This is a genomic window from Eubacterium sp. 3_1_31 (assembly GCF_964249515.1).
Classification (GTDB): Bacteria; Bacillota_I; Bacilli_A; order Erysipelotrichales; family Erysipelotrichaceae; genus Longicatena; species Longicatena caecimuris.
In genome coordinates, this window is the sequence record NZ_CAXUBY010000002.1 from 57,672 (window position 1) to 115,342 (window position 57,671).

The 57,671-nt window shown below is 38.0% G+C and carries 56 protein-coding genes, 2 tRNA genes and 1 pseudogene (2 of these 59 cut by a window edge); 14 read left to right on the forward strand and 45 right to left on the reverse strand.

Features of this window, described 5'->3' with window-relative positions; translation table 11 throughout:
• The 6 genes from rlmN to priA form a co-directional block, all read right to left on the reverse strand.
• Positions 1–510: the beginning of a dual-specificity RNA methyltransferase RlmN gene (gene rlmN, locus ACESSZ_RS01130; RefSeq protein WP_008689197.1), read on the reverse strand. The gene continues 549 nt to the left of window position 1, outside the view; only the first 510 of its 1,059 coding nucleotides appear in the window; the start codon lies at positions 508–510; its stop codon lies off the left edge, out of view.
• A 241-nt stretch (positions 511–751) separates the two neighbouring features.
• Entirely contained in the window at positions 752–2,083 is a 1,332-nt protein-coding gene (locus ACESSZ_RS01135) for a TldD/PmbA family protein (RefSeq protein ID WP_008689198.1), read from the reverse strand.
• The gene (locus ACESSZ_RS01140; RefSeq protein ID WP_017144612.1) at positions 2,076–3,476 is read right to left on the reverse strand and encodes a TldD/PmbA family protein; all 1,401 of its coding nucleotides are present in this window, start codon (positions 3,474–3,476) and stop codon (positions 2,076–2,078) included. The genes ACESSZ_RS01135 and ACESSZ_RS01140 overlap by 8 nt, the downstream gene beginning before the upstream one ends.
• Positions 3,477–3,754: 278 nt before the next feature.
• On the reverse strand, positions 3,755–5,002 hold the full coding sequence (gene rsmB, locus ACESSZ_RS01145) for a 16S rRNA (cytosine(967)-C(5))-methyltransferase RsmB (RefSeq protein ID WP_008689201.1): 1,248 nt from the start codon (positions 5,000–5,002) through the stop codon (positions 3,755–3,757).
• Positions 4,999–5,787, reverse strand: a complete 789-nt coding sequence (locus ACESSZ_RS01150; RefSeq protein ID WP_008689202.1) for a phosphatase PAP2 family protein — start codon at positions 5,785–5,787, stop codon at positions 4,999–5,001. The genes rsmB and ACESSZ_RS01150 overlap by 4 nt, the downstream gene beginning before the upstream one ends.
• Before the next feature lie 3 nt (positions 5,788–5,790).
• Positions 5,791–7,956: a replication restart helicase PriA gene (priA, locus tag ACESSZ_RS01155; RefSeq protein ID WP_008689203.1), complete on the reverse strand. Its 2,166-nt coding sequence runs from the start codon at positions 7,954–7,956 to the stop codon at positions 5,791–5,793.
• 181 nt (positions 7,957–8,137) lie between these two features.
• Here priA and ACESSZ_RS01160 point away from each other — a divergent pair, with 181 nt between their 5' ends.
• Genes ACESSZ_RS01160 through ACESSZ_RS01170 form a run of 3 tightly spaced genes read left to right on the forward strand, consistent with a single transcriptional unit; the run spans position 8,138 to position 9,376 of the window.
• Positions 8,138–8,371 (forward strand): hypothetical protein, encoded by a 234-nt coding sequence (locus ACESSZ_RS01160; protein ID WP_008689204.1) that lies wholly within the window; start codon positions 8,138–8,140, stop codon positions 8,369–8,371.
• Complete coding sequence (locus ACESSZ_RS01165) at positions 8,371–8,598, forward strand: GNAT family N-acetyltransferase (RefSeq protein WP_368668978.1); 228 nt, start codon at positions 8,371–8,373, stop codon at positions 8,596–8,598. The genes ACESSZ_RS01160 and ACESSZ_RS01165 overlap by 1 nt, the downstream gene beginning before the upstream one ends.
• 22 nt (positions 8,599–8,620) lie before the next feature.
• Positions 8,621–9,376, forward strand: a complete 756-nt coding sequence (locus ACESSZ_RS01170) for a DUF975 family protein (RefSeq protein WP_008689205.1) — start codon at positions 8,621–8,623, stop codon at positions 9,374–9,376.
• A gap of 61 nt (positions 9,377–9,437) precedes the next feature.
• Here the strand turns inward: ACESSZ_RS01170 and ACESSZ_RS01175 are convergent, their stop codons facing one another.
• Genes ACESSZ_RS01175 through ACESSZ_RS01200 form a run of 6 tightly spaced genes read right to left on the reverse strand, consistent with a single transcriptional unit; the run spans position 9,438 to position 14,300 of the window.
• A complete protein-coding gene (locus ACESSZ_RS01175) occupies positions 9,438–9,644 on the reverse strand; it encodes a heavy-metal-associated domain-containing protein (RefSeq protein ID WP_008689206.1) in 207 nt (68 codons plus the stop codon).
• A gap of 43 nt (positions 9,645–9,687) precedes the next feature.
• On the reverse strand, positions 9,688–9,975 hold the full coding sequence (locus ACESSZ_RS01180; RefSeq protein ID WP_008689207.1) for a DUF1905 domain-containing protein: 288 nt from the start codon (positions 9,973–9,975) through the stop codon (positions 9,688–9,690).
• 39 nt (positions 9,976–10,014) lie between these two features.
• Positions 10,015–10,923 (reverse strand): sugar phosphate nucleotidyltransferase, encoded by a 909-nt coding sequence (locus ACESSZ_RS01185; RefSeq protein WP_008689208.1) that lies wholly within the window; start codon positions 10,921–10,923, stop codon positions 10,015–10,017.
• A gap of 56 nt (positions 10,924–10,979) precedes the next feature.
• Positions 10,980–12,566, reverse strand: coding sequence for an ABC transporter permease subunit (locus tag ACESSZ_RS01190; RefSeq protein ID WP_008689209.1), 1,587 nt, complete (start codon positions 12,564–12,566; stop codon positions 10,980–10,982).
• Positions 12,550–13,335, reverse strand: a complete 786-nt coding sequence (locus tag ACESSZ_RS01195; protein WP_008689211.1) for an ABC transporter ATP-binding protein — start codon at positions 13,333–13,335, stop codon at positions 12,550–12,552. Before ACESSZ_RS01195 ends, ACESSZ_RS01190 begins: the two co-directional genes overlap by 17 nt.
• Positions 13,323–14,300, reverse strand: a complete 978-nt coding sequence (locus tag ACESSZ_RS01200; protein ID WP_008689213.1) for an extracellular solute-binding protein — start codon at positions 14,298–14,300, stop codon at positions 13,323–13,325. The genes ACESSZ_RS01195 and ACESSZ_RS01200 overlap by 13 nt, the downstream gene beginning before the upstream one ends.
• Positions 14,301–14,590: 290 nt before the next feature.
• Here ACESSZ_RS01200 and ACESSZ_RS01205 point away from each other — a divergent pair, with 290 nt between their 5' ends.
• From ACESSZ_RS01205 to ACESSZ_RS01215, 3 genes are all read left to right on the forward strand, one after another.
• Positions 14,591–15,178 (forward strand): hypothetical protein, encoded by a 588-nt coding sequence (locus ACESSZ_RS01205; RefSeq protein ID WP_008689215.1) that lies wholly within the window; start codon positions 14,591–14,593, stop codon positions 15,176–15,178.
• Between the two features lie 245 nt (positions 15,179–15,423).
• Positions 15,424–15,497 (forward strand) — tRNA-Cys (locus ACESSZ_RS01210).
• 6 nt (positions 15,498–15,503) lie between these two features.
• Positions 15,504–15,591 (forward strand) — tRNA-Leu (locus ACESSZ_RS01215).
• Between the two features lie 132 nt (positions 15,592–15,723).
• On the opposite strand, the gene ACESSZ_RS01220 is transcribed toward ACESSZ_RS01215, so the two are convergent.
• The 4 genes from ACESSZ_RS01220 to ACESSZ_RS01235 all read right to left on the reverse strand — a co-directional run bounded on the left by ACESSZ_RS01220 (position 15,724) and on the right by ACESSZ_RS01235 (position 18,170).
• The gene (locus ACESSZ_RS01220) at positions 15,724–16,146 is read right to left on the reverse strand and encodes a GNAT family N-acetyltransferase (protein WP_008689217.1); all 423 of its coding nucleotides are present in this window, start codon (positions 16,144–16,146) and stop codon (positions 15,724–15,726) included.
• 58 nt (positions 16,147–16,204) lie between these two features.
• Positions 16,205–16,528 (reverse strand): hypothetical protein, encoded by a 324-nt coding sequence (locus ACESSZ_RS01225; RefSeq protein ID WP_008689218.1) that lies wholly within the window; start codon positions 16,526–16,528, stop codon positions 16,205–16,207.
• Positions 16,525–16,986, reverse strand: a complete 462-nt coding sequence (locus ACESSZ_RS01230) for a helix-turn-helix transcriptional regulator (RefSeq protein ID WP_008689221.1) — start codon at positions 16,984–16,986, stop codon at positions 16,525–16,527. The genes ACESSZ_RS01225 and ACESSZ_RS01230 overlap by 4 nt, the downstream gene beginning before the upstream one ends.
• Before the next feature lie 107 nt (positions 16,987–17,093).
• Positions 17,094–18,170 carry a metallophosphoesterase gene (locus tag ACESSZ_RS01235; RefSeq protein ID WP_008689222.1) on the reverse strand — a complete coding sequence of 359 codons (1,077 nt, stop codon included), beginning with the start codon at positions 18,168–18,170 and terminating at the stop codon, positions 17,094–17,096.
• Between the two features lie 235 nt (positions 18,171–18,405).
• On the opposite strand from ACESSZ_RS01235, the gene ACESSZ_RS01240 reads away from it, so the two are divergent.
• Together ACESSZ_RS01240 and ACESSZ_RS01245 are read left to right on the forward strand one after the other, a co-directional pair.
• Complete coding sequence (locus ACESSZ_RS01240) at positions 18,406–19,545, forward strand: anaerobic ribonucleoside-triphosphate reductase activating protein (protein WP_008689224.1); 1,140 nt, start codon at positions 18,406–18,408, stop codon at positions 19,543–19,545.
• A 17-nt stretch (positions 19,546–19,562) separates the two neighbouring features.
• A complete protein-coding gene (locus tag ACESSZ_RS01245) occupies positions 19,563–21,935 on the forward strand; it encodes a ribonucleoside triphosphate reductase (RefSeq protein ID WP_008689225.1) in 2,373 nt (790 codons plus the stop codon).
• A gap of 225 nt (positions 21,936–22,160) precedes the next feature.
• Here the strand turns inward: ACESSZ_RS01245 and ACESSZ_RS01250 are convergent, their stop codons facing one another.
• The 9 genes from ACESSZ_RS01250 to rbr all read right to left on the reverse strand — a co-directional run bounded on the left by ACESSZ_RS01250 (position 22,161) and on the right by rbr (position 31,610).
• A complete protein-coding gene (locus ACESSZ_RS01250) occupies positions 22,161–22,817 on the reverse strand; it encodes a Crp/Fnr family transcriptional regulator (protein ID WP_008689226.1) in 657 nt (218 codons plus the stop codon).
• A 28-nt stretch (positions 22,818–22,845) separates the two neighbouring features.
• Complete coding sequence (locus ACESSZ_RS01255) at positions 22,846–24,657, reverse strand: aryl-sulfate sulfotransferase (protein WP_008689228.1); 1,812 nt, start codon at positions 24,655–24,657, stop codon at positions 22,846–22,848.
• 69 nt (positions 24,658–24,726) lie between these two features.
• Positions 24,727–25,902, reverse strand: a complete 1,176-nt coding sequence (locus ACESSZ_RS01260) for an NAD(P)/FAD-dependent oxidoreductase (protein WP_008689230.1) — start codon at positions 25,900–25,902, stop codon at positions 24,727–24,729.
• Positions 25,899–27,362: a Na+/H+ antiporter NhaC family protein gene (locus ACESSZ_RS01265; protein WP_008689232.1), complete on the reverse strand. Its 1,464-nt coding sequence runs from the start codon at positions 27,360–27,362 to the stop codon at positions 25,899–25,901. Before ACESSZ_RS01265 ends, ACESSZ_RS01260 begins: the two co-directional genes overlap by 4 nt.
• A 100-nt stretch (positions 27,363–27,462) precedes the next feature.
• A complete protein-coding gene (gene yunB, locus ACESSZ_RS01270) occupies positions 27,463–28,143 on the reverse strand; it encodes a sporulation protein YunB (RefSeq protein WP_017144610.1) in 681 nt (226 codons plus the stop codon).
• Positions 28,115–28,432: a hypothetical protein gene (locus ACESSZ_RS01275; RefSeq protein ID WP_008689236.1), complete on the reverse strand. Its 318-nt coding sequence runs from the start codon at positions 28,430–28,432 to the stop codon at positions 28,115–28,117. Before ACESSZ_RS01275 ends, yunB begins: the two co-directional genes overlap by 29 nt.
• A gap of 185 nt (positions 28,433–28,617) precedes the next feature.
• Complete coding sequence (locus ACESSZ_RS01280; RefSeq protein ID WP_008689238.1) at positions 28,618–29,295, reverse strand: potassium channel family protein; 678 nt, start codon at positions 29,293–29,295, stop codon at positions 28,618–28,620.
• A gap of 15 nt (positions 29,296–29,310) precedes the next feature.
• Positions 29,311–30,723, reverse strand: coding sequence for a TrkH family potassium uptake protein (locus tag ACESSZ_RS01285; protein ID WP_226896750.1), 1,413 nt, complete (start codon positions 30,721–30,723; stop codon positions 29,311–29,313).
• A gap of 350 nt (positions 30,724–31,073) precedes the next feature.
• Positions 31,074–31,610 carry a rubrerythrin gene (gene rbr, locus ACESSZ_RS01290; RefSeq protein ID WP_008689243.1) on the reverse strand — a complete coding sequence of 179 codons (537 nt, stop codon included), beginning with the start codon at positions 31,608–31,610 and terminating at the stop codon, positions 31,074–31,076.
• 415 nt (positions 31,611–32,025) lie between these two features.
• Between rbr and ACESSZ_RS01295 the strand changes: the two genes are divergently transcribed.
• On the forward strand, positions 32,026–34,116 hold the full coding sequence (locus ACESSZ_RS01295; protein ID WP_008689244.1) for a glutamine synthetase III family protein: 2,091 nt from the start codon (positions 32,026–32,028) through the stop codon (positions 34,114–34,116).
• Positions 34,117–34,438: 322 nt separating this feature from the next.
• Here the strand turns inward: ACESSZ_RS01295 and ACESSZ_RS01300 are convergent, their stop codons facing one another.
• Positions 34,439–34,804 (reverse strand): sporulation initiation factor Spo0A C-terminal domain-containing protein, encoded by a 366-nt coding sequence (locus ACESSZ_RS01300; protein ID WP_008689245.1) that lies wholly within the window; start codon positions 34,802–34,804, stop codon positions 34,439–34,441.
• A gap of 546 nt (positions 34,805–35,350) precedes the next feature.
• Here ACESSZ_RS01300 and ACESSZ_RS01305 point away from each other — a divergent pair.
• From ACESSZ_RS01305 to ACESSZ_RS01315, 3 genes are all read left to right on the forward strand, one after another.
• A complete protein-coding gene (locus ACESSZ_RS01305) occupies positions 35,351–37,027 on the forward strand; it encodes a Na/Pi cotransporter family protein (protein ID WP_008689246.1) in 1,677 nt (558 codons plus the stop codon).
• A 165-nt stretch (positions 37,028–37,192) separates the two neighbouring features.
• Positions 37,193–37,624, forward strand: a complete 432-nt coding sequence (locus tag ACESSZ_RS01310; RefSeq protein WP_008689247.1) for a GNAT family N-acetyltransferase — start codon at positions 37,193–37,195, stop codon at positions 37,622–37,624.
• A 14-nt stretch (positions 37,625–37,638) separates the two neighbouring features.
• Positions 37,639–38,559 carry a damage-control phosphatase ARMT1 family protein gene (locus tag ACESSZ_RS01315; protein ID WP_008689248.1) on the forward strand — a complete coding sequence of 307 codons (921 nt, stop codon included), beginning with the start codon at positions 37,639–37,641 and terminating at the stop codon, positions 38,557–38,559.
• A 31-nt stretch (positions 38,560–38,590) separates the two neighbouring features.
• Here ACESSZ_RS01315 and ACESSZ_RS01320 read toward each other — a convergent pair whose 3' ends face one another.
• Both ACESSZ_RS01320 and nadE read right to left on the reverse strand, forming a co-directional pair.
• Entirely contained in the window at positions 38,591–39,802 is a 1,212-nt protein-coding gene (locus ACESSZ_RS01320) for an AI-2E family transporter (RefSeq protein WP_008689249.1), read from the reverse strand.
• Positions 39,803–39,867: 65 nt separating this feature from the next.
• Positions 39,868–41,520 carry an NAD(+) synthase gene (gene nadE, locus ACESSZ_RS01325; protein WP_008689250.1) on the reverse strand — a complete coding sequence of 551 codons (1,653 nt, stop codon included), beginning with the start codon at positions 41,518–41,520 and terminating at the stop codon, positions 39,868–39,870.
• A gap of 116 nt (positions 41,521–41,636) precedes the next feature.
• Here nadE and ACESSZ_RS01330 point away from each other — a divergent pair, with 116 nt between their 5' ends.
• Positions 41,637–42,365 carry a TrmH family RNA methyltransferase gene (locus ACESSZ_RS01330; protein ID WP_008689251.1) on the forward strand — a complete coding sequence of 243 codons (729 nt, stop codon included), beginning with the start codon at positions 41,637–41,639 and terminating at the stop codon, positions 42,363–42,365.
• A gap of 81 nt (positions 42,366–42,446) precedes the next feature.
• On the opposite strand, the gene ACESSZ_RS01335 is transcribed toward ACESSZ_RS01330, so the two are convergent.
• The 16 genes and pseudogenes from ACESSZ_RS01335 to ACESSZ_RS01410 all read right to left on the reverse strand — a co-directional run bounded on the left by ACESSZ_RS01335 (position 42,447) and on the right by ACESSZ_RS01410 (position 55,514).
• On the reverse strand, positions 42,447–42,644 hold the full coding sequence (locus ACESSZ_RS01335; RefSeq protein WP_017144609.1) for a hypothetical protein: 198 nt from the start codon (positions 42,642–42,644) through the stop codon (positions 42,447–42,449).
• 24 nt (positions 42,645–42,668) lie between these two features.
• On the reverse strand, positions 42,669–43,154 hold the full coding sequence (locus ACESSZ_RS01340) for an FIVAR domain-containing protein (protein WP_008689252.1): 486 nt from the start codon (positions 43,152–43,154) through the stop codon (positions 42,669–42,671).
• Between the two features lie 39 nt (positions 43,155–43,193).
• Positions 43,194–44,144, reverse strand: a complete 951-nt coding sequence (locus ACESSZ_RS01345; protein WP_319638826.1) for a hypothetical protein — start codon at positions 44,142–44,144, stop codon at positions 43,194–43,196.
• A 155-nt stretch (positions 44,145–44,299) separates the two neighbouring features.
• On the reverse strand, positions 44,300–44,737 hold the full coding sequence (locus tag ACESSZ_RS01350) for a hypothetical protein (protein WP_008689256.1): 438 nt from the start codon (positions 44,735–44,737) through the stop codon (positions 44,300–44,302).
• A gap of 4 nt (positions 44,738–44,741) precedes the next feature.
• On the reverse strand, positions 44,742–46,865 hold the full coding sequence (locus ACESSZ_RS01355; protein WP_499842671.1) for an MSCRAMM family protein: 2,124 nt from the start codon (positions 46,863–46,865) through the stop codon (positions 44,742–44,744).
• 4 nt (positions 46,866–46,869) lie between these two features.
• Positions 46,870–48,195 carry a leucine-rich repeat domain-containing protein gene (locus ACESSZ_RS01360; protein ID WP_008689260.1) on the reverse strand — a complete coding sequence of 442 codons (1,326 nt, stop codon included), beginning with the start codon at positions 48,193–48,195 and terminating at the stop codon, positions 46,870–46,872.
• Positions 48,185–49,021 (reverse strand): pilin N-terminal domain-containing protein, encoded by an 837-nt coding sequence (locus ACESSZ_RS01365; protein WP_008689261.1) that lies wholly within the window; start codon positions 49,019–49,021, stop codon positions 48,185–48,187. The genes ACESSZ_RS01360 and ACESSZ_RS01365 overlap by 11 nt, the downstream gene beginning before the upstream one ends.
• A gap of 10 nt (positions 49,022–49,031) precedes the next feature.
• A complete protein-coding gene (locus ACESSZ_RS01370) occupies positions 49,032–49,883 on the reverse strand; it encodes a class C sortase (protein ID WP_008689263.1) in 852 nt (283 codons plus the stop codon).
• Entirely contained in the window at positions 49,880–51,460 is a 1,581-nt protein-coding gene (locus ACESSZ_RS01375; protein WP_008689265.1) for a SpaH/EbpB family LPXTG-anchored major pilin, read from the reverse strand. Before ACESSZ_RS01375 ends, ACESSZ_RS01370 begins: the two co-directional genes overlap by 4 nt.
• Before the next feature lie 587 nt (positions 51,461–52,047).
• A pseudogene (locus ACESSZ_RS01380) lies at positions 52,048–52,278 on the reverse strand (helix-turn-helix domain-containing protein); the annotation flags it as partial.
• 15 nt (positions 52,279–52,293) lie between these two features.
• The gene (locus ACESSZ_RS01385; protein ID WP_008689267.1) at positions 52,294–52,752 is read right to left on the reverse strand and encodes a hypothetical protein; all 459 of its coding nucleotides are present in this window, start codon (positions 52,750–52,752) and stop codon (positions 52,294–52,296) included.
• Between the two features lie 217 nt (positions 52,753–52,969).
• On the reverse strand, positions 52,970–53,353 hold the full coding sequence (locus ACESSZ_RS01390) for a hypothetical protein (protein ID WP_008689269.1): 384 nt from the start codon (positions 53,351–53,353) through the stop codon (positions 52,970–52,972).
• Positions 53,354–53,357: 4 nt separating this feature from the next.
• Positions 53,358–53,672, reverse strand: a complete 315-nt coding sequence (locus ACESSZ_RS01395; protein ID WP_008689270.1) for a rhodanese-like domain-containing protein — start codon at positions 53,670–53,672, stop codon at positions 53,358–53,360.
• A 12-nt stretch (positions 53,673–53,684) separates the two neighbouring features.
• On the reverse strand, positions 53,685–54,035 hold the full coding sequence (locus ACESSZ_RS01400; RefSeq protein ID WP_008689271.1) for an amino acid permease: 351 nt from the start codon (positions 54,033–54,035) through the stop codon (positions 53,685–53,687).
• A gap of 3 nt (positions 54,036–54,038) precedes the next feature.
• Positions 54,039–54,479, reverse strand: coding sequence for a peptidylprolyl isomerase (locus ACESSZ_RS01405; RefSeq protein WP_008689272.1), 441 nt, complete (start codon positions 54,477–54,479; stop codon positions 54,039–54,041).
• A 69-nt stretch (positions 54,480–54,548) separates the two neighbouring features.
• Positions 54,549–55,514: an aspartyl protease family protein gene (locus tag ACESSZ_RS01410; RefSeq protein WP_008689273.1), complete on the reverse strand. Its 966-nt coding sequence runs from the start codon at positions 55,512–55,514 to the stop codon at positions 54,549–54,551.
• A 121-nt stretch (positions 55,515–55,635) separates the two neighbouring features.
• On the opposite strand from ACESSZ_RS01410, the gene ACESSZ_RS01415 reads away from it, so the two are divergent.
• A complete protein-coding gene (locus ACESSZ_RS01415) occupies positions 55,636–56,496 on the forward strand; it encodes a DUF4438 domain-containing protein (protein ID WP_008689274.1) in 861 nt (286 codons plus the stop codon).
• A gap of 72 nt (positions 56,497–56,568) precedes the next feature.
• Here ACESSZ_RS01415 and ACESSZ_RS01420 read toward each other — a convergent pair whose 3' ends face one another.
• Positions 56,569–57,671, reverse strand: the 3' portion of a protein-coding gene (locus ACESSZ_RS01420) for a C1 family peptidase (RefSeq protein WP_008689275.1). Its footprint extends 1,513 nt past the window's final position; only the last 1,103 of its 2,616 coding nucleotides appear in the window; its start codon lies beyond the right edge, outside the window; it ends in the stop codon at positions 56,569–56,571.

Sequence of the window (57,671 nt, forward strand, 5' to 3'; positions counted from 1 at the left end):
CATCACATTTTCATAATTATCAAATGGCTCTCCGGTACCCATAACAACGATATGGCTTAAACGCTCTTCCTGTTTATCCAAATCCTGTTGTACATACATCACCTGTGCAACCATTTCACCACTGGTAAGATTACGTTTTTTCTTCGTTAAACCACTGGCACAAAACGCACAGGACATATTACAACCAACTTGGCTTGTTACACAGATGCTTTTTCCATAATCAAACTGCATTAAGACGCTTTCGATCAAGGAGCCATCTTCCAAGGCAAATAAATATTTTGTTGTACCATCACTGGATACTTGTTTATCTTTTAAAGTCAATGGCTTCAAAGCATAGTTTGCTTTTAGGATTTCTCTTGTTTCCTTTGACAAATCACTCATTTCATCAATAGAGGTTACCCGTTTGCGATACAGCCATTGAAAAATCTGGTGTCCGCGAAATTTCTTCCATTCATGAGAAAGTGCCAATTCTGCCATTTGCTCATAGTTAAAATCATATAAACTCTTCATGTTATCACCAACCGCCTTTTATTTTACCATAGAATTGACCATCCTACCTATTAGATTGAATGGATTTTCAGGAAGTTTTAAGATTTTCTTTAAGAAGCTGAATGAACAGAAAGATTTGTTTATGCAGGTGGCACAAGAATAATAGATGAAAAAATAAAAACAACACTTTTTGAATATTACTTATTTAAACTTAACAATTCAAAAAAAGAGTTTACCTGTTTTGGAAAACTCTTCTCTCTAATTATTTACCACTTACAGCAATGGTTTCAAATAAAATACTTGGTGTACCGACACCGCTCATTCCCATCTTGCAGTCGTTGCCAACCATTTTAATATGCTTCATCATATCTAAGAAATTGCCGGATATCGTGAATAGGTTAATTGGTTTCACAATGACACCATCTTCTACATAAAAACCTTCGGATTGTAACGAAAACTCTGTTGATACTGGATTTAATCCAGCATGCAGACCATTCAGATTGGTGACAATAACACCTTTTTTCATCGTTTTAATCATTTCTTCATAGCTTGCCATACCATTTTTGATATAAAAGTTTGTTGGTGAAATACCAACTGGTCCGCCATAGCCACCTTTAAAGCCATTGCCGGTAGAAGTTGTCTGCATCAATTCTGCTGATTTGCTATTATGCAGATACGTTTTTAATATTCCCTTATCAACGACTGTTTTCGTATAGCATGCTGTACCTTCATCATCAAAGGATGCTGAATTTATGCCATCCTCCATCAAAGGATCATCAATTACACTAATCTTTGCATCAAAGATAGCTTCATTAAGTTTATCTTTCAAAATAGAAATACCCTTAAAGGCATTTTCGCCATCAAACAAACCTGCTAAAGCACTAAACAATGAGGTCATAGCACTTTTTTCCATCAATAATGGATAATTGCCGCTTTCTATCGTATCCGCATGAAGCTTATTGATGACCTTATCACATAATTTATGCGCAAAAGCAGGTATATCCAAGGCTTCCAGATCTTTTATATACAGCCAATCAAAAGCACTCTTTGTATCTTCGCCGTCCTTTGCCAATACTTCCACGTAAACTATGGAACAACTGTCACTGTCACAAAGATCCATACCTTTTGTATTTACAATACTGCGTACTGCAACACTTTCTTCATAGGTGGTTGTCATGACTTGTGCAATTCGTGAATCCATTTGTTTTACTGTTTCTTCCAGTTCTTTAAGTTTCTGGATCTTTAAACTGTTTTCTGTTTCTAATAATGTGTTTTTATGCTTTTGTATTGTTGGATAACTTTCTGCTGGTGCTAAGATCATTACTTTATCTTCCGCAGTAATAATCGAAGCATTTTGTTTAATCTGATTTAATACATCGTCTATCTGCGCATCATCTACTTCTTCTAAGAAACAGTTTCCCATTTTCCCTTGATAAACTCCACGCATGGCAATCCCATCACAATCACTGATACTAAAAGAATCTACCTTTTGTTCATAAACATTAATAGAAGTTGAAGTGTGTCGCTGTTCATAGATTTCAAATTGTTCTAATCCGGCTTTTTTTGCCGCATCCATCCATAACTGCTTATTCATTTGCACTTCCTCCTTCCTTACCACCGACAATCATCGCACTTACTCGTAATGGCGGTTGTCCTACATCAGTAGGAATAGAACCGCTGCTTGCCCCACACATACCAGGTGCACGCAATACATTTTTCCCTACCATATCTATTTTCATCAAGACATCAGCACCATTACCAATCAAAGTAGCACCTTTCACCGGTTTACTGATTTTACCGTCTTTGATCAAATAGCCTTCACGTACTGAGAAGTTAAAATCTCCGGTACTTGGATCTACACTTCCTCCACCTAAGGATTTTGCATATAAGCCATAAGAAATACCTGCAATCATATCTTCCAACGTATTATTTCCCTCTGTAATAAAAGTATTTGACATACGGGAAGTTGTTTCATATTTATAAGATTCTCGACGAGAACTGCCGGTACTTTCCATACCCATTCTGCGACCATTGAGTCTATCGATCATATAACTCTTTAAAATACCATTTTCAATTAATACACGGCGCTGTTGGAAGTTTCCTTCATCATCAATGTTTTCAGAACCCCATGCATTTGGTATCGTTCCATCATCGACTGCCGTAACACACTCACTTGCTATTTTCTGTCCTAATTTACCACAGAATACAGACTGACCTTTCGCAACTGCTGCAGCCTCTAAAGCATGCCCGCACGCTTCATGGAAAATAACGCCGCCAAAGCCGTTTTCAATCACGACAGGCATTGTGCCACTAGGACAATCATCTGCATAAAGCATCTGCATTGCTGCTCTAGCTGCTTCTTTCCCTGTTTCTTCCGGAAGTGCTTCTTCATAAAATTCCATGCCCTTGCTAGAACCTGGCGCACAGCTTCCGGTTTCATGCAAATCGCCGTCTTCTGCAATTACGGTAACTCCTAAACGGGTATGCACACGCGTATCTTGAATGTAGCGACCTTCGCTATTGGCAATTGCAACATGCTGTTCTTCATCCATTAAAAATGACATGGCTTTTTGAATATGTGTATCGTATGCCATGGCAGCATCATTAGCACGCTTCAGCAATGCGACTTTCTTTTCCATTGGAAATGTCTTTGGATATAACGTAACCGGATGCGCATTCTCATAGGTTACTTCCTGAAGTTTGACATGTTCAATGACTTGTTGATCATCAATAGCGGCAGATAACTGCTTCGCTGTTTTTATCAAATTTTCTTCACTTAGATCATTGGTATACGCATATACCGATTCTAACCCATGATAGATACGCAAACCAATCCCTCTGCGTATTCCACTGTTAACATCTTCAACCTTTCCATTCAGCATGGAAATAGAATTACGATAATTTTTTTCTTCAAAGATTTCCGCAAAATCGCCTCCGGTTTTCAGAGCCGTTTCCAGAACCTTTTCTAACACTTTTATTTCTAGCATCATGTTCACCTCGTTATTCAGAATTATACTCTGAAACATTTTATTACGCAATGAAAAAGATTCCAAATATAATGTAAAATATCAAGCACTTAACTATCTATGTAACACAAAAAGGTGAAAGATCGGCATGCTCATCTCTCACATTTTATGGTTTTTAAATCCTATTAATTGCGTAATCTATGCCAATTACGTATTATACTCATCTACAAAATCATAAAATAATCTTTTCTATTCTACCCACTTATCTTTGATTCTCATAATCAATCCCTCTATCTTAATTAAGCTTTCTTCTCCATCTTCGCAATATAAAAGCCATCACTGCCAAACTCAAAAGGAAATATCGTTCTCTGTGATACTAAGGTAAACTCCTCATGTTTCTTTAAGAACGTTTCCACCTGTTTCTCATTCTCTTTTTTATTTAAAGTACAGGTAGAATAAACAAGGATACCGCCTTGTTTCACCATTGTGCTTGCTTTTTCTAAAATAGCTGCTTGTAAAGGAATCAATGTATCCATATCCTCACTCTGCATATGATACTTGATATCGCTTTTTCTTGCTAAAACCCCATAGCCGCTGCAAGGTACATCACATAACACACGATCAAAACTAGCTTCCTGTAATCCTTGTAATTTCGTCGCATCCATGACAACAGGATGAATGCTATGCAGCTGTAAACGATCTGCACCTTGTTGAATCAGTTCCACACGATGTTCATGAATATCACCACAGATGATTTCTCCTTCATCCTGCATCAATTCCGCCATATGTGTAGACTTTGTCCCCGGTGCTGCACATACATCCAAGATGCGCTCCTTAGGCTGAGGATCTACACAATAAGCAACCAGTTGACTGGCTTCATCCTGTATGGACAACATACCATCTTCATACCAGGAAGTATGGGCTAAAGAGGTTCCTTGATAATATACAGAAGAAGCTAATTGTCCAGCCGTAAATGAATTGTCCTGTGCTAGGAATTCTTCACGACTCATACGCATGAGATTCACTCTGGCGCACTGTTTACGCGTTTCCATATTACTTTCACAGATAGCGCGGCAAGTTTCCTCTCCGTATTGCGCCTTCCACATATTGATGAGCCAATCCGGATGTGAAGTTTTTATTGCCAACTTTTGTAGCGTATCCTTTGGCAATTCTCTTTGCCCTCGCTGCATGATCTTATGTAAAACGGCATTTACTAATGCTCCCTGTTTTTTACCACCATGTTTTTTGGCTATCTCTACAGCTTCATTGATGATGGCATATGCCGGCAGTTTATCCATATAAAACAACTGATATGCGCTCATATCCAATAAGACTGCTGTTTCTGCTTTTGGTAATTTCTGTACCAGATCTTCCCATTGATAGCGACATAAGCGATAGTTTTGTAAGGTTCCATATACGATAGTCGTGATGAGTCCTTTATCCTTTTGTTCAGCCTTATCTAATTCTTTACGTAAATAAAGGTTACTATAGGTTTTATGGATACAGATCTGACAAAGCGCTGTATAAGCAAACATTCTAGCATTCATAATACTTCTCTCCTTCGATAATATCTTCGATAAAACAAATACCAGCTATAGGTCATAAGAAAGCCGACAGCAGTATCACTTAAAAAATGAGCCCCCATGGCCATACGTGAGATAGGCATGTATATAATTAACATCCAAATGATGATCGTACGCACGATTGATGGTTTTTCATAACGGTTTTTCCGCCACTCTAAGAAACACAGGATGCTGGTAAATCCGCTCGTATGACCACTGGGAAAAGAGCGATTTCCGGTAACACCTTGTGGGAGATACCATTTTATAAAATCCTGTGCATTTGTTAAATCACGATAGCGAATTCTGCCCCAAAAATGCTTTATGATGGTTGTACATACTGCGACACTTAACATCACACAAGTAAAAAAGATAAAGAAAGGCAGCCGCTGTTGCAATAAATGTTGATCCATTTGTGATAATAAAAGCAAGATTGTGAAAAGATAGAGAACTGCCAATATAAGAAGAATGCCATATAACCATAGAGCGTCTATGCGCATCCAGTAATGTAAGGCATCCTGTACGACGTAAATAGAGGCAATCATAGCACAAAAAAGATATCTATATTTTCGTTTTACGAGATACAACATCGCAAAGGTTACGATGACCATAGATTGCAAAGGAATTAAAATCAATCGTTCAAAGAAAACACCACTATAGGGTAATCGGCCATGCAAAGCATTGGTAATCTGATAATCATAAAGGCTGCCAATAAGCAATAATACAATTGCAATACCATAGGGCAACACTGTTTTTAAAAGTTCTTTTTTCATATTTTACTCCAGTACCACCGGTGATACATCAATATCCAATCGTGTTCTAGCTTTTTTTGTTATATGGTCCTGATAGACATCCCATGCATAATGATTTAATAATGCTTGATCCTTTCCTTTTAAGAGGATCCGCATGCGATATTCGTCACGTAGCTTATTTAAAGAAGCCGGACCTAAAATCTTACCGTTTTCTTTCTTTTCTAAAATCTGCATGGCTGCTTTCACATCCTTTTCCACCATTTCTTTTGTTTTATGAGAAAAAACCAAAGATACCAAATAACGATACGGCGGATATCCGGCTAAGTGACGATAACGCATCTCATGCTTAAAAAACATCAGATAATCATGATGAAGGGCACTTTGTATAGCATAGTGTTGCGTATCATATACTTGCAGGATGACTTTTCCTGCTTTATCACCACGCCCACTTCTGCCACTTGCCTGTTCTAATAAATCATATGTCAGTTCTCCGCTGCGATAATCACTTCGATTCAGCATAGCATCGCCATTCACAATGCCAACCAATGTAACATTGTCAAAATCTAATCCTTTTGCAATCATCTGCGTTCCTAAAAGAATATCTGCCTCATGATTCCCAAAGGATTTCAAAATGTCTTCATGGGCATGTTTTTTTCCGGTAGTATCTGCATCCATGCGCAAAATACGAGCCTGTGGGAATTTGATCTGGACAAATTCTTCCAACTTTTGTGTACCTATACCTAAATACCGCCAACTGGCTTTACCACATGTAGGACAATAGGCGGGTACTGACATCGTGTGTCCGCATGTATGACATTTTAGTACCTGTTCTTCTTTATGATACGACATTGCCACATCACAATGGGGACACATTTGAACAAATCCACAGGAAATGCAGCGTAAGATTGGCGTATAACCACGGCGATTTAATAATAAGACAATCTGTTCTTTCTTTTGCAGACGCTCATAAATGGCATCCAATAAGTCATTTGATAGTAAATAGCTTTCTGAATTCCCTACAGCTTTGCGCATTTCTACCAATTGCATTTCAGGGAAACGGGCATTGATGCGTTTTGGCATTTCTACTAGCTGATAAATACCTTTATGAGCTCTGGCATATGTTTCTAAAGACGGTGTTGCACTCGCCAACACGACTTTCGCATGATGATACTTTGCACGCCATACAGCAATATCACGGCAATGATAGCGTGGTGTTGCATCCTGTTTATAACTGGTATCATGCTCTTCATCTAAAATAATCAATCCCAAATGATCAAATGGCATAAAAATAGCACTGCGTGTACCAACGACAATTTGTACTTTATGCTCTTTTACCAATTGATACTGTTCATACTTTTCTTGGGCATTTAATGCGGAATGATAAATAGCTACTGCTTTCCCGAAACGTGCTTTTACCCGTTGTACCATTTGGGGAGTCAATGCAATTTCAGGGACCAACAACACTACCTGTCGTCCTGTTTCTAACACTTTTTTGGCAAGTTGTAAAAAAACCTCGGTTTTCCCACTTCCTGTCACACCATGTAGTAAGGATACGACCTGGGTTGCATGTAAAAGCTTTTGCATAGCCTTTTTTTGATCCGGCTGTAATGTCTTTTCTTCATCCTGCTCACTTTCCAGCAAGCTTGCCTTTGCTTCTTGTTCATAGCTTTCGACAATACCATATGCAATCAATTTTTTACCGGGGGATTTAAACATTTGATAAAATGTATTGCGCCGCATGCAGCCATGACGCTCAAGCTGTTCATAAGCAGCCTGTTGTTTTTCCGTTAATTTTTGTGTCGGCTCTTTACAAATCCGTACCCATGTTTCCATCTTGATCTTGCCATGTGTTGAACTTGGTTTTAATTTTGCCGGCAGCATACATTGAAAACATGCGATACGCGGAGCTATATATGTTTTCCCCATCCAATCAGCCAAAGTAAACAGTTCTTCATTGATCAATGGTTCTGCATCTATAATCTTTGTAATTTCTTTGATTTCATAAGGATATTTTGCAAGCGTTTGTTCATCTGCTTCTTCTACTTTACTGACAAATCCAATGATGCTTGTCTTATGAAAAGGCACTTGAACACGGACACCACGTTTCACATTGGCATCATAACAACGGTAAGTAAACGTATGGTCTAAATGTAATATCGGATGTTCTACAAATACATGTACAAGCCTCATCAGTTTCGCCTCGCTTTTTTATGTAGGTATTATATCATGTTTTCTTCTTTCTTTTCTTATCCTTTTACTTATCTTTTACATTCTTTCCGCTGAAACACTCAACGTTTGCTTTTTCCTATCCTATATGAATACTTATATGCTATAATAATCATACGTAACTGCTAAATCAGATCGCATTAAGATGAGTATATTGATACGATTACAAACGATTAATGAAGCCAATCATGAAAGATGTCTAGCTTTAAAAGCAAGTGTCGCAAATGCGAATTTTGTTGACACGGTAACACATTCATTGGCAGAAGCATATGTCTTTTATCATGATATGATACCATTTACCATTTATGAGGATGATCCGATGATTGGCTTTGTTTCCATGTATGTAGGTGATAAAACTATCAGATTATCAATTGCTTAATTGAGGATGCTTATCAGAAACAAGGATTCGGTACAAAAGCGGCGAAAGTCTGCATTCATTACTTACAAGAAGAATATAATGCAGCAAGAGTTTCTTGTCCGGTAGATCTTCATAACAAGGATGCGCAAGCCTTTTGGAAAAAATTAGGCTTTCAATTCTCAGACACGGTAGAAAATGTTTTCATGCGGTTCACGATACCAAAAGATAGAATTCCGGCTTTTAGCTAATATATAGAGAAAGGGTGATGTTATGTTTTCACGAAAAGAATTAAAAGACCGCTGTAAGGCAGTTATGCAGCGCAGCTATTGGAGGATGTTTCTCGTTTCCTTTATCGCCATGTTATTATGTGGCAGAATGAGTGATTCTATTGCCAATCAAACACATCATGTATCCGATTATAAGGATGGTATCACATTGGGCGTTGGATCTTTAACTTATACTTTCCATGATGCGACGATCTTTGATACCATTTGGCTAAACAACTTTTTGGGCTTTGCATTTTTAATTGTTTTTATTATTGGCATTATAGGTATTCTGTACGGTATCTTTATCGCCAATCCTTTACGTTGCGGTGTCAATCGCTTTTTTCTCCAAAATATACAGGAAGCACAAAGTATATCCGTTATCTTTTCAATTTTTTCAGATAATTATCTCAATGTCGTAAAGATTATGCTGTTAAAAAATATCAAAATCTTCTTATGGACCTTGTTATTTGTTATCCCTGGCATCATAAAATCCTATGAATATCAGATGATTCCATATCTGTTGGCAGAAGATCCGTCATTGAGCAGTGAAGAAGCCTTTGCGCGCTCCCGGCATATGACAATGCATCATAAATTTGATATGTTTGTACTTGATCTATCCTTTATCGGTTGGCGTATTCTAGGCAGTTTATTGATTATCGGTAATTGGTTTGTCAATCCCTATTATGAAGGCGTATTAGCTGAATTATATCTGGACCTACAGTTACGTAATGGATATGACCGTACGCATGATTTTTATTAAGTAACATTTCCAGCTATTTTAAGACATCCAGATTGAAAAAGGTGCGTGATTTCTCACGCACCTATTTTACTTCATAGCCAACTTCTTCAATGGTTTCTTTAATATTTTCTTCTTTAACCTTCGTTTCATCAAAGGTAATGACTGCCTGATTGTTCTTTGCGCTTGCTTCACAGCTAGTCACTCCGTCTAGTGCCATAACAGCATTTTGAACACGTGTTTCACAATGTTGGCACATCATGCCTTCAATCGTTATTGTTATTGTTTTCATCATTATCACTCCTCATCTATAGTGTAGCACAAGTTCTTATCATTTACTGTTTTTTTGCCTTAGGATCACGCTCTTGCAATTTCACATGCACAGAATCTGAAGGCTGTTTGTTGATTATTGCACGAATATCCTTGCGTATCCCTAAAATATGGCAAGGAGTCTTCATCTTAACTAAACTGCCATCATAAGGTACATCATCAAACCATGCATGAACATACACACGTCCTTTGCCGAATTCTTTTTTCACATCAAAGGGAATCTCGACATACGCTCCATCTATATCTTCCACTTTTTTGATAATGGCATCAAATTCATAGATTTTTTCCTTCATATGTTTCACCTAGTAACAATATGCCACATAAAAACTTTACTATACATTATAGATTGGATCAATTTGTTTCAATTCTTTAAATGTATCTATTTCCACAATATCTTCCTGATGAACCGGTTTTACCATAACCTTATGATGATGCAGACATTCCGCTAAAGCCACCTCATCCCAATATTTTTCTTTACCTCCCGGCATTCTAAATACGGTATCAATATCCTCAGCCATCGTTTTGCCATCTTCCTTATTCCAATAAGAAATACCGACCATCTGATGACAATCTTTTCCCCCGACACCCAATTTGGTTATATATCCTTTTTTCGTATGAAAACACCAATCATCGGTAACATCTACTTTAATCCCACAGTAATTGGTCGCATATTCATATTTGCGAATAATTTCCGGATTGTATAATAGCAAATCACTTTCCAACACATATGCACCTTCCATCATATCCTTGATCAGATACGCACTGGAGATATTATTGGTCTCATTATACAATGGATTTTCAATAAATTTAATTTTCGGATATTTATGCAGCAAGACATCAAACTGCTCACCTAAATAACCTCGTACGATTGTGATATCCTCAATACCGGCTGCGACGACCGCATCCAATAAGGTTTCAATGATGCGTTTCCCATGAACAAGTACTAATGGTTTTGGTGTATTTAAAGTGATAGGCACCATACGAGAGCCAAAGCCGGCAGCTAAGAAGATAGCTTTTTTCACCCGGTAAGGTTCTAAGGTTTCATAGCCTTTTAATGTCACATCATACACTGAATTGCGAATACTGCGCAGCATTTCACTTTCCAATAGCTCTGCCAGTGTTTTATTAACAACACCCAGTGATACATCCAACTGTTTTGCCAATGCTCGCTGTGTGATCTTTGTGTTTTGATGACGTTCTATGTAGACAAGTAATTCAAATTGATTTAATGTTAGCGTCATAATTCCGTTTCTCCTTTATGTAATCGTATTATAGCATTTCCCTTTGTTCTTGCAAACTACTTTTCTTTTTGTAAGGAACGCTTTAGTAAATAAATAATCAGCTTCATTACCAAATTCACGCTTAAGATCACAATAGAGATAAAAGCCGTTGCTTCAATGAGTGATTGTGAATCAAATTGTGGAATCAGCAAAGATAATGGCATATTACGGAAATTTGCCAAAAAAGACACCGCCGATATGGTAACCATACAATTCACAAAGATATAAGAAAACATTTCAATGATGGTTGCTTGCGTACATGGAATATATACATCTTTTAACATTCGCAGTTTAGAAATCCCCATCGTTGCTGAGATATCTTCCAAATTGCTGTGAAACTGCTGTAAGGAATTATAAGCAAGCAAGTATGGATTGGCGAAAAAATGCGTAATATTGACGAGTACCAGAATGGAAAGTCCTCCATAAAGTAGGCTTCCTTTATAAAACAGCACATAGCTCAAACCTAAAACCACACCGGGAATGGCCAGTGATATCATGGAAATCAGATGCAGCGCCATATTGGAAAAGCTATGATGGCTGCGGGCGGTAATAAATGCCGTAAAATAGGTTAAGCACACACCAAGGATACTGGTCAATAAGGCAATTGCTAACGCATTTTTAAGATACATGCGAACTCCCAGATCAAAAGCCTGTACTACATTATCCAAGGAAAAACTCATATCGGTAGGATATTGTTTGACAAAGGATAAAATGGCGAAGGTGATAATCGGCAAAGAGATAAACACCACCGTGGCAATGCAGATAATATAGGCAATGCGATCACGTTTGCGATTAGGTGTTATGACATAGTTTCTTGTAACCGTAGAACTATTTCCTTTATTATCATTTTTAAAATCAATGATAAAGGCGATAAAGGCCGGTATTAACAGCAATATCCCAATGATGGCCCCTTTTGAAAAATCAAGCAAGCCGATTACTTCTCGATACATATAAACCGGCAATGTCATGGATTTCCCACCAACAACCAGCGGTACTCCATAATCGGTAAAGATCATGGTAAAAACAGAAAAAATCACACTGATCAAAGGGCCTTTCACATTGGGCAAAGTAATTGTAAGAAACTGTTGTTTCTTACTTAGTCCTAAAACAGTTGCCGCCTCATAGGTCGTATAATCCTCATATTGAAAGGTATCACACAGCATGAGGAAAGCAACAGGAAAGGAGTATAAAATAGAACCTAAGATAATGCCATTATATCCATATAAATAAAACTTCATATGCAAAAGATTACTAATGAGTCCGTTATCGCCAAATAATAACACCAAGCCCATGCCATGAGAGATGGAAGGTATGAGCATCGGTAACGTAAATAAAACGGTAAATATGGAACGATACCGAAGATTGGTACGATTCATGAACCAGGCCAAAGCAAAGGCTAGTGAAACAGAAAAGATCGTAGCCAGTGTCGTCGTTATCAAAGAATTTATCAACATCGGCGCGAATTGCGGGCTGTGGATGACCTTACTGATATCTTCTCCATCAATATGAAAAAACAAAGTGAAAAGAGGCAGTAATACAGAAAAACATAAGAAGATGAGCACCAACAGCTTACCTGCGCGAAAGCCTCTATTTTTCATAAACATTCTTCCCTGTGCACACACACAACGATGCTAACTTACTATCTAAATGAGCAATGACAAAATCTTTGATATAATCATTTGCCGGATGTTCATAAATATTTCTCGGTGTATCGATTTGTTCAATATTGCCTTCACTCATGACCATGATGCGATCGGATAAATAAAAGGCCTCTTCCTGTTCATGGGTAATAAAGATCATTGTCGAGTTAAATTTTTTCTGAATATCCTTTAATTCCTTTTTCATGACCTCGCGCATGCTGACATCCAATGCGCTGATAGGCTCATCCAATAATATAATCTTAGGATTTAAGGCAAGCGTTCTGGCAATCGCTACACGCTGTTGCTGCCCACCGGATAATTGGGAAGGACGTTTATCAATCTGATCCAGCATACCGATTGCCTCTAAGGTGGACAGAGCAATCTTACGACTGTTTTGCTTCAAATCAGCACGCAGTTTTAAGGCATATTCCACATTTTCCAAGACACTCATATTCGGGAATAACGCATAGTTTTGAAAAATGATGCCCATTCCACGTTCACTTGGCTTTAAATGTGAAATATCTTGAGCGTCTAATAAGATTTCACCATCATCTTGTTTCTCCAAACCAATCAGAATACGCAATAAGGTTGTCTTTCCACAGCCACTTGGTCCTAATACACTTAAGAATTCTCCTTCTTTTACAGCAAAGGAGATATGTTTTAAAATATCCTTTCCGTCAAAGTTTTTATATAGATCTTTAACGATGAGTTTTGCATCCTTTAGTACTTCCATACTTCTAACAACCTTTCTTTTTCATGTATATCTTCGATTCCCGTCATATCCGCATAAGGAATATGTTTCGGATAATTGGGTATTGTATTTTTTTGATGCTGCAAGATCTGCTCCGGTGAGAAATGTTCCTTATCATATAATAGAAAATCATTTATGATAAAATCAAATACACGTTGTACATCGGCATCATTGCTGCTATGTTTCATCATGCCAGTGCCAGTCAATGAATATGGAGAACCTTCTTTCGGATAGACAATTTGAAATGGTGAACCTTCATTGATCTGATTTACTGCTTGAAAAGTCAGCCCTAAACCGATTCCAATTTCGCCCTGTATTAATAATTTAATAGGTCCACTGCCACTTTCACTAAATTGCTTCACATTATATTCCAGTTTATCAATATATGCTAAGGCATTCGCTTCTCCCATGGTATTCACCAAATTCTTATAAAAGAAATAGCCGGTACCACTGGATTTCGGATCGGGCATGGCGATAAGATTATAATATTTGCGATCTAACAGCTGTTCATATGTTGTCGGAATAGGAAGATGGTGTTTTTTTAAAACTTCGGTATTGATAATGAAAGCCCCTGCCTGACGTTCCCAGATTACATAGCGATTATCAAATTTATCCGGTTGTAATTCACGCAGATAAGATAATTTGCTATAACCTTTGATATCCGCTAATTCCTCTTTGATTTTTTCCATATAGCTGGATTCCAATCCTACGATGATATCGGCATCACTTTGATCCTTTTCCACATAGATTTTTGCTGCGGCTTTGGCGGTTGGCACATACATCACCATGGCATGCAGATCAGGAAATTGTTCATTCAATTGTTTTTGCAATTCTTCCCCACGAAATTGTTCCATGGAAGAATAAATAATGATGGTTTCTCTTTCCTGACGAATGCTCAGCAACAGAATTGCCGTTATTAAAAACAATGCCACGATTGCCTTCCTCATCTTTCCACATCCTCCCTTTGTTCAAGTTATATTCATTTTAGCATACAAAATGAACAAATCAACCTTTTAATTCTTAATTTTACTTCATATTACTTCCAATGATTTTACATAAATTGAACAATCCATAATAATGAAAACGCTTTTTTGATCTTCCTAGAGAACAATTGTTGCAATAGCAAGCTCATAGCGAATGCCTTCAGATTGAGATTCGTGATAAGAAAAATCCCTTATCTACTTTTGCATGAAGACCATCGTAGCATACATACTAACCTTAGAAGGAGGGTAATCCTATGAAAAAAATTTATACAGTCTTTCTCATGGTGTTATTTTTATTTATCTTAACACCTGTACACGCAAAAGATACGCAGAACATCCTCATCACCGGAAAGCATCTTCCTTATATCATGGTAGCCAGTATGCAGGAAGATGATTCTATGGATATGTACCTTATTCCAACATCTTTGACCTTACCGCTTTCGCAAAACCCCCAACAGTTGCGGCCATTAAATCAATACGATAAGCAAGAAGAGATCAATCGCATACGTGAAGTGATTCAACAATTCTTTGAGCTTTCCATCACCAATACCGTGTATTTACATATGGATACTATTCAAAAAGATATGGGAGTCGCTTATAATGAACAAACCTTTTCTGATGTAAAACATATGACCGCTTATTTCGCAAAGGTAGTCAAACAATTAAAACTCTCGATGATTTTTCATGCGTCTGATTATCTAGAGGATGATTTGAATATCAGTGATTATTATGCATTCTATAAGATATTTCACGATGGTCATCCAAAAATACGCTATCATTATGTAAATTATCTGTATATTGATCCTACCGTCTGCTATCCATTAGATAATCAATTTTCATAAGTTTATCTTTCACATACAGATGGTAAAGTAAGATTGGGTAAAAACGGAAGTTGCCTTTCTCTACTAGTTCTTGCTAACATCCATAACTCCTCCATCATAAAAGGAGCTATGGATTTATTTTTGCACATCTATTTATTTTCTCATGAAAAAAATTAAATTTTTTTTAAATTTCTGCTTGCATTTTTTGTATTTTATTATATAATGTTATAGCACCGATGATGTGGGGCAATCAAAAATAAATATAAGGTTCCGTAGCCAAGTGGTAAGGCAATAGACTGCAACTCTGTGATCATCGGTTCAAGTCCGATCGGAACCTCCATTACTTGGGGTAGTGGCGAAATAGGCAGACGCAACGGACTTAAAATCCGTTGGGAGTTAATCCCGTGCGGGTTCAAGTCCCGCCTTCCCCACCAACATACGAACTAGCCTTTGCAAAAAGGCTTTTTTTATGTTTTACCATTTCAAAAAAAAGCATAAAGTCGTTTGCTTTATGCTTCCTATACCATGCAGACAAACATCATTTTTCATATGCTTGCATGGTTTTTTTATGCTTTCCACATCAAGTGATATACCTGAGCATTCGTTTCTGCATCGTTTTCTTTTGCTAAAATAGCAAAGTGTTCCCTTTGATAAAAACGCAATGCTTTTTCATTCTTTTCATATACATGCAATTGTAAAATTGTTTTGTGTTTTTTTAATTCATCCATTAACTTCTTTCCAATGCCCCTATTTTGCATTGCTTCATTTACAAAGATACCCGCAACATACGTATCCTGTAATCCGGCAAACCCTACAACAGCACCATTCTCCTCATATACATATACCTCTGCTTCTTGTATGGCTTGAGAAACCATCGCATACTGTTTTTTCCAATAGGTAGGTGATAGAAAGGAATGCGCTGTTAGATTGCCATGTAGCCAAATATCCATAACAACGTCATGGTCCATAGCTTCCATTTTTCTTATCATACTACTTCCTCCTGTAAGATAGGCATGCCATCGCTTGTTTTTTATGTGCAACTCTTGTTTAATCTATGATTTCTTTGATACTTTGTATAGTATCAATACGCAGCATGCGCACGATTGTTTTTCGTTTTGTCATGGTTTCTATTAACAACCATTCATCATCTAAATCACATAAAACACCTTCAATGCTATACATCGCATCTAGTGATGCCAGTGGTTTTTTTAAGATGATCGAGCAATTCTTCTTAAGATATTGCGGCAATATGGCTTGATAATTTAATGATGGTTGATCTTTTACAGTCTGTTTTTCCTTTTCCCCATGTGTCACTGTTTTCATAAGATAGCACAATAACACAAGGATGATTAGCAATAAAAATATTGTCATGCTGCTTCCTCCACGATCATAAAGCCATGGATAGCCCTTGTATCAATAAGTTTTATCAATGTTTCTTTTTTGAAAAAAGTATTGCTTTTTCCTCTTGTATAAGCCACTCGTATCCATTCCTTCGTAACCTCCAGCACCTTTGCTTTCTCGTTATAGGAATTCAGCATGTAATCAAAATCCTCACAATCTAAAATAACCGTCTTTCCCTGTAAAGCCTGTAACACATGCAAATCCTTCTTTGTTTTTTCTTGAGCTAGTATCTCTAATTGGTTATCCGCAAGATCGTCTAAAGAAATATGATAGATAGCCGCTAATTCGATAGCTTTATCAAAAGTCGGTGCACTTTGCCCATTTTCCCAGTTCGATATGGTTTGTCTTGTTAAAGAAAGCAAATCGGCTAGCTCTTGCTGACTATAACCACTTTTTTTACGCAATGCAATTAACTTATCTTTTAACATCGAATACCCCTTTCTACGTTTTGTGTGGTTCTATTATAGCGATTGTGCTAAAAAAACACTAGCAAAAATCTTTGGCATTTGGGCAAATTTCAATAACATTGCCTAAGCTACTGCCCCTTAAGCGTTATTTTAACAATTTCAGAGGTTGTTCCTATACGTATTGGCAAGCCCCAAGTACCTGCTCCGCTGCTGACAATCATCGGATATGGCTTTTGATAAGTTCCATAATCATAAGGATATGCCAACTTTGTAAAGAGAGTATTAGGAAAGATCTGTCCCTGATGCGTATGCCCGCTGACTTGTAAATCTATCGCATGGACATCATCAAAGCATGGTCGATGATCGATAACGATAATTGGCTTGTCTGCTTGACAGGATTTTATAAAGGTGGCAAGCTCCATACGTCTTTCCTTTTTGTCCTTGCGTCCAATCACATAAAACCGATGATCTACGAAGGCTGTTTCATCTTTCAGGATATGAATGCCACTTTGTTTCAAGAGGGTTTCATATGCTTTACGATTCTTACTCAGCAATTCATGATTGCCGGGACTATAATAAATTTTATCATGAAAGGAAGCATTACGACATTTCATACAAAAATACTGTAAGTCAGTAATTGGCGTTGCTTCGTCAAAGAGATCTCCTGCCACTAACAAAGCATCCATTGGCTGCTTTTCTAACATCGCAAACATTTGATCCATACGTTGCTTGTCCACTCCACTTCCTAAATGCAAATCACTAAGTAAATAAAACTGCAGATCTTTCACTATGTTCATTTTCGCAGTTACACTATAGCTACGCAAGACAAGCGGTGCTGCCTGCCGATAACCGATATACACAAACAATGCAGTAAAAAGAATACATCCTCCTAGAATATATCGCAAAGATAACTTATAAGCCCTTCTTTTTTCTAACAAAAAGGCAATCCCCTGCATGAGGGCAAATAGTATGAACCATACCAGCACAATTGTTGATATAAGTAGGATCCATGCACGTAAAGATTCTTGCTGCAAACGATAAAATTGATTGCTGAAGCGATAAAATAAAATACCATCACCACTCACTAACAACACTTGCAGGCACCGATAAAAAAAGCCTTGTATTTGTTGATGTATCCATCGCAATTGCAGATAACTCACAAGGCACACCAACAATCCCATCCCAGCTAAAAACACACCCATCATGATTTTATCCTTCTTTCGTCTTTTGTCTATTATCATAGCACATTCTGATAGAAAGCACAGGTTTACACACAAAAACAGTGTGTATCATTATAACATTAGACAACCAACGATAATAGTATTACAAATGAAAACGTTTACTACACTTTCATAATTTACATGGTCCAAACGGTTGAAGTTACAAAAAAGCTGTGTTATCATACAAATAGTTGAATAGTCAACCATTTGGAGTGATGACATGGAAAGCAACAATTATTTATTAATGAATATTTCCATTCTTTATCGTTGTGGGCAAAAATATTATGATAAACAGTTAAGTGATTATGATATCAATGCCGGACAGCTTCCTTTTCTGATTCTGATTTATGAAAATGAAGGAATCAGCATGCAGGAACTGGCAGTGAGAGGATGTTTTGATAAAGGTACCATTACCAAAAGTATTGGTAAATTAGAGGATGCCGGCTATGTTCGATCTTGTGCCAGTACGACAGATAAAAGAGTGCGCTTGCTCTATACAACCGATCGTACAAAAGACATCATTTCAAAGATTTATCTCATTCGACGAGAATGGTGGGAACGCTTGACTCGCGACATGAGTGCGAGCGAATGCGCGAATACAGAAGCTTTGCTAGATGCTTTAACTGAAAAAGCTAAGCAGTATGATGCCATGGAAGATGAAAAAGAAATTAAGCTCTTTGGCTTGCAGAAATTGACTCTGTTGGATTATCCGCAGAAGATGGCAAGCACGATTTTCACCGGTGGCTGTAATATGCGCTGCCCGTTTTGTCAAAATGCCGATTTGGTCTTCTTGAATGAGAATACCTCGCAAATACCTACCAAAGATATTATCGCTTTTTTAAAAAAGCGCCGCAGTGTCTTAGAGGGTGTCTGTATTACCGGTGGTGAGCCTTTATTAAATGATACCTTAGAATCTTTTTTAAGAACCATCAAAGAATTAGGTTACCAAATAAAGCTAGATACAAACGGCAGTTATCCAAAGCGTTTAAAAGAACTCGTCGAGAAAAAACTGATTGACTATGTCGCAATGGACATTAAAAATTGTCTAAAGCGTTATCCTGAAACAACCGGCATTCACAATTTTGATGTGACACCGATCATAGAAAGTGCCGCATATTTAATGGAAGATCACATTCCTTATGAATTTCGGACAACAATTGTAAAAGAGCTTCATACCTTAGCCGATGTGCAGGAAATCGGAAAATGGCTCAAGGATGCCAGAGCGTATTATCTGCAAGGCTTCGTCGATAGTGAACGAGTAATTCAAAAAGGGCTACACGCTTACGATGCCCAAACCATGAAACAGTTACAAGAAGCTGTTATTCCATATATTGCAAATACACAGCTTAGAGGCTTGTAAAGGAAAGGAAGAAAATTATGTACAAAGTAATTAAAAGAGATGGAAAGGTTACCGATTTCGATATCGCCAAGATTACCATAGCCATCACCCAGGCATTTGAATCTGTCCAGCGCCAATATCATCCAAGTGTTATTGATATGTTGGCATTGCGCGTCACCAGTGATTTTGAGCCAAAAATCAAAGAGGAACGCATTCATGTCGAAGACATTCAGGACAGTGTAGAGGATGTATTGATTCAGGCAGATTATGCCGATGTCGCAAAATCTTATATCCTGTATCGTAAACAGCGTGAAAAGATCCGTAATATGCGTTCGACGATCTTAGATTATAAAGACTTAGTTGACAGCTATGTAAAAGCAACCGATTGGCGTGTTAAAGAAAATTCGACGGTCACCTATTCCGTAGGCGGTTTGATCTTAAATAACAGTGGTGCCATTACTGCTAACTATTGGCTTTCTGAAATCTACGATGATGAAATTGCTAATGCTCACAAGAATGGTGATCTGCACATCCATGATTTAAGCATGTTAACCGGTTATTGTGCCGGTTGGTCATTAAAACAATTGATTCAGGAAGGTCTTGGCGGTGTGGTTGGCAAGATTACCTCAAAACCGGCTTCTCATTTAGCAACGCTTTGTAACCAGATGGTAAACTTTTTAGGCATCATGCAAAATGAATGGGCAGGTGCACAAGCCTTTTCTTCCTTTGATACGTATTTAGCGCCATTTGTAAAAGTTGATAACCTTGATTATGATCAGGTAAAGAAGTGTGTGGAATCCTTCATTTATGGTGTTAATACCCCTAGCCGTTGGGGCACACAGGCACCTTTCTCTAATGTCACCTTAGACTGGACCGTTCCAAATGATCTGGCTGAAATGAACTGTATCATAGGCGGCAAAGAGGTAGACTTTAAATATAAGGATTGTAAAAAAGAGATGGACATGATCAATAAAGCCTTTATTGAAGTCATGCTGGAAGGTGATGCAAACGGACGTGGTTTCCAGTATCCAATCCCAACCTATTCTATCACCTCTGATTTTGATTGGTCAGATACCGAAAACAATCGTTTATTATTTGAAATGACAGCGAAGTATGGTACTCCTTATTTCTCTAATTATGTAAATAGTGATATGGAACCAAGCGATGTACGTAGCATGTGCTGCCGTCTGCGTCTGGATCTGCGTGAATTACGAAGAAAATCTGGTGGATTCTTCGGTAGTGGAGAGAGCACAGGTTCTGTTGGTGTTGTAACGATCAACCTACCTAGAATCGCCTATTTAGCTAAGAACAAAGAAGAATTCTATAATCGCTTAGATCATTTAATGGATATCAGCGCACGTTCTTTGAAAACAAAACGTACGGTTATAACCAAATTATTAGATGAAGGTCTGTATCCTTATACAAAACGTTATTTAGGCACTTTTGAGAACCATTTCTCAACCATTGGTTTGATTGGTATGAATGAGGTCGGCTTAAATGCCAACTGGCTGCGAAAAGATCTGACCCATAAAGAAACACAGGAATTCGCAAAAGAAGTTTTAAATCATATGCGTGAACGTCTGGTGATCTATCAGGAAGAATATGGTGATCTATACAACTTGGAAGCAACACCTGCTGAATCAACGACCTATCGTCTTGCAAAACATGATAAAGCACATTATCCAGATATCATTACCGCAACAGAAGAAGGCAATAGCCCTTACTATACCAATAGTTCACACTTGCCGGTAGGCTTTACGGAAGATATCTTTGATGCTTTGGATGTACAGGATGAATTGCAAACATTATATACATCAGGAACAGTATTTCATGCCTTCTTAGGCGAGAAACTTCCAGATTGGAAAGCAGCTGCATCTTTGGTACGCACCATTGCCGCAAACTACAAACTGCCATATTATACTTTATCCCCTACGTATTCCATCTGTCCAAACCATGGCTACATCACCGGTGAACAATACACTTGCCCTCACTGTGGTGCTAAGACCGAAGTATGGAGCCGTATCACAGGGTACTATCGACCAATCCAGAACTGGAATGAAGGTAAATCCCAGGAATATAAAGAACGTAAGGAATATGATATCGGCCACAGCGTCTTAAAAGGAAGAGATGTGTTCGCCCCTCACAAAGATGAGGAAGTGAAAAAACCAGAGGTACAATCTAAAAAAGTCATGCTCTTTACCACAAAGACATGTCCAAATTGCAAGATTGCTACCACATGGTTAGAGCAAGCAGGCATTCCTTATGAAAAAATTGATGCTGAAGAGAATCAGAAGCTGACAAAACAATATAAGGTCATGTTAGCTCCAACCTTGATTGTTGCCGATGAGCAGGACTATCAGGCATATGCCAATGCCAGCAATATCCGTAAGTTTATCGATGCTCAAAAATAAAAACACTATCCTTGTAAAGAGCTTTGCTCATCATAAATAAAAAGAAAAAAGAAGGTTGCAACTATTGTATAATTGAACAATAGCTAGTAATCTTCTTTTTCAATACCATCCCTTTACACATAAACATTTCATAATAGGAAAACATCTTTACCATATAAAAAGAACCAATCGTTTCTTTTTATGCTTTTTCATTATCGTTTATCCTACATGCATATCCTCTTATGGCTATAGTAAATCTTCCAATGCTTTTTGATTTAATAACACCAGATTATGTCCATCAATGCGAAAATATCCTAAAGCTTCCATACGCTTGATTTCTTGGTTCAGAGAAGAACGTGAAACGCGCAAGGTATTTGCCCACATCGTTTGTGACTTTGGCAAAGGAATGTGTTCATTTTGCGAAAGATTATTCATGCCAATCAGCCAATACGCGACACGCTCTTGAATTGTCTGATAATTCAAGCAATTTAGCAACATCTGATTCTTTAATCCACGTTTTGAGATATAGAGCATAAAGGAATACATCATTTCGGAATCATCCTGTAACATACGCTCAAAAACAGAAGTCGCTATCCATGCAACTTCTGTTTTCTTAACCGCTGCCAATGTATACGTATATACTTTTTTACCAGTGAAGTAGAGAAATTCGGGAAACACATCACAATCTTCAAAGTAAGCACTACACAATTCACAGCCATTTACGGTATACAGATTTGCCTTTAAGATACCATCCACCACAATCCCAAATTCTTCAATCGGTGTTCCTGTTGGATGAATGATTTCTGCTGTTTTATAACACTGATAACGAAAGGCCTTCCCATATACGGGATGATGTAAACAGCGATATGCGAAAGGTGTCTGTTGCGATATACGGTTTTCCAAGGAAGTCTACCTCCTGCCTCATGTAGTTTTATGCAAATGCCTGATCTAAGAAATCACAGACATCATCGTAATCCCGTTCTCCATTAAAGCGTTGTACTTCTTTTCCATGACGATAGATTGCCACAACAGGAATACCCTGTACATGACATGCATCCACAATGTCCTTATTTTCATCCACATTGACATAGCGGATATGGAAACTACTGTTAAATTCATCCTGCAAAGCTTCCTCTAATACCGGATGTAACGCTTTACAATGAACACAACGTTCAGCACCAAACAAGACAAGCACTGGTTTATCATTTACCTTTAATACTTTTTCATTCCAATCCGCAAAGCTGTTTACCGGTTCAAATAAATCCGTATCTACGCTAAATACTTTTTCACGCTTGCTCATGTCTTCTTCATCATCGGTCGCAACACAAAGAGCTACATCCTGATAATAAGGTAAAGTTCCCTCTACATCAATAATCTTCTTAGCACCAAAGACACCGGCATTTGGTACACGATAGGTAATATTATCAATTTTAGGAATCACAACTTCCTGTGGTGTCGGTTCTTGTGGTACATAGCTATATGGATAACGATATGCACGATAGATCATATTATTCTTTGGTCCGGTTTCATTATGTGTATAATATGGTGAAATCCATTCCCAAACAATCTCATGCTCTGCCGTTACTTCTATTATACGACCATCGCTGCCTTCTGTCACTAGGGTATTTCCATTTGGCAAACGCTGGGCACTGGATACATAAGGACTGTAAAATTTACTAGCATCGGTAGGAATGGCATGACCGAGTTCTTTTGGTGTCAATTTCCAAACAACTTCCAATGTGATTGGATTGAATTCTAATACACGGCTATAATCGCGCAGCGCATTTTTCGTTCCGTTTTTAGAGCCTGGATTAGGAACGCCATAGCCGCCCCAACCACCATTGTCAAATACTAACAAGTTGCCTTCACCAGGAAGTCCTTTGGGAATCATGTGGAAGTGATGTTGTCCAATAATCCAACCTAATTTTTTCAATTCCGGTGTTGCGTTGAAATCAGGACCGATGCGCCAAACAATCTTACCACTTTCCTTATCTAAGATTGCTAAAATGTTAGCTTCACGGCAATCAAAGATGATATTGTTTGGTTTAAAGCGCTGATCTCCTTGATCGTACCATTTATTAGGTCCAAGATAACTCATGCAATTCACATGCAAATAATCACCGACACCGCCATCAGATGAACGCATATTCGGATCTCTGGAAAGGATATTTAAGGCTGCTTCATCAAAGCCTAATTCATCAAAGTGATCGGTAATTGACCATTTCCATAAGATATTACCTTCCCAATCGACTTCGATCATACAGTCATCCAATAGCTTTTTATCTGAGATTTTAGGATTATGCACTGTTTGATGTACGAGAATCAGTGTATTCCCTTCTAATGGTTTGGCATCCATGCCTGGCACATAATAGCCGACAGGATTTCCTTCTCTTTGATAATCGTGATGTTGACGTGCCATCCAGCGATGATCTCTGCCCGGGTCATTGATTTCTTCAAATTTATCAAATTCCCATACGATATTTCCATCATAATCAATCTCAATCAGGTTAACACCATCCTGCATACCATAGTCTGGATGACGGTAACCGGAAAGGCCAATCACATAACCTCCTGGTAATAATTTTGGTGGCATGGCATGCATATTCCAACGACGGATTTCATTTCCATTCATATCAAACAACAAGACACCATCATTGATCAACGGTACGATCGTATACCCACTCCAACATTTTTTTGGATCATAAACAGTAACTCCATGAGGGAAAACACTTGGCTGTCCCATAACTCATTCCTCCATTCTTTCTTTTATTCATCAGCATTCTTCGCTGTATGAGCCATTTTTCTATTTTCTTTATAAAGATTCTTCGATGCGTTCTACTTGGCCGTTTTCATAATAAGCGGCTGCTGGTACATTGTGCATTTGCAAGCGTTCATACAATAAGCTTTGGCGTGTGATATCCTGACGTATGACATGATAAGTTTCACCAAGCTTTTCTTCCATCTTCGTAAGAACATCAATTTGAGCACTATCATATGGATTGTAGAACAGAAAGGCTACTTTACCACTGTCTGGTGTTAGGATTGCATCAATCTGTTTCTTTTCTTTCACATAGCGCTCACTGGCCGTTGCCGCAATCGCACCATCGGCGGCCGAAGTTACAACCTGTCGTAAGAAAGTTTGGGTACAATCCCCAATTGCATAAATACCAGGTACATTGGTTTCTTTCTTTTCATTTACCTTGATATACCCTTTCTTATCACAGGCAACCAAGTCCTTTACAAATTCCGTTTGCGGTACCATACCGACAAAGAAGAAAATACCATCGGCTTTTACTTCCTTACTTTCATTGGTGACAACATTCTTGATGACTAAACTTTCTACTTCCTCTTTCCCCTTAATTTCTTGTAAGGTAGAATTCCAAACGAAGTGAATCTTTGGATTATGGAAGGCGATTTCTGCTGCGACTTCATTACAATCAAGATGTCCTTCTTCATGTAAGACGATAATGGTAACTTTACTTGCAAAGTTTGTCAGATAATCGGCTTCTTCAATTGCCTGATCTCCGGCACCCAACACATAAATTTCTTTGCCTTTAAAGAATTCTGCATCACAGGTTGCACAATAGGCAACACCATGTCCGGCAAATTCAACTTCACCGGGAATACCTAAGATTCTTGGTTTTGTGCCGGTATCTAATAACACGCACTGTGCTAAGAAATCTCCACGACGTTTGGTATGGATCACAAAGCTTCCATCCGCTGCTTTTTCAACGCCGGTAACCGTTGTACGTTTGAATTCATTTGTTGCATAGCTGCGTGCATGTTCCTTGAATTTTTCCATCAATCCGGCACCACTATCAGAAATTGTGCCCGGATAGTTACGAATCTCTCTGGTGTCATTGATTCTTCCACCATAGCTGCCTTTTTCAATCAGCAATGTCTTGCGCTGTGCGCGGCCTGCATAGATAGCAGCTGCTAATCCGGCAGGGCCGCCACCGATAATGACAACATCATACATTTCACTCATCTTTCACCACTCCTTTGCATATGCAAGCTATGTTTCACTTTTTCTCTATGTCTGCCCAGACCAAGTACGACCCAGGCGATACAGACAAGTGTTAACAACAAACAGTAATATGACGATATAAAGATTTGCCATGGTGTAACATTCGGCAGCATTGGATTTTTCGCTGTCATTTCCGCAACGACCGTTACGGCACCCATGACAAAGGCGGAATTGATTGGGACAATGGCAGTCACATTGGTTGCCATCGCAGTTAAGAGTATGCTTCTTCGACTGGCAGGAATCTCGGCCTTTTGACCGACCGTATCTGCCACATCTTTAAACATGATGATTGAAGGTAAGACGCAGCCTGCCAGTAAGACATTTACCACACCTACACCGATTGCGATAATGCCTTCTGCTCCTGCCGGCTTTTGAATCATCTTACGACTTAGCAAAAAGTCACAACATTTCTGCATCATGCCGCCTTCAACTGCTATCTGAATCAAACCATATAGCAAAATGGTAGATAGGATGATATCCGTTACGTTGGTAATACCATCGAAGAATACCCCATGCAGCTGTTGGGTCGTCGTATCAATGAAGAAGATATCCGACATTTGAAAAATGCCGGTTGCTAAACCAATGACGATACCGGTAAGGATACCGCCACTCACTCCCATGAATAAATCACTTGTCTTAAAACAAATTAGCAATAAGACAACGATGGGCAGCAGCATCCATAAGCCTGAATGATTAGAAAGCTTGCTTAATTCTGCTACATGCTCTACCGCACTTGTATCACTGCCTAAGAAATAAAAGAGAATCATGGAAACAATACCGGCGAAAAGGATATAAGGCAAACGTTCTTTCATCGTTTCGATTAAATCCGCACTCTTTTGGGTATGGGCATCGTGTTGCGAAGCAATGGTCGTATGGATGACCTGCGAACTTGGGGATAAAGCATCGCCAAAGAAGATGCCACTCATCATTGCCCCCAATAGAACAGCAGGATGAGCCCCTAGCATAATACCGGCTGGATAAAAGATCGGTACTACCGCTAATAACGCCGCAATCGGTGCACCTGCGCCCATTGAAATAATGCTGCAGCCAAGGAAACAAAAGACCACAAAGGCACCACCATGCAAATCTAAATGCAAACTGGCCCAGATAAAACCACCGCCGATGCCTCCTGTCACTAGCACCTTAGAAAAGATACCAATAACCATAAAAATCAGAATGAGCCGAGCATTTCCATACTGTGCTAATCCTCGTACGATGGCATTCCAATATTCCTTTTTCTTACGGCAAAACAAATAACCAATAAAGATGGAAACGATGGCCGCAAAGATCAGCACTTTCATAGAATAATACTGAAATCCTATCATGATAGCTCCTCCTAAAATCACATAAAGGAGAATAGGAATCATCGCAAATTCTTGACGACCGTAGAAGGTTAGGGATTTTGTCTGTTCGGCATTCATAATCGCACCAGCTCTCTTTTAACCAGTTCTATGATAACACTCTTATTTTTATAAAACATGTTGGATATCCAACACTTTTTTACATTTTGTGAATAAAATATCAATTATTTGTAAGCGCATACGGTGTAATTTCCGGTATGTCTCCATTTACCACTTGAATGACGATGGGAAGTTCCATTTTCGTCTTATATTCACTCACACTTAAAAACGTGATGACTTGCGCATCCACATGAATGACAAGAGAAATCTTAATCATCGTATTATTGATACCATAAGGCTTTGCCTCTGTTTTGATTTCTCCGGTGACATCGTTGAGCATCTTCATACGTATCTTAACCTTCGGTCCTTTATCATAAAACAAATAAGTTTTCGTAAAATAACCGATCGGTACTTCATATAAGATTCCATCTTCATAAAAGACCTCTTTCGTTGTCGGGTCTTTTTTTCCATCCTGCGCTGCCAATAATGATTCATCAATTGTATTTAAAGCGGAGTACAATAGCGCATTTAGTTTTGCCGAATCATACTCTACACTTGTAATCTGATTTGCGCTATTACGTTCCACGCGCAATAGATCTTCACTTTTATATTCCATATCACTTAATACCTCTTTCACGATATTATTGATAGCAAAACCGGTATGCTGCTTGGCAATCGCCTGTAGCTGAGGTTCAAAGGTATGGTGAAAAGCTGTTATCATTTGAAAAATGATCAATAGAAGAACGATAAAAAGAAGTAAAAGTTTCCCTTTTTTATATCGTTTGATCCTTACCTTCTTCACAAAGAATCACCGCATCTTTCGCTTTCATGCCGATGGTAACGCCTTTTTCCTTCGCTATGTGATTCATGGACATAATCTCACTATCTAAAATGCCGGCAAAGCCAAAGGTATAGCGACATAAAAGTACGGCTACCGGACGATTTAAACGTTCAAAATAGTCCATGGAGAAATTATCCTGTGCTAAGATCGTATGTGTAGAAATGATAAAATGAATCGGATATTGAGGCAGATTGATATAAATACCTGCGAAATGATACTGTCCTACCGTAATACTTTTGACTTCAACCATATACGCATTCCTCCTGTTGTATAGTATATGAAAAAACAAATAAATCTTGTCAGTGAGATAAAGGTAAACAAGTAACACGAGGACAATCGTATTTTGATCAGGCCTTTTTTAATTGCGAAAAAGGATATAAAAAAACACCGTCACATGAGACGATGTTAGGTTTCCATAACGTTCTTGATAAAACTTTATAATTCATCTAAGAAATCAAAACGATCTAACGTATTGCAATCAGAAATCACAACCAAATGATCCTGTGCTTCTATGCGATACTCGGCATCCGGACATACATTCAAATGTTCTTCTAAATAGCCACGTATTCCTACGACGTTAATACCATACTTACGACGCAGATCTAATTCAATCAATGATTTTCCTACCCATTGTTTCGGTGTCGGTATTTCCACAATACTATATTCACTGTCTAAATCAACAATATCAATGATATTTTTTCCTAAGACACTTTTCGCAACCTGTTCGCCCATTTCTTTTTCCGGACGGACCACTTTATTAGCTCCCAATTCAAGAAATATTTGCATATAACGTTTATTTTTCGCCTTGGCAACAATATAAGGAATACCTAATTCTTTTAGATTGATGATTCCCATAACACTTTCTTCCAAATGATTCCCCATACTGACAATTGCCACATCACAATCCTGAATACCGGCAGCTCGCAGCTGATCGATATCTGTGATATCACACTGCATGGCCTGTGTGACAATATCGGCCATACGATTCACACATTTAATATCGCTGTCTACTGCGATAACATCGCAATTATAACGACTTAATGTTTTGGCAACGGTTGAGCCGAAAATACCAAGTCCTAAAACGGCATATTGTCTGTCTGTATATTTTTTCATAGTTTTTTTCTCCTTTTAACCAACAATGATATTTCCATTAGGATAGGAAACCTTTGTACTTTTATCAAGGCCAGGTTTTGGTCTGGTAAGTGACAAGATCAGTGTCGAAATACCAATTCTTCCCACATACATCAATAAAATGATGATCAGTTTTCCACCTACTCCTAAAGTAGCCGTAATGCCTAAAGATGAACCAACGGTCGCCATAGCGCTCACCGCTTCAAAAGCGAGTGAGATAAAAGGTTTTCCTTCCACAATATTTAATAAGAAGATACCTGTTAACAGCGTTACCAGATTAATAAAGAAAATACCCATCGCACGTATAACAATACTGTTGCCAATCGTTCTGCGTAAGACAACCGTCTTTTCACGACCCTTTAAGGCACTTAACATATAAATAACGATAACAGCAATCGTCGTCGTTTTAATACCACCGGCGGTACCTCCGGGAGAACCACCAATGAACATGACGACCATCATCAAAAGATCGGTTGCAGGTCGTAAACCACCATAATGAATCGTTGTAAAACCGGCTGTACGCAATGCGATGGATTCAAACATCGCTGTCATTGTCTTTTCAAAGATATTGAAATCACCAAGCGTATGAGGATTAGTAAATTCTAACAGTAAAATAAGCAATCCCGGCACTAAGATCAGCGTCAGACTGACCGAAATAACAATTTTCGTATGCAATGATAAAGAGTGTTTAAACTTTTCAAAGCTAATTTGTCTTTTTACTAAAGGCTTGATCTTATCACGGATATCAAACCATACGGCAAAACCAATACCGCCAAGTACGATAAGTCCCATAATGGTGAAACACATGAGCGGATCATGGACATACTGTTGCAAACTAACTGATCCTAAGGTGTCAAAACCGGCATTACAGAAAGCCGAAACAGAAAGAAACACGGCTTTAAAACCGCCATCGAGTAAACCAAAACGTGGAATCATGCGAAAGGCAATCAAGATCGCCCCCACAGATTCAAAAAACAAGGTATAATATAAAATATCTTGCAGGAATTTTTTCATATTGACCACATGATCCTGATTCAGCATTTCCCGCATGACGATTTTTTCATTCATGGATAAACGATTGCGAATAATCAAGACGAAAACAGCCATAAAGGTCATCAATCCCAAACCACCGATCTGAATCAAAAGCAGAATAACGATTTGTCCAAATGTATTAAACGTATCCGCAACGGTCACCGTGGAAAGTCCTGTAACACAAGTTGCACTGGTTGCGGTGAATAATGCATCCAGCGGATGAAAAAAGCTTCCATTTTTTGTCGATATCGGCAACGTCAACAATAACGCCCCGCAAAGAATGACCAATAAAAAACTTGCGGCAATCTTTTGCGCAGGAGACATTTTTTTAAAGTTGAGCAGCGAATGTATGAAGTTCGTCATAGCTTGTTCTGACACCTTTTCCCTTCGTTAAATATCTATCTTAGAAATTAGCTTGAATTTCTTATGTTCTTGCTTAAGATGTATCATATTCATTTTACACATTTCCACATTTTTTACAACACTTGCATAAACAATTTTTATAAGAAATCGTTTATGGTTTAAGGAAATGTGCTTAAAAACTTCTCTTAAACATATAGAAAGTACTGTTCCTTATCCTACACTACCTTATATATATTTAAAAAAATTGCTACTATGATTTTAGCACACTCTGTTTCATAACAGGAGTTTTTTCTAAATATTGCCAAAAACAGGGAAACACCAGATAGAAAAAAGAGGATACCGCCTGGATATCCTCGATAAATTTCCTAATAGTTCTCGTTACGTACCTCAAAATAAGAGCGTGGATGATTACAAACCGGGCATACTTCTGGTGCTGTTTTACCAGTATGCAAATGACCGCAGTTTAAGCATTCCCAAACCGTTTCTTCACTCTTTTCAAAAACGGTACCATCTTCGATGTTATTCAATAATGCCGTATAACGTTGTTCATGTGTTTTTTCAATTGCCAAAACACCTTCCATTGTATCTGCGATATCATCGAAACCTTCTTCACGAGCTTCTTTTGCCATACGAGCATACATATCTGTCCACTCATAGTTTTCACCGGCAGCGGCATCTTTCAGATTCGTCACAGTATCAGGCATACCATCATGCAATAATTTAAACCATAATTTCGCATGTTCTTTTTCATTGTTTGCCGTCTGTTCAAAAATATTGGCAATCTGTACATAGCCGTCTTTCTTAGCCTTAGAAGCATAATACGTATATTTGTTTCGTGCCATGGATTCTCCGGCAAATGCTTCATTCAGGTTTTTTTCCGTCTTTGTTCCTTTTAAGTTCATTGGTAGATCCTCCTTTTCTTGATGATGGATACAACCATGTATATGAAAACACCTTCACACTTATACCTTTGGTTTCGCATCATCAGTTTCTATTCTTATTGTACTCTGTTTTTTTTGATTTTTCATCTTTTTTATGAAATTTTTTAACTATTTGTTATATTTCTTCCTTCCTCTGCAACGATATTTCTAGCATTTCTATAGCATTTCGCGATACTTATAAAAAAAGGCTATACAGTTTATTTTAGAAAATCTTCTTAATATCCCCTTTTATCTTATTTTTTTCATATAATCAGCGATTATTTTTTGAATAGGAACCATTATTTTAGAAAATTAATGAGAATTTTCTTAATTTTTTTGAATCTACTATACATATTTAAAAAAATAAAGTAAAATCAATACATAGGAGGATCAAACTATGACAGAAAAACACCCTTTTGATGATTTCGGTATCAATTTATTTAGTGAAAGCGTGATGAAGGAATGTCTGCCTCATCCCATCTATACAAAATGGAAAACAGCTACCCGCAAAGAAGATGCTTTAGATCGCAATACAGCCGATGCGATTGCCCATGCGATGAAAACCTGGGCCATGGAAAAAGGCTGTACCCATTTTACACATTGGTTTCAGCCTTTGACTGGTTCAACAGCAGAAAAACACGATTCCTTTATTGAACCAGGAGATCATAATCAACCCATTTCACGTTTCTCAGGAAAATCGTTGATTAAAGGGGAAGGTGATGCTTCTAGTTTTCCAAGCGGTGGCTTGCGGGCAACCTTTGAGGCACGCGGCTATACCTATTGGGACTGCACCTCTCCTGCGTTTATCAGAGATAACGTATTGTGCATTCCGACGATCTTTGTATCTTATAATGGGGAAACCTTAGATAAAAAAGCTCCCTTATTAAAGAGTGCGGAAGCCATCAGTAAACAGGCTACCCGCATCGTTAATCTGTTTAAAGATAAAGATATTAAACGGGTCAATGCCATGGTTGGCTTAGAACAGGAATACTTTTTGATTGATAAACAGCAATATCAAAAGCGTATGGATCTTATGCATACCGGACGCACCTTGTTTGGCTCCATGCCGCCCAAAAGTATGGATATCCGCGGTCATTATTTTGGCTCGATTCCTGAGCGCGTACAGGCGTTCATGAGTGATGTAGATAAAGAGTTATGGAAACTGGGAATCTATGCAAAAACCGAGCACAATGAAGTAGCTCCATGTCAATTTGAAATTGCCCCTTTATTTATTGATGTCAATGTCGCCATTGATCAGAATCTGATTATCATGGATGTCTTAAAGAAACAGGCTGATCGCCATGGCTTTGCCTGCCTGTTGCATGAAAAACCATTTCAAGGTGTGAATGGCAGCGGTAAGCACAATAACTGGTCTTTGGTCACTGATGATGGACAAAACCTGTTAGAACCCGGCGATCGCCCACATGAAAATATTCGCTTTTTGCTCTTTGTATGCGCCATTATTGAAGCTGTTGATACGTATCCGGAATTATTACGTATGGCAGCTAGCTGCTACGGCAATGATTATCGCTTAGGTGCCGATGAAGCCCCTCCGGCAGTTATATCCATCTGTATGGGAGATGAATTAGAAATCATCTTAGAAAAGCTGCGCAAGGGTGAACATGAATTAAAGAACGAAGTAGAAACACAACCTTATGCAATTGCCAATTTATCCTATGTGCCAAAGGATACCAGTGATCGTAACCGTACTTCACCATTTGCCTTCACCGGCAATAAATTTGAATTCCGCATGGTTGGCAGCAGCCGCAGCGCATCCACGACAAACATCATTCTCAATACCATTGTCGCAGATTCTTTAAGTCGGATAGCCGATGAATTGCAAAATTATAAATATATTGATGATATCCGCAAGAAATCCTTAACCATCTGCCGCAACATTTTACAAAAGCATCACCGTATCTTATTTAGCGGAGATGGTTACAGCGAAGAATGGCTGAAAGAAGCTGATAAACGAGGATTGCCAAACATTGCACATTATATTGATTCCATTCAAGCATTGATTGATGAGAAAGCCATTGCTATGTTTGAAAGAAACAAAGTATATAATGAATTGGAATTACAAGCCCGTGTCGATATTTTAACAGAAGAATACCGCAAATCAGTGAAAGCAGAAGTATTGACCTTGTTGAATATTTCTAAAAAAGAAATTCTGCCGGCTTTAGTAAAAGAAATCAAATTTTATAGTGATGCCCAGAATTCACTAGGAATAGAAAATGCTTATTATCAGCGAAAGATCAAACACCTGTTACAATTATTGCATGATTTTGATGAACATTATCACGAATTAAAGGAAAAAATGGAAAATCGCGAACAGCATCCGGAAAACCGTGCAAAAGCAAAATATCTGGATACTGTCGTATTACCTGCCATGGATGCTTTACGAACGGTCATTGACAATATTGAAGAATCAATATCCCGTGAACATTATCCATTCCCTACTTACGACGATATGTTCATGGCAATGTAGAACATTTCCTCAGAATTGAAAGAATGTTAAGGAAAGTCAGAAGGACGACGTCTATCTGGGTTTCCTTTTCTTTTTCCTTTTCATTCGCAAACTTTCATAGATTGAAAGAAACTTTGAAGTCTACTATCATAAATCAGGATCCTTTCCAAAAACCTTGTAAAACATCAGAAATTATTTATAATAAATTCATACTCCTTCTAGCAATTCATGTAAATTACGTGCAGAACAATCGTTTCCATTCTAAGGTGTAATGCCGAAAACAATTACGAAAAAAAGCAGTACACCATTTCGATATACTGCTATTGGTCTTTGCCTCGTTGTTCTACATATGCTCGATGTTCAAGTAGTCCACGATAAGAGCTATGAACTCCTTGTTTGTTGGACGTGCTTTACGGCCGTCAACCGTATTATGAAAGATGCACATAATCTCATCCATATCACCGCGCAACCATGTGATTTCAATGGCAACACGAATCGTACGCTCCACACTTTGAATCGATGTATGATGACGCTTTGCGACGAGTGCGTATACATCATTGATGATATGGTTTAATCTTGTGATATCTTGATACACTAGAATAATGGCATCTCTTACATAATAAAAGCCCTTGATATGAGCAGGCATACCAATATCATGTAAAATATCGGTAACTTTTTTGATTAATATCTTCTTTGTTTTTATGACCATCCTATAAATCCCCCTTTGTTGAAAGGCAAAGACCGCTTTAACTTTAATTATTCTGAGCAGATAAATAAAGTCGATTTGTAGCGATTTTTATTTTTTTGGGAAAAATGCTGATAAGAATTCATTATGAAAAAACAACCTTTTTTTCATTTCAGATATAGAATAAAAAAAGGAAATGGAGCAATATTCGAATAAGAACACAATAAAAGCGATTCATAAGTAAAAATGCATAAAAAAGATATCCAAATTGACTGCCGAACAAGCTGTTCCTTATAAAATTTGCACATTTTCCATCTTATCGATAAAATAGGAAGCCATTTACTTTTTTTATATGCTTTAGATTACAAATATCATTCAAAAATTCACCAATAGCTGATTTTTTTAATCATCATATGATTATCATCCTGTTAAACAACCAGCAAACAAACCTTCTCTTGCTTTTTTTTATTTTCCTGTGAAAAATTAACAGACTCTTAACAATACTTATATTGTAGGAACTTAAAAAGTCCATTATACTTTTACTGGATGTAAACAGGAGGTTAAAATTCCATGACTTTTAACAATTTACTCGCCTTATTAGGCGGTTTAGCTTTATTCCTTTATGGAATGCATATGATGAGTGCCGGTTTAGAACAAGCTGCCGGTGATCGCATGAAAGCAATACTTGAAAAGCTCACCAGTAACCCTTTCTTAGGCGTTATCGTTGGCGCTGTCATTACAGCCATCATTCAAAGTTCTTCTGCAACTACAGTTATGGTTGTCGGCTTTGTGAACTCACAGTTAATGACATTAAATCAGGCTGTCTGGATTATTATGGGTGCCAACATCGGTACGACGATTACCGGACAATTAATTGCTTTAGACGCCAGTAAGATTGCCCCTTTGGTGGCAATACTCGGTGTTGTGATGGTTACGTTTATGAAAAACAAAAAGGTCAATGCTTTTGGGGAAATACTGGCAGGACTTGGGATTCTTTTTATCGGTATGGATATGATGAAAAATGCAATGGTTCCTTTACAACAATCCGAAGCGTTCATTCATGCCATGACAACGATTTCCAATCCTGTCTTAGCAATTCTGTTAGGTGCCGGTTTTACTGCCTTGATCCAAAGCTCCAGCGCATCAGTTGGTATCCTACAAGCATTGGCAATCAGTGGACTGATACCTTTAAGCTCAGCAATTTATATTATCTTTGGACAAAATATCGGTACCTGTATTACCGCTGTATTGGCATCTCTTGGCGCAAACCGCAATGCCAAACGTACCACAATCATTCATTTATCCTTTAATATCATCGGAACAATCGTCTTTTTGATCTTTGTTCATCTTGTGCCGTTTGTAAGTTGGATGGAAACCATTACTACCAATCCAGCTGCTCAAATAGCCAATACGCATACCGCATTTAATATTGTTACCACCTTATTATTGTTGCCATTTGGTAATAAGCTCGCAAAACTGGCTCAACTCATTCTGCCGATAAAACCAGAGGAAATAGAAGATGCCGGCTACAACATTCCATTGACTTTTATCGATGAAGACAACATCGGTAGTGTCCCTATCGCGATTTCTTCCTTACGTAAAGAAGCCTTAGCCATGTTAAAGCTGACAGAAACCAATTTGCAGGAAAGTATGCAGGCTTTATATGGAGAACCATTTAAACTTGATAAAATCAACAAACGAGAAAAACGCATAGATTTCATTAATTATGAAATCACCAACTACATGTCAAAGGTCAGTTCCTTAAAAATGAACGAAAGCGATTCTACCACCTGTAATGCTTTATATAAATGCTTTGCTGACATTGAACGTATCGGCGATCATGCCATTAATATCATTCAATATGCCATAGATGGCAGCGAATATAAACTAAGCAGCAGTGAATGGATCAAGGATGAAATAAAACAACTTGAAGAACTGTTAGAAAAAAGCTTTGCTCTTTTGTTTACCTATCGTTTAGATTCACAAAATGATTGTTACGAAAAGATTGAACGTATTGAAGATCGTATTGATGAGTTAACCGCAAATTATCGTCAAAAACAAATCGAACGTTTATATGAAGAGAAAATCAATGCGAAAGATTGTGTCATCTATTCTGAAATCATGACGGATATCGAACGTGTTAGCGATCATATCATGAACATCATCCAAGAATGCAAGCGCTGTAACTTCACATTGAGTGATGAATTATTTGAAAGTGGTATTGCTGCCTTAAATCCAGCGTCTTAAGAAAGGACATTACGTCCTTTTTTATTTGGGTTAAGCGTCATGCGAAGCTTACAAAAAAACGATAACACGCACTGTTGCTGTCTCATACAATTTGAAGCAGCAAAGGAAAGCAAACCTTGGTTATTTTTTCTAAAAGCTTTATAATAGAACTAAGGAGGTATGCATATGCCATGTCGTTTTATTAATATTTCCAATGATCTAAAAGCCATTACGCAGCTTATTCAGAAGGAATTGGGTTATGGGTCAATGAATGAAGAAGATGTCTTGTTCCAGTTGAAAGCCATGGAAAAAAACGATCAGTATCAAAGTATCGTCTTTGAAAAAGATGGTGAAGTGTTTGGCTTTGCAGGATTGGCATATCTTTATGCATATGTAACCAAAGGACAATACGCAAGATTAATTGCCCTGGCTGTACGCGAGGACAAGCAGCATACCGGTATCGGAAGTAGCCTTTTAGCCTATGCGCAAACGTGTGCCAAAGCACATGCGGCTAGTGATATCGCCATCAGCAGTGGTTTATGCAGACAGCAAGCACATGCCTTTTATGAACAAAAAGGCTATAAGAAAAAGGGATATACATTTACAAAACAATTATAAAGGAGTTGATGAGCATGGAAATGAATGCCCGCTGTATTGCTTGTTTAATTAAAAAACAGGATGAAAAAATACGAAAAGAAAGCGATGAAAAAAAGAAGCTTTCTTATATGAAAGAAGTTTTGCATATCTTAGGAAACAGCAAGGATGAAGAAACCATGCCCTGGCTGTCTAATCAAATTGATGCTTTATATGCTAAAACCTTTCCACATGCTGTATTGCCCTATGCCGCCATCAAAAAGCATTACAATGATATGATGTGTGCGAAGGAAGCGGATATCCGCAAACAGATACAGTGCAAAGAAGATGCACTTGCATATGCCATCCAATTGGCAAGAGTTGGCAATTATATTGACTTTGGTGCTTTGGATGAAGTTGATGCGAATTTCTTTTTAGCTCTATTAGCAAAGGCCGATGAAGATTTGCTGGATACCCAGAAATATACCGCACTAAAACAAGATTTAGCAAAAGCACAGCGCCTTTTATATATTTGTGATAATTGTGGTGAGATTCTGCTTGATAAATTACTCATCGAACAATTGCAATTTCACTATCCTCACCTAAGCATTACCGCGATGGTTCGCGGAGGTGAAGTCCTTAACGATGCCACGATGAGAGATGCGCAGGATGTCCATCTACAAAGTATCTGTCATGTGATTGATAATGGTATCGCCATGGCAGGTACGGATATTCATCATATCAGTCAGCAAGCCTTTCAGGCCATTCAAGATGCAGATATCATCCTTGCTAAAGGACAAGCTAATTTTGAAACCTTATGTGGCAATGGATTGCCTGTCTATTACTTGTTACTATGTAAATGTGATTTATTCGCAGAACGCTTTTCTTTACCTAAATATAAAGGCGTATTATTCCATGAGGATTTACCTACTTCATCACAACAAGCCAAAAGAGAAGAACAGCCGACAAGATCTATTTGATCATTATGCGACTGTTCTTTTTAAGTATTCTTTATTCATCATCACGAATAATTTCTTCAAATTCCTCTTCTTTTTGTTTAGCCTCCTTTTGGGCCTGAAAGCTTAGTTGTTCCAAAGACAGTTTTTTTTGTTTTAAACGATAATTCACAAATTCGCGAACGGCAGCATAGATAACAGCAAAGCAAGGAACTCCGATAAACATACCGATGATTCCAAATAAACCTCCCCCTACACATACCGAGAATAAGATTCCAATACTTGGTAAACCAAGTTTATCACCTAAGATCAAAGGTCCTAAAATATTGCCATCAAATTGTTGTAATACGAAGATGAATAAAGCGAAATATAAAGCTGTGATCGGATGAATGATAAAAAGGATCACGATGCCCGGCACAGCTCCAATGAATGGACCGAATACCGGTATCATATTTGTAACACCAACGAATACAGACAATAATAAAGCGTATGGGAACTGAAAGATCAATGAACCGATATAACACAAGATGCCGATAATCAAAGAATCAATTGCCTTTCCTACGATGAAGTTATTAAAAATATCCCCGCTGGCAAGTGTCATACGATGCAAATATTCCGCTATTTCTATGGGGAATAAGGCATAATTAATACGTTTTGCATATCCCATTAAACGTTCCTTATCAATCAGCATATACAAACCAGACATAATGCCTAACACGATGTCCAATAAGGTCGAACCAAATTGATATGTATACTTTAACATTTTCGGTACTGCATCCGTGACAAACTCGGTCATTCTGGTCAGCAGATTATTTTGTGACAGCATCTTTGTGATTTCCTCTGCCGCAATTCCATTTTCTTCAATAAATTCATTAATAAAATCCTGTGTATCTTCCATATAGCCAGGAAAAGCCTTTACTAAAGATAAGATACTCTCCATCAATTGCGGAATCAGCATTGCCAAGAAAGCCCCAACAATGATAATACCTAATAAGACAGCCAGGATTGCCGCAATATTGCGCCGATGCTCTTTTTTCAGAGGTAATTTTCCTAATAACTTATGCTCTATAAATTCCATCGGTTTATTTAACAAAAAAGCAATTGCAAATCCCAGAATAAAAGGTGTTGTTAAAGAACAAATACTTTTTATGCCGTTCCATAAAAGTGAAAACTTATCGAAAGCGAAAAAAATGGTAATACCTGCCGCAATGACAATAATGGCCATCCACATCTTTTTACGCATTTCTTGTGTTATTTTAATTTTCATACAGTCCCTCCATCCCTTTTATTTTAGCATAGAACTTTGTGAAGAAATCTTAAATTTTTGAAAGATTAGCCGCCATATTTCTGTTTAAATGCAGCAAGCAAGTTTTGATCTTTATGCATTTGTGACAGCTTACGATTGGTAAAATTATCATGATGGACACAAATAGCCGGAGGCAATTGCAATCCTTTAAAAGCATTGCGCTCTTTCGTTGTTAAAAACCATTCTAAATCTTCAATAAACGCTTTCGGATCGTCTAGTCCATAATAACAGATCCATCGCCAAACTTCCTCATCCAGCGTCCTATCCTCATAGCGTTTTAAGTATTGTGATACACTCATATCTTTTCCTAAATGTTCCACCAGATAATCATGATAGAACCATTTCATAGGATCTAATTGATCTTCCTTTAATTCTGCACTAGGAGGCATTTCCCAAGTGATAGCATCTCCTTGCACATCAGGTAATAGCGCATGTGGCACAACTTCTTTCGCGAATACGTCATTTAATTCTTTTGATAAGGCAAACAACTGTACCTTGGTAAGATCTCCAATCAAAGATAATGCACCGATGCTATCACCATATAAAGTACAATATCCTAACGCTACTTCTACCTTATTGGCATTATTCACAACAACGCCTCCCAACATACCGGCAAAGCTATTTAATAAATAACCTCTTGCTCTGGCCTGCAAATTTTCTTTTACCAAGATAGGATATTGTTTCACATCGTAACCATATTCCTGCAGTAAAGTTGTTTCTGTCGCTTCAACAAGTGCTTCTATAGCCCCTTCGCGATAAGCAATCCCTAAAGCTTGTGCTTCTTGTCGGGCATTTGATTTCGTAATATCGCGATTATGGCGGGTAGCCAGATTATAACCATAAACACGTTGTTTGCCTAAAGCATAAACAAGCAATGCTGCTGTGACACTGGAATCCAAACCACCGCTCATTCCAACGATCCAAGGAAGCTTTCCTGCAAAAACCTGTGCATCAAATTGTTGAATACCCATGGTTAATGCCGCTAACAAAGAGCGTGGTTTTGCTTTATCTTCTTTCTGCGATGCAAGATCAACCAAGGCATAATCTTCTTGAAAATAAGGCGCTTGATAAAGACATTTTCCATTCCGAAGCACACAGCTTCCACCTTCCATCAGCATGACGCTGTGATCCATATTTTGCATCCCACAGGCATTGACATAAATGACATTTCCATGGGGATGATATGCCTTCTGCATATCATAAGGGCGCGCATCCAGATTGATATTCATATCCGCAAGTTGAATCTCATCACCAAAATTCAGCGCAAATACCATATCCTCTTTATATTCTATCGCACTATTTATCGGATTTTCTTCAAAATATAAGGCATCCTGTATATAAGGCAAAAGCTCATTTTGTTTCACGCGCATATGCGTCTTTTTCTGATAAGCAAAAAAAGCCGCATTAAATCGTCGACGATTACGATAACGGATATTCCCCCAAACAATCGCAATATCCTCACTTTCACGAATCAATTCATCGTTAAAACTGTCCGCATACCGACAAAAATCCTCATCTAACCAGACATCGCCTAACAAATAACCGCTGACAGCATTTTGAGGAAATACAATCAAATCAGCTCCATCTTCCTTTGCTCGCTTGATCTGCTGTTTCATATATTGCACATTTTCAGCGCATTGTCCTGCTTTTACATTCATCGTCACAAGTGCTGCTTTCATAGTCATCCTCCTGTTCATACTGGTATTAGTGTACCATTTTTGACGCATGAAGAAAAGAAAAGTCCTTGTAATTTGAAAGAATTATATTATAATGGTTAAAAGAAATGAGGAAGTTTATGGAAACCTGTATTGTCGAAGGAAATATCAGTGTAAAAGCAGTTTTATTAGGTAAGAAACGCAAGGTTCATAAGATTTTGGTAGATGCCAAAAAGAAGGATAAGGATACTGCTTTTATTTTGCATAAAGCAAAAGAAGCTCAAGTAGATATCACCTATATGAAACGAGAAGAAATTGATGCTCTTGCTACAGGAAAGACGCATGGAGGTATTATCGCCTATTGTGGGCAACGCAAGTATCAAAATTTAGAAGAGCTTGTTAATAAAAAGCAGGTATTTCTGGCATTGGTAGAAGGCGTAGAAGATCCCTTTAATTTTGGCTATGTTTTACGAACCTTATATGCCGCAGGCTGTGATGGTGTTCTTGTACCTTTGCGTAATTGGACAACGGCAGCCGATGTCGTTACCAGAGCAAGTGCCGGAGCAAGTGAATATATTAATATCATTATCGCAGATGATATGGAAGATACCTTAACCTATCTTCATCAAAAAGATATCATGCTTCTTTGTGCGCAGCGCAAAGATGCAATCTCGCTTTATTCCTACACCTTTCCCGAACGCATCTGTCTTGCTATCGGAGGCGAAATGCGTGGCTTAAGTAAAGTTGTTATGGCTCACAGTGATCAAAATCTTTATATACCTTATCGCAGTGATTTTCGCAATGCCATGACGGCAGCGGCCTCTACTGCCATTTTTGCCTTTGAAGTCGTACGTCAAAAAGAAAACTAATTAACCATCCATAACGAATAGAATGAAAAAGCCAGAGGCACTCTTATCAGAATGCCCGCTGGCTTTTCTTATCGCATACAACTATACGCGCTTTTTTCTTTTCAATAAGGTAATAATAGCTCCACCAGCAATGATCAGCAAGTCTGCAAATACACCTGTTGCACTGATATCACCTGTAGGAACATCGACTGTATCCTTTGACTCAGTTTTGTCTATATCACTTACATTTGTATCTTTGTCTTTTAATCGTATAGCTTTTTGTCTTTCTTCTTTTAGCAATCATAATGCTTCATCCAGTTCCTGCTAATTCTTAGCAGTTTTTTTCACATCTTTTGCCTGTTGTAAAGCATCTTTAAGTTTTGCAACCGAAGAAGGTTCATATCGATCAATATGGTTAAGCATATCTTCGTCAATGCTTATTTCATGATCTAATTCTGTCGTATCCAGCCTTACTTCTAGCTTTTTCATTGCCGTAACCAAGGTGTTATGCATTGCTTTTATATCTTCAAGCGTTGCTTTTTCGTCCTTATAAACTTTCTTTGCCTGTTTCAAAGTAGTTTGTAGCGCCTTAACACTCTTAGGTGTCATTTGCTTAATATCTTCACCCGTTAACAATACATCTGCATATTGTATCATTTCCAGCAGCTGCTTCTTTGCCTCTTGAAGTGTCAAATCCTTTAACGCTTGAATGGTTGTAGATAAAGATAACACAACTTCTTTGGTTTCCTTATCACTCATATTAGATGGATCTTTTAATAAACTTTCTGCCAATGTTAAAGCCGTTTGCACGTCTTTGAACTCATCTTTTATATAAGAATCTTTTAACTTCTAATCTTCTTCAACAAGTGTTTTTAATATCTTTACACTTTCCTTGCTTGCTCTAACGACGAATGCATTTGGGGCACTTTGTAATTCAAGTTCTGCTTTGCTTACTTCATCTGCACTTGGATTTGTTTTTTCCAATATCGCTTTTGCATCTTGCAATTTCTTGCTTAGTGCTTCATAGCTTTGCACCGTATAAAGATCAGCTGTTACCTTTTTCACTTCTTTAATAAGTGTTTGTAGTGCCGTTGTATCAGGCGTCACTGACTCTTGTGGTTTTAATCCTTTTACTGCATTCACAAGAATTGTATGTGTCGTCTTAATTTGTTCAAGTGATGCTTTTTCGTTTGCTATTACTTCCTTCGCCTGTTTCAGTGCCGTTTGTAATGCCTGTACGCTTTCTGCAGTCATTTGTTCAATAGTATTTGCTTTTAACAGTGTATCTGCATACGTAATCATTTCGGCAAGCTGTTCTTTCGCTTCTTGAAGGGTAAGCTTATGCAATGCATCGATAGCTGTAGATAAGGATAGCACGACTTCTTTTGTAGTTACTTCCGCCATATTTGATGGATCTGTCAATAAACCTTGTGCCAAATCTAACGCTGTCTGCACATCCTTAAAGGCTTCCTCAGTATAAGCATCTTTCATTTTCTTACCATCTTCAACAAGTCGCTTTAATACATCTACACTTTCCTTGCTAGCTCTTACAACTAACGCTTTCTGGGCATTTTGTAATGCAAGCTCTGCCTTTTTCACTTCTTCAGTACTTGGGTTTGTTTTTTCTAGTACTGCTTTTGCTTCTTGTAATTTTTCAGCAACCACTTTATAGCTGTTTGCTGTATAGTCTGTTTCTGCAAGCTGTTCTACTGCCGCAATTAATGTTCTTAAAGCACTCGTATCAGTTTTGATTGGTTCTAAACCTTTTATAGCCTTTGTTAAAGTATTTCCATATTCTATTCCTTTCCATTTTCATTATATTTTTTATAAATGGTAAAATATTATGATATAGGAGAAATATTTAAGATTCTTTCGTTTTTACTAGAGGACACATGAAAAAAACCGCATGGGGTTTCTTTCATATTACAACATTTTACACGTACATCCTTATCGCCTTAATCATAATAAAAGACAAGACCATAATCTTCTTTTATTGCAGCTTGTATACCTTCTAGCATTGCTCGTTTCATCGCATCCAAATAATATAGATAATCATTACGATAAACATGACGATCTTCTTTTCGTAGCTTTTCTAATACCTCTTCCATTTCGATCTTTGTTAATCGCTTACGCAATTCGATCAAGGTCTTCGTATCCTCTATACATAAATAATAACCCTGTTTCTTCTGATCATGTACCTTTTTACTTATATATCTTCTTGGATGATCTTGCGTTATGATCTTCCATATGCTTTGGAAATCGTGTTCTTTCATTTGGATCTGACCATGTACCTCAGAGAATAACTTTAAGCATAGTTGCTGCTCTGCTATCCCTGTCTTTTGTTGGCATATCTCCTGCATCTTTGATGTCTCGATCACATACATCTTCATCATGCTTTCATGCCCTCTTTATACTTTCTGAACAATGCTCCATCTTCACTTTCTTTCGCAATGCCACAAGAGCTCCTATACATCCTATCATCGCGATCCCTATCAGTACATAGATTCCTGTTCCTCCGGTGATCGGTATCCAAAAATTCTTATCATTGTATACTACCATATGCAGCTCGTCATTCTCTCCTACCTTCTTCGTCTCGATCTGGATCTGCTCATTCCCTTCGCTTTGGCCATACTCCTTCTCATTTATCTTCACCATCAGCTTCCCTGTTCCTTCTTCTCTTGTGATCTCGATCTTGATGACCCCTTCCAAGAGTCGATAGCCTTTTGGTGATTGTGTCTCTTTCAGATAGTAGGTTCCTGCCCGCACATTTTCAAGCATGCACTTCTCTTCTGTTTCGCTCTCATAGCTTGCGATCGCATTCGTCAGTTCTTTATCCCTATACAACGTAAACTTCGCTCCTGCTATTCCTTCCTTTTCGCGATTTGCCTTCTTCAGATATAGATCGATCGCTTTCGGTGTATACTCATTCGTATATACGAATTGGATGTTCTTTTCTAATACTTCTTCCTGGGCCTCTGTCTTGATGGTATATTCCACATTCGTCTGTTTCTCTTCTACCTTATACGTTTCTTTTTGTTTCAGCTCTCGGAATAGTGCGGTCTGATTTCCTTTTATCTGAAATTCACCTGCTTCATTCGTCTTATAGGTGCTTTCGGAATCACCGAGTGCTATGACATAGTTCGCATTCTTGACAGCTTCATAAACGTCCCCATTCTTTCTGCTCAATACAAAAGTAAACTTGATATCATCCATGGGTATCTCATCCGTCTTATTCTCGATCAGCTTCGTTACTGATAAGATTCCTTCTTCCTTCATCTTTTCATTGACGAACGGCAATATCTCTACATTATCGCCTACGACCTTGTTCTCATAGCCTTCATTGCTTACCGGTGTCTTTTGGATATAGCCCGGTTTTACTATTTCCTGTACATCATACAGGGTCCCGGGTGCTATGCCTAAGAACATGGCGGTCTCATTCGCTTTCAAGGTGAAATGTCCATTCTCATCTGTTGCATAGGTTACATCATCTACACGTTTCCCACTTACACTATCATACAGTACATACTTTGCATTGCTCCATGCCTTCTTCATATGATCCATCAATAAGAACGTAAATGTTTCATCCGATGTGTTCTTATCGCTCAATGTCTTATTGACCCCAAAGGAAGCAATCGCATTGGTATATTGCACTGCTGTTACCGGTGCCTGTGTCGCTCCGCTTTGTTTTACATCACCCAATACTCGCCAAGCTTCTGCGTTTTCCTCAACGACCTCATAGTCCACATCTGCCTTGACTTCCTTAAAGACAGCACTCTGTCCGCCTTTTAAGGTAAATCTGCCATTTTCATCGGTCCTTGCTTCTTTTACTTCTTCGCCAGTATCGCTATCCTTGATCGTATAGCTTTCATTTGCATATGCATTTCCTTCCAGCTTCAAGGTAAAGTGAAAGCTATCTTCTCCATCATATACATAACCTTGTGGAAAGGAGATATGCTTTGTCACGATCAGATCCGTTGTCTTCTGCTCAACATATGGCATATACAGATTCACAAATTCAACTCTGGCACCATCTGGTTTGATCGTACCGATGGCAGAGGTCCCCGCTGCCGGAGAAACCTGTTGAAAGTTTTCTTGCGGCAGCTCCAAGATCTCATAGGACACCCCATTACCAACATATTCAAATTTTGCAGTATATCCACCATATAAGGTAAAGTTTCCATTACGATCGGTCATGAAAGGTATCTTATTGGTTGTTTCCGAAGATATCGTACCATCCTGATGATTGTATACCTCATCTCCGTTTTCATTAAACACACGGTATTGTTCCTTATTGGCAAGCTTTTCATTTAGCTTCAATACGAACTTGAAAGCTACATCCTTTGGTACCTCATAGCGCTCATCAGCACTTTCCACATGCTTGGTGATAAAGAGGTCAGGAGTCTTATTCTCTTCATTGGTAAAGGTCACTCTCGTCGTTTCCTCTGCCTGTATAGCTTGCATACCTGCGACCATACAGAAAGCAGCAAGCAATAGTACACTGATTCGTTTTATATATTTCATAATATCATGCCCCTTCCTGTGATGGTTGCCATTCAATAGTTACTGTGTCTGGTGCACCCCAAGGAGAGCCTGTAATTTCTCCTTCAGATTTACCTTGAATGATGATTTTTTCAAGACTGTCACAACTTAAGAATGCATAATTTCCTATGCTTGTTACAGAATCTGGAATAACTAAGTTACCTGTTAATCCACTACCATAATAAAATGCAAATCTTCCTATGTAATTTAGTGTTTTGGGTAAGATTAACTCACCTTTCAAATTTTCACAATAATAGAATGCCTCATATTCAATGCTCTTTATAGATTCTGGTATTTTAATACTTGTAATTGCTTTATTCATATAAAATGCTGATGATCCTATACTTGTAATAAAGTATGGTTTCTCATTATACAGTATCTCTTCCGGTATGATGACATCTCCTTCATTTAAGATGACATGCTTTCCACTTATTAAGTCTGTTACGCCATTCTTTACCATAAGCTGATCTAATGCTATTTCTCTTTGTATGACAAATGCCTCAGTTTTGCTTATCGTTTTACCGATTTCATCTTGGATCAAAGTGAATTTTAAATTGAAGACCTCTTTATCATTATTTGGAACAGTCTTTAAATCGATATGAAATTGATCTTCCGGTATCAATACCAATGATTCATCTGAATATACTTTATAAACTTTGAAGTCTGATTTTTGAATATCGGTTCCTGCTCTAAAATATTGTTTATCTGTATCTATAACAACTGTGCTTAATACTAATGATGCTTTCCCTTGGATGATCATGGCATTTTCAGATAATTTTTTGGTATTCTCGTCATTTCCAGATACCCCCGTATAATCCTTCAAATCCTTCTCGCTATCCATGCTCTCATATTCGATGCGATAGCTTCCTGCTTCTACATCCTTAGGATACACTTCTCCCTTGATGTTGATGATTGCCTGATAGCTTGCCTCTTTTTCCACTGTTCCTTCCAGCATCTTATACAAGCGTACTTCGATATGGGATACACCTTTTTCTTCCTTATCTTTCTTTTCATTCTTATTGGCATCCAAATAGATCGTTGTTTTGACTTCTACCGTCTGAACAGCTTCCTTTGTTTTTGGTGTTTCTGCTTCTTCTTTTGGCTCCTCTTTCGTTTCTTCAGGCGGTATGCTTCCTGAGAGTGCCTGCTGCGTTGGGGCATAGCTTATGCTGGATGGTTGTCTTGTTTTATCTGACTGCTCACTAATTTCTTCCCCTTTTGCTTCTTCTTTGGCAAACAACGAGGAATTCGTATTTATGAACAGCATGGAAGCTGCTAATAGAAAAGCAGTGAATCTTTTTTTATTTTTCATCACCTAATTCTCTCCCTCTCCTATGCTTATTATAGATGATATACATACCAAAACCGGATAACATGATCAACAAGACATACAGACCTCTTCTTGTCGTATCTCCTGTTTTTGTTTCCTCTGTTTCTTTCTCTGGTTCTTCTGATTTTGATGGTTCCTTTTGTGGTGTCTCTGGTTTATTGGGTTCTTTCTGCGGTTCATTGGTTTCCGGTACATTAGGTTCTTTATCGGATTGATCCGGACCTACCGGTTTATCTGGTTCAACAGGTTTCTCTGGTTCTTTGACATCCGGAGTCTCAGGATCATCCGGATCCACTGGAGGAACTGGTTTTATAGGTTCTTCATTAGGTGATGCTTTGGGTTCTATCTGCAGCATATAAGTAGGTCCTTGAATAGCATTGTTTACTTCCTCATACATTGGCAGCGTCACGATAAAAGGATCGATACTTCCATAGGCTTCCATATGAGAGGGTACAAGTAGATAGATGCCATTTTTGACATTCTCAAAAGACAGACAGCCATTCTTATCGGTCGTCTTCTTTTCAATGAGCTCTTTCCCTTCTTTTGCGGTAAGCTTTTTGGCGATCTTCTGCAATCCTTGTGCATCGCTTGGCAGGCTCATGTCATACTTGGCATCCAGTTCTGCCTTTCCATCATTGCTCATCTTTCCTACCTGATATAGCGTAAAGACCACTCCTGCTTTCTCATCCCAATCGCCGGGCAGATCTTTCAATTGGATGTTTATCCTTCCGCTGTTTGCCTGTATCGGTGTAAGCATGATTGCTAAGACCATTACCACACTCATCAACAACTGCAATTTCTTTTTCATATGCCCTTCCTCATTCTACTTTCTCTTTCACTTTCGGTTTTCTATTATATTGATATAATAAGATTCCCAATACACTTAACAAGACGATATTCACTGGTACCCACCACCAATCATAATACCAGGGCAGCCCAATGCTATTGTCTGTTTTCATTTCTTCTTTATATTCTGTTCTTTCTCCTGTTACATACAAACGATGTGAATTCACTCCATATGGTGTACATGTAATTAATGTTACCAAGTCTTTTCCTTTTTGAATGTGTAAGGCTTTAATGTCACTTGGTAAGACTATCTGTATATTATTCACTTTATAGGCCATTTTTCTTCCCAGGACCGTAATCAGAAAAATATCTCCTTTTTTTAATTCATCTAAGCTTGTAAACATCTTTTTGTTTGGCAATCCACGATGTGCTGAAAGACATGCATGTGTCGAGATCCCACCAATCGGTAAGGAAGTGCCTTCCAAATGTCCTGCCCCTTTTTGCAAAACTTCTTCTGATGTTCCATGATAAATAGGTAAAGAGACATGTAGTTTAGGAATATCAACAACTCCCATCACTCCATTATTGGCAACATTTAAAAGCTGTGTATACTTTTTCTCCATGCTATGATCTTGAGCAAAAGCATCTATGATTGAGATACCACTACCATTACTTAGTTCTTCATTATATTGTTTCGCTTCTTTAAAAAATTGTTCTTTTCTGTTTGCATCCAGCTTTGCGCTTGTATCATCATATTCAATAATGACTCCATCGTAGTTTCGTTGATTAATTAATCGTGACACAAAGGGATAATCCATGATACCTAAAAAGAACAAAAATACGAAAACGAAACAGACTGATACCATCCGCTTCGTCATCTTCATAATTCTGCCTGTTTCCTGCTCTTCTTCAACATTACAATACTTATGCCTAAGATTCCTATGCCACCAATTGCTAAGAATACCGTGATTCCCATTCCTCCTGTGGATGGCAACGTAAATCCTTTATGGTTCTCTACTGCTATATTGGCTGTTCCTGCTTCCTCATCGATATAGCTGCTATATTCTCCTGTTGTCGCATTTACTTCCTGATCGTTTACCTTCACTGTAAATCTTCCATTTGCTTTCTTCGTCGTTTCATCTTTTTCTGCTATGATCTCTACCTTGATTGCTTCTGCCAACAAGGTATATCCTGTAGGTGATGCCGTTTCCTTTAGATAATAGGTCCCTTCATCCAATTTGCCGAAAGCTATCTCACCATCTGCATTTGTGCTCTTTTCTTCCCCGATCTGTGTTTTGCCATCTTTCTCTAATAAGACGAATTTAGCACCTTGCAAAACTTGTGGTGTACCTTCTTTCGTAAATTTCTTCACATTGATCCCAAAGCTATATACATAAGCTGTTTCTTTTTCACTTGTTGTGGTGGCATTTGGCTTATGATTATATACGATCACTGCCGCATTTTCATTTCCGGCATTTCCCTGTATGGCTTTCTCCGTTACTTTCGCATAATAGGTTACTGCTACCTTTTCTCCTTTATGCGCCTTTAGGAAGGCCTTTGTGAACACGATCTTAAAATCTGCTGTCTCTTTGCTTACATTTGCTGCTGTTATGGCATAGGTCGTATCGGATGCTTCTATGACAGCATCATTCACCTTTACCGTAATTGCATGTTCGCTATCATTTTGTATTGCTAAGCCATCATCCATCGTATCCTGAATTTCGAAAACTACTTTATTCTCACCTTCAAAATAGTCATCGGTATAGCTTGGCATCAGCGTCGTTATCTGATATTGTACAAAATCTCCAATTGCTACCGAACCATCACTTTCTGCTGTGAGTTCCTTATGTATCGTCACTTTCTCATTTTTAGGTGTCGCAGTTACATCATAGACCCATTTTGTACCTGCTGCATTCTCATCCGTATAGTTATCACTGGAAGGCACGGCAATCAAAAATGGCTTTCCTGCCACATATCCATCCGGTGCAGAAGTCTCTACTACCAGATAATATCCCAGGTCAAGATTTTCAAAGGTGACCGTACCGGATGCAGGGGTTGTCATGCTTGCAGTAGCTTTTACATCTGCGGTATTGGCTGTTGCCGTCAAGGTCGTAATAAGCTTTTCCATTTCTGTAGCGGAATATGTCCCTAGTTCATCCGCCTTAATCCCCTGTAATGCTTGCGCAAAATCCGTGGTTGGTTCATATTTAGCAGAAGCATCTGCCGTTGAAGGAGTGAAGCTCATAACCTTATAGATGGCAAAGGTTGCCCCTGCTAAAGGTTGCTTATCCTTTGTCTGCTTGTTGACCGTGATACTTCCGGTTCTGTTTTCAATCGTATTCATATCGAAAACCGCTACATTTTCAAACGCTCTTAAAGAGATGCCGGATGCGATTTCTCCTCCCAGCATAGAAACAGTCGCAACTGTTGCGACCAATACCTTCCTACTTTTCCTTTTCATGTTTTCCTCCTAATCATTATTCTCTGTTATTAAAACTATTTGATGTGATGTGCCCTTATGTCATAAACACCTATATGATAAAGCCCATGTATGGGTTTTATTATGAAGTACAAATACAACCTTGTAAATATTGCTAATTAAACAGCGATAATCACATTTTATAACCTCGCATTTTATTCATAAATACCTTTCATTATCCGGATACAAATATTTATGTAGATATATAGGTTATTTTTATTATGAATAAAACACCTTATTTAATTCCTACTTACAGAATATAGAAAAAGATAACCAGTGTCAATAAATTGACAATAAATTCTAAAAAACAGAGCAATATAAATAAAAAAGCACTTTTTCACTAACCATAAAAAAGAAAACGTAAATAAAATTCCGGTAAATCACCGATAAAATATAACAATTCTTTGGTTATCTTTTTTTCGCAATTAAAAAAAGCCGACCCGTATACAGATGGCTTCTTTCCTTGCTTCTAAACGCTTTTTAAATTTTCTTATTTATCCATACAATCCTTCATGCATATGCTAACCCCCATACTTCTTACAACATAAATACAAAATGAAAACAGCCATTTATATATCTTTCATCACATGCATCTGTTTGTATTCTTTAGGTGTATAGCCTGTTACTTTTTTAAAGGTTTTCGCAAAATAATTTTGATTCTGAAAACCTACCAAACTGGAAACCTCTTTGATCTTGCGATTGTTTAATAATAATTGCTTTGCCTTTTCAACGCGATACTCTGCTAAGATATTGGTAAAACTATTTTTTGTATGTTGCGATAAAAGAGAGCTGATATATTGAGGAGTTAAATCTAATTAGTTCGCTAAATCATTTAACCCGATAGAACGGTGGTAATTCTTACCGATATAAGTATACGCATCCAAAACAATCTTGTTCATTGATTTACTGTGTGATTTGATAATGGCATGGATTACATGCTTAACTTCATAACGAATGTAGGTTGCCTCATCCTGCGTGGGATTATCATAAGAGATACCATCGATTTTCTCACTTAGCAATGTCACATAATCCTTCATATCCTCACACTGGTTCATTTTATTCTGCAGAATATGAAAAAGCTTCACCAATATTTTACGTATCGCCAGAATTTCATTTGTTTCCGCCTCTTTTTGAATACGACACACAACATCCGGAAACACTTTTGCCTGATTATAACGTATTGCGTGCAAAAGAGCATCTGCCATATCATTTAAGGTGGTATCTTCTTGCTTATCTGTCAAGGCATGCTGGACATCATCTTGCTCCCATCTCATAGCTATAGTATGCAATAAAAAATATATAAAATATTAAGATAACAGGTAAATATTTCATATAAAAAGAATCATATGGATTTTTTTGTTTATCGTGCTGTATTTTCTTATATCATTATACATATTAAGTATACCATGAGATTTCTCATAAAAAAGGACTTATATATTCTAACAGCCATAAGAAAAGCCTTGCATCATCAAGGCTTAACACTTTTTTTGCTTATTTCTTTTTCCCTTTTTTTCGATCATTTGCACGCTGAACAGCCTCACGATAGTACACATCATCACGGATGCGATAAACGCTTGTAAAGCCGAATAGTTTAATCAGTACAAACATGACCAACAACAAGCTGATCAGTATGATGAAAAACATCAAACCAAAATAGAGAAATGCTGCCTGATTTGGTAATATCGTATGTAAAAAAGCTTTTATATAATCACTTGCTAAAAGAAACACGACAAACAAAATCATGTACATGCTTGTTTTGGTTTCAATATAAATTTTCTTCTGACACTTTTCACAACATACGGTGGAATTAAAGCGAAAGATAGAATAGGTGAATTCATGCCCGCAATGCGGACATCTTACGTTTGTATGAAACATATCATTACCTGCTTTCTGTATCATAAGGCCAGTGGATGATTCCGCCGATATTATAAGCATTGGCATAGCCTGCATCCTTTAGTCTTTTCACTGCCGTACGTGAGCGCTGTCCGCTGCGGCAATATACATACAATGGCTTCTCTTTAGGCAGCATTGTATAGCTTTCATGAAATCGGCTCAATGGCATGTTGATTGCCTGAGGAAGATGACCCGATGCATATTCATCCGCTTCTCTGACGTCGACTAAGACTATATCCTGATGCTCATCCAATGCCTGTTTAACCTCTTCCATCGTTTTATCGAATTTTAAGAAAAACATCTTGCTCCTCCTTTAATCCACGAATAGATAGCCGCAGAAAATATATAGCATGTTCATATAAAAGGCATCAATTCCAATCAAAGTGAATACATTTTGCATAATTGGCAAAGTAAAATACCCCAATTGCATAAAAAGCATCAAAATCACCACAAGGATTGCCACAACTTTTTTAAACACGGCATTGCTGCGTTTCTTACGGCTCTTATTTAAGGAAACACCAAAGAGGAATAAGGCACTGACAATGAGGATAACCATTAAGGTATGCACAAAGCTTCCATGCAGATAGGTTTCCAACAAGCGGGAAAGAAATGCGGATAAAACGATGATCAACAGTGGAAACCCAAGACGTTTCACATCTTCCATCGTTTAGTTTTCCTCCAATAAAACAACCTGCTTCATGACATCGCCATTGCGCATTTGACGTACTGCGCCCATATTATCTGTCACTTTACCAAATACGGTATGCACACCATCTAAATGTGGCTGTGGGCAATGACAGATGAAGAACTGACAACAACCGGTATCTTTACCACGATGTGCCATGGACAAGCTTCCTTCTTCATGACGGTGAGGATTATTTGCTGTTTCACAAGGAATCGTATATCCTAAATCCCCTGTACCATTTCCATAAGGGCAGCCTCCCTGTGATACGAAGTTTTTAATGACACGATGGAATGTCTTCCCATCATAATAACCTTCTTTCATCAATTTCACAAAGTTTTCGACAGTGATAGGTGCATCATCCGGATATAATTCAAAAGGAATCTCCGCACCATTTTCCATCACAATTTTACCATGTAATAACATAATCAATTCGTCCTTTCTTACTCATTTTTCTTACCTACTATACAATAAATAATGATAAATTACAACTGCCTATACAAGCAGAACAACCTGTTTACTATTGATTAGGCGAATCCTTCTGCCTTTAAAGATTTCATTGCCAAATACCCCATCAAAAGTAAAGCCGTTAAATAAATCACAGCGCCCACTCATCGTATCCTTTAAAGTGATAGCACCACGATCTAAGGTCACCTGTAGCTGTTCCACAATTTTCATTGGGAGTTTTTCAAATCCATGCACCCCAAAGCCCATAGCATGGCCTTCACAGATGATTTGCAGCTGTTCCTTTTCGATGAACTGATCAGAAAGCCAGCTCACTTTAGAACCACTATCAAAGCCGAAAAGGGCAATTTCTTGATTCTTCTTCTGACATAAAAAAACCGGAAAACTCCCCATGATCATATTACGACAAGGAAAACGGAACTTATTTTTAACGACTTTAAACTGTTTCGCAATATCATCCATTTCAAAATCAAGCTGTGATAAAACATCCCAGCCGATAATACCATCAAATCCCATCAGATCGATGTTTCCAAAACGCATGGCAAAGTCTTTCTCATCCAGTATGACCATCGGCATATGATGATATTGCAAAGCGCCCATACGCAGTTGTTTCACGATGCAGCCACTTAAAGCTTTCTCTTTTCCGCCAATACTGCCGATTCCGATTCGTCCGGTGGCAGGTATGGCTTCAACTTTTTTTACGCAAGTCGATCTCAGCCCACTGATTTGTGCCCCCGTATCTATTAAAAAGGTACATGAAATCTGATTCACCTCAACCGGTATTGCCAAAAGGCCAAATAAATTACGTTTCATCGGTATTGAAAAAGATTCTTGAAACAGTCGCCGATCGACCATATACGACTTTTGTAAAATGGCTTCCTGCGCTTGTCTACAACCATTTAAAAATGTGGGTGTTAAAATTTTATTTTGTAGGTTGTCATAGGTTGCTTTGTCTATGAAAACCGGTGGGCAGGTTCTTGTTTTGCATCTATGCATGTCATCACTCCTGTATGTATGATTATAACATATCTTACGTAAAACACTTTGTTTTATGAAGGCTTTTCCCTTACTTTTTTGTTTAAAAATGCTATAATGATGTACAGCGGAGGTATGAAGTATGAAAATGAATAAAGATCGTCTTGTCGTTATGAGCGTACAAGGCAGTGTTGACCATCCAAGCATGGCGGGAAATGCTTACCGTGTCGGCTATGATGGTTTTGGACGTATACCGATGGCGACCGGCGGCATCGTTTACAATTATAAAATCAAAGATTCCTGTATGGGTATTGCCGGCGATCATGTAGAACCAGGTGTAAGCTTAAAAAATCCGGTGGAAAGAGAAAATAATGCTTTGCAGGCATTTGCCTGTATCGGTAATCAAGCTCGTATCATCAGCGGAGATGCCAAAGGTAGAATCGGCTATGTTACAGGTAAGCATGGCGGTATCGATCATGTCATGGTCTATTTTGATGAAGAAACATTAGATTTAATGACCTGTGAGGATAAGGTGCATATCAAAGCATGCGGACAGGGGTTAAAGCTGTTAGATCATGAGGAAATTCATGTGATGAATATTGATCCTTCTTTATTGGAAAAGTTAAACATCAAAGAACATGAAGATAGCATAGAAATCGGTGTTACAACCATTGTTCCTGCGCATTTGATGGGAAGTGGCTTAGGCAGTGCGACAACCATGTTAGGGGATTATGACATCATGACACAGGATAAAAAAGCCAACGAAACCTATCACATCAATGACTTGCGTTTTGGCGATATCGTTGCTGTTTTAGATCATGATAATCATCACGGACCTCATTATCTGGAAGGTGCCATCACCATTGGTGTTGTTGTTCATTCCGATTCCTTTACCAGTGGACATGGCCCGGGCTTAACGGTGATTCTTTCCAGCAAGACAAAAACAATCAAACCATTTATTGATAAAGATGCCAATATCGCAAATTATCTTGGCATTGAATAAAAGAAAAAGAAATCCTGACAGGTATTCAGATAGACTCCTATACCTCATGGATTTCTTTTTTCTCGTATTTGATTATTTGATCTTGACTAGCTGTACTTTGCCCCAGCTGCCATAATGACGCACGTTTGCTATTGTTACATAACTGCGCACCTTAATCTGATATTGTTTACCACTGCTAAGTGTATGCAGTTGATAACAATTCCTGCTTGTTTGGTTATAGTTCCAATGATTACTGCCTTTTGCACAATAAGCAATCTGAACACCACTGGCTCCAACAGCCTTTTTATAAGATACATTGATAGCTTTGTGTTTGCTCGTGGTGAGATGCAGTTTAAGCGGCTGTTTGGGAACAATGGTAAAGGTTTTACACATACTGCCACCATAACCGCCTTTTCCAATAATCTTTAAGGTAGCTTTTCCACATTTTTTATTTGTTCCATATTGAATCGTATAATCCCTATTCTTCTTTAATACTGTTTTGCCATACGTTAATGTCACGTTTGGCTGAATTGCTTTTCCACTATAGCTTTGATTGCTTAGCTTGTTCATGCTCACTGTCGCAATATCACGTTTTTTAATTTTAAAAGTCTTTGTCATACTTCCTGTATAATTGCCTTTTCCCTTTACGATGACTTTAGCTATTCCAGAATTAACATTATGAGCATAAGAAAGGGTATAATCTCTTCCGTTTTTTAAAGTCACAGAGCCATAATTCAATAAAGGCAATGGTTTTTGGGCAGAGCCTGTATAAGTCCGTGTTGCTAATGGCTTATTACTTACGGATGTCAGATTGCGTTTATGAATAATAAAACTTTTTGTAAGACAGCCGCCATAATTCCCTTTCCCTTTGATAATCAACTGTGCCGTACCGGCATTGCTGTTATTCTTATACGATAAGGTAAAATCAATACCGTTTTTTAATGTCGTCGTTCCATATTTTAAAAGTGGTAATGGTTTTTGCGCACAGCCTGTATAAGTTTTAGACGGTATGGCATCCACATGGATGCTTTTTGCATAGATTGCCCGCCGTAAGATCTTATAAGTGACATCCTTACTGCCAGCATAAGCATTTAAACCCTCAATGTGAACAGAAGCCGTACCGGATTTCACATTATTGTGATAGGTCAATTTATAATCTTTACCATTTCGCAAGGTGGTTGTTCCATACGTTAGAG

Bases quoted from the DNA above. Each gene is read 5' to 3' on its own strand.
- ACESSZ_RS01135 (WP_008689198.1), bottom strand. From the start codon at position 2,083: ATGAATAAGCAGTTATGGATGGATGCGGCAAAAAAAGCCGGATTAGAA.
- ACESSZ_RS01140 (WP_017144612.1), bottom strand. From the start codon at position 3,476: ATGCTAGAAATAAAAGTGTTAGAAAAGGTTCTGGAAACGGCTCTGAAA.
- rsmB (WP_008689201.1), bottom strand. From the start codon at position 5,002: ATGAATGCTAGAATGTTTGCTTATACAGCGCTTTGTCAGATCTGTATC.
- ACESSZ_RS01150 (WP_008689202.1), bottom strand. From the start codon at position 5,787: ATGAAAAAAGAACTTTTAAAAACAGTGTTGCCCTATGGTATTGCAATT.
- priA (WP_008689203.1), bottom strand. From the start codon at position 7,956: ATGAGGCTTGTACATGTATTTGTAGAACATCCGATATTACATTTAGAC.
- ACESSZ_RS01160 (WP_008689204.1), top strand. From the start codon at position 8,138: ATGAGTATATTGATACGATTACAAACGATTAATGAAGCCAATCATGAA.
- ACESSZ_RS01170 (WP_008689205.1), top strand. From the start codon at position 8,621: ATGTTTTCACGAAAAGAATTAAAAGACCGCTGTAAGGCAGTTATGCAG.
- ACESSZ_RS01175 (WP_008689206.1), bottom strand. From the start codon at position 9,644: ATGAAAACAATAACAATAACGATTGAAGGCATGATGTGCCAACATTGT.
- ACESSZ_RS01180 (WP_008689207.1), bottom strand. From the start codon at position 9,975: ATGAAGGAAAAAATCTATGAATTTGATGCCATTATCAAAAAAGTGGAA.
- ACESSZ_RS01185 (WP_008689208.1), bottom strand. From the start codon at position 10,923: ATGACGCTAACATTAAATCAATTTGAATTACTTGTCTACATAGAACGT.
- ACESSZ_RS01190 (WP_008689209.1), bottom strand. From the start codon at position 12,566: ATGTTTATGAAAAATAGAGGCTTTCGCGCAGGTAAGCTGTTGGTGCTC.
- ACESSZ_RS01195 (WP_008689211.1), bottom strand. From the start codon at position 13,335: ATGGAAGTACTAAAGGATGCAAAACTCATCGTTAAAGATCTATATAAA.
- ACESSZ_RS01200 (WP_008689213.1), bottom strand. From the start codon at position 14,300: ATGAGGAAGGCAATCGTGGCATTGTTTTTAATAACGGCAATTCTGTTG.
- ACESSZ_RS01205 (WP_008689215.1), top strand. From the start codon at position 14,591: ATGAAAAAAATTTATACAGTCTTTCTCATGGTGTTATTTTTATTTATC.
- ACESSZ_RS01220 (WP_008689217.1), bottom strand. From the start codon at position 16,146: ATGATAAGAAAAATGGAAGCTATGGACCATGACGTTGTTATGGATATT.
- ACESSZ_RS01225 (WP_008689218.1), bottom strand. From the start codon at position 16,528: ATGACAATATTTTTATTGCTAATCATCCTTGTGTTATTGTGCTATCTT.
- ACESSZ_RS01230 (WP_008689221.1), bottom strand. From the start codon at position 16,986: ATGTTAAAAGATAAGTTAATTGCATTGCGTAAAAAAAGTGGTTATAGT.
- ACESSZ_RS01235 (WP_008689222.1), bottom strand. From the start codon at position 18,170: ATGATGGGTGTGTTTTTAGCTGGGATGGGATTGTTGGTGTGCCTTGTG.
- ACESSZ_RS01240 (WP_008689224.1), top strand. From the start codon at position 18,406: ATGGAAAGCAACAATTATTTATTAATGAATATTTCCATTCTTTATCGT.
- ACESSZ_RS01245 (WP_008689225.1), top strand. From the start codon at position 19,563: ATGTACAAAGTAATTAAAAGAGATGGAAAGGTTACCGATTTCGATATC.
- ACESSZ_RS01255 (WP_008689228.1), bottom strand. From the start codon at position 24,657: ATGGGACAGCCAAGTGTTTTCCCTCATGGAGTTACTGTTTATGATCCA.
- ACESSZ_RS01260 (WP_008689230.1), bottom strand. From the start codon at position 25,902: ATGAGTGAAATGTATGATGTTGTCATTATCGGTGGCGGCCCTGCCGGA.
- ACESSZ_RS01265 (WP_008689232.1), bottom strand. From the start codon at position 27,362: ATGAATGCCGAACAGACAAAATCCCTAACCTTCTACGGTCGTCAAGAA.
- ACESSZ_RS01275 (WP_008689236.1), bottom strand. From the start codon at position 28,432: ATGGTTGAAGTCAAAAGTATTACGGTAGGACAGTATCATTTCGCAGGT.
- ACESSZ_RS01280 (WP_008689238.1), bottom strand. From the start codon at position 29,295: ATGAAAAAATATACAGACAGACAATATGCCGTTTTAGGACTTGGTATT.
- rbr (WP_008689243.1), bottom strand. From the start codon at position 31,610: ATGAACTTAAAAGGAACAAAGACGGAAAAAAACCTGAATGAAGCATTT.
- ACESSZ_RS01295 (WP_008689244.1), top strand. From the start codon at position 32,026: ATGACAGAAAAACACCCTTTTGATGATTTCGGTATCAATTTATTTAGT.
- ACESSZ_RS01300 (WP_008689245.1), bottom strand. From the start codon at position 34,804: ATGGTCATAAAAACAAAGAAGATATTAATCAAAAAAGTTACCGATATT.
- ACESSZ_RS01305 (WP_008689246.1), top strand. From the start codon at position 35,351: ATGACTTTTAACAATTTACTCGCCTTATTAGGCGGTTTAGCTTTATTC.
- ACESSZ_RS01310 (WP_008689247.1), top strand. From the start codon at position 37,193: ATGCCATGTCGTTTTATTAATATTTCCAATGATCTAAAAGCCATTACG.
- ACESSZ_RS01315 (WP_008689248.1), top strand. From the start codon at position 37,639: ATGGAAATGAATGCCCGCTGTATTGCTTGTTTAATTAAAAAACAGGAT.
- ACESSZ_RS01320 (WP_008689249.1), bottom strand. From the start codon at position 39,802: ATGAAAATTAAAATAACACAAGAAATGCGTAAAAAGATGTGGATGGCC.
- nadE (WP_008689250.1), bottom strand. From the start codon at position 41,520: ATGAAAGCAGCACTTGTGACGATGAATGTAAAAGCAGGACAATGCGCT.
- ACESSZ_RS01330 (WP_008689251.1), top strand. From the start codon at position 41,637: ATGGAAACCTGTATTGTCGAAGGAAATATCAGTGTAAAAGCAGTTTTA.
- ACESSZ_RS01350 (WP_008689256.1), bottom strand. From the start codon at position 44,737: ATGATGAAGATGTATGTGATCGAGACATCAAAGATGCAGGAGATATGC.
- ACESSZ_RS01355 (WP_499842671.1), bottom strand. From the start codon at position 46,865: ATGAAATATATAAAACGAATCAGTGTACTATTGCTTGCTGCTTTCTGT.
- ACESSZ_RS01360 (WP_008689260.1), bottom strand. From the start codon at position 48,195: ATGAAAAATAAAAAAAGATTCACTGCTTTTCTATTAGCAGCTTCCATG.
- ACESSZ_RS01365 (WP_008689261.1), bottom strand. From the start codon at position 49,021: ATGAAAAAGAAATTGCAGTTGTTGATGAGTGTGGTAATGGTCTTAGCA.
- ACESSZ_RS01370 (WP_008689263.1), bottom strand. From the start codon at position 49,883: ATGAAGATGACGAAGCGGATGGTATCAGTCTGTTTCGTTTTCGTATTT.
- ACESSZ_RS01375 (WP_008689265.1), bottom strand. From the start codon at position 51,460: ATGAAAAGGAAAAGTAGGAAGGTATTGGTCGCAACAGTTGCGACTGTT.
- ACESSZ_RS01385 (WP_008689267.1), bottom strand. From the start codon at position 52,752: ATGAGATGGGAGCAAGATGATGTCCAGCATGCCTTGACAGATAAGCAA.
- ACESSZ_RS01390 (WP_008689269.1), bottom strand. From the start codon at position 53,353: ATGTTTCATACAAACGTAAGATGTCCGCATTGCGGGCATGAATTCACC.
- ACESSZ_RS01395 (WP_008689270.1), bottom strand. From the start codon at position 53,672: ATGTTTTTCTTAAAATTCGATAAAACGATGGAAGAGGTTAAACAGGCA.
- ACESSZ_RS01400 (WP_008689271.1), bottom strand. From the start codon at position 54,035: ATGGAAGATGTGAAACGTCTTGGGTTTCCACTGTTGATCATCGTTTTA.
- ACESSZ_RS01405 (WP_008689272.1), bottom strand. From the start codon at position 54,479: ATGTTATTACATGGTAAAATTGTGATGGAAAATGGTGCGGAGATTCCT.
- ACESSZ_RS01410 (WP_008689273.1), bottom strand. From the start codon at position 55,514: ATGCATAGATGCAAAACAAGAACCTGCCCACCGGTTTTCATAGACAAA.
- ACESSZ_RS01415 (WP_008689274.1), top strand. From the start codon at position 55,636: ATGAAAATGAATAAAGATCGTCTTGTCGTTATGAGCGTACAAGGCAGT.